This is a genomic window from Solimicrobium silvestre (assembly GCF_002976435.1).
Taxonomy (GTDB): Bacteria; Pseudomonadota; Gammaproteobacteria; order Burkholderiales; family Burkholderiaceae_D; genus Solimicrobium; species Solimicrobium silvestre.
This window is the reverse complement of the sequence record NZ_PUGF01000016.1, coordinates 1-57,671: the sequence shown is the minus strand read 5'-3', so window position 1 is coordinate 57,671 and position 57,671 is coordinate 1. Positions and strand designations below refer to the sequence as shown.

The 57,671-nt window shown below is 46.9% G+C and carries 51 protein-coding genes, 1 tRNA gene and 1 pseudogene (1 of these 53 running past the window's edge); 28 read left to right on the top strand and 25 right to left on the bottom strand.

The window, feature by feature from the left end:
- The 4 genes from S2091_RS16040 to S2091_RS16020 all read right to left on the bottom strand — a co-directional run.
- Nucleotides 1-334: the start of an ABC transporter permease subunit gene (locus tag S2091_RS16040; RefSeq protein WP_105532962.1), read on the bottom strand. Its footprint begins 878 nt before the window's first position; only the first 334 of its 1,212 coding nucleotides appear in the window; it begins with the start codon at nucleotides 332-334; its stop codon lies off the left edge, out of view.
- Between the two features lie 9 nt (nucleotides 335-343).
- On the bottom strand, nucleotides 344-1,273 hold the full coding sequence (locus tag S2091_RS16035) for a branched-chain amino acid ABC transporter permease (protein ID WP_105532961.1): 930 nt from the start codon (nucleotides 1,271-1,273) through the stop codon (nucleotides 344-346).
- Nucleotides 1,274-2,070: 797 nt separating this feature from the next.
- Nucleotides 2,071-2,994 (bottom strand): 4-hydroxy-3-methylbut-2-enyl diphosphate reductase, encoded by a 924-nt coding sequence (gene ispH / locus S2091_RS16025; protein ID WP_105532959.1) that lies wholly within the window; start codon nucleotides 2,992-2,994, stop codon nucleotides 2,071-2,073.
- Nucleotides 2,995-3,118: 124 nt separating this feature from the next.
- On the bottom strand, nucleotides 3,119-3,583 hold the full coding sequence (locus S2091_RS16020) for an FKBP-type peptidyl-prolyl cis-trans isomerase (RefSeq protein WP_423828246.1): 465 nt from the start codon (nucleotides 3,581-3,583) through the stop codon (nucleotides 3,119-3,121).
- Nucleotides 3,584-3,706: 123 nt separating this feature from the next.
- Here S2091_RS16020 and radC point away from each other — a divergent pair, with 123 nt between their 5' ends.
- From radC to rpmG, 3 genes are all read left to right on the top strand, one after another.
- On the top strand, nucleotides 3,707-4,381 hold the full coding sequence (radC, locus tag S2091_RS16015) for a RadC family protein (protein ID WP_105532958.1): 675 nt from the start codon (nucleotides 3,707-3,709) through the stop codon (nucleotides 4,379-4,381).
- A gap of 132 nt (nucleotides 4,382-4,513) precedes the next feature.
- Nucleotides 4,514-4,750 carry a 50S ribosomal protein L28 gene (rpmB, locus tag S2091_RS16010; protein WP_105532957.1) on the top strand — a complete coding sequence of 79 codons (237 nt, stop codon included), beginning with the start codon at nucleotides 4,514-4,516 and terminating at the stop codon, nucleotides 4,748-4,750.
- 26 nt (nucleotides 4,751-4,776) lie between these two features.
- Nucleotides 4,777-4,944 carry a 50S ribosomal protein L33 gene (gene rpmG / locus S2091_RS16005; RefSeq protein ID WP_105532956.1) on the top strand — a complete coding sequence of 56 codons (168 nt, stop codon included), beginning with the start codon at nucleotides 4,777-4,779 and terminating at the stop codon, nucleotides 4,942-4,944.
- 426 nt (nucleotides 4,945-5,370) lie between these two features.
- Here the strand turns inward: rpmG and S2091_RS16000 are convergent, their stop codons facing one another.
- The 8 genes from S2091_RS16000 to S2091_RS15965 all read right to left on the bottom strand — a co-directional run bounded on the left by S2091_RS16000 (nucleotide 5,371) and on the right by S2091_RS15965 (nucleotide 13,343).
- Nucleotides 5,371-6,561, bottom strand: a complete 1,191-nt coding sequence (locus S2091_RS16000) for a DesA family fatty acid desaturase (protein WP_105532955.1) — start codon at nucleotides 6,559-6,561, stop codon at nucleotides 5,371-5,373.
- A gap of 205 nt (nucleotides 6,562-6,766) precedes the next feature.
- Entirely contained in the window at nucleotides 6,767-8,080 is a 1,314-nt protein-coding gene (locus S2091_RS15995) for a mechanosensitive ion channel family protein (protein WP_105532954.1), read from the bottom strand.
- Between the two features lie 137 nt (nucleotides 8,081-8,217).
- A complete protein-coding gene (locus tag S2091_RS15990; RefSeq protein ID WP_105532953.1) occupies nucleotides 8,218-9,474 on the bottom strand; it encodes an RsmB/NOP family class I SAM-dependent RNA methyltransferase in 1,257 nt (418 codons plus the stop codon).
- A 92-nt stretch (nucleotides 9,475-9,566) separates the two neighbouring features.
- Nucleotides 9,567-10,151: a phosphoribosylglycinamide formyltransferase gene (gene purN / locus S2091_RS15985; protein ID WP_105533009.1), complete on the bottom strand. Its 585-nt coding sequence runs from the start codon at nucleotides 10,149-10,151 to the stop codon at nucleotides 9,567-9,569.
- A 274-nt stretch (nucleotides 10,152-10,425) separates the two neighbouring features.
- Nucleotides 10,426-10,824, bottom strand: a complete 399-nt coding sequence (locus S2091_RS15980; protein WP_105532952.1) for a barstar family protein — start codon at nucleotides 10,822-10,824, stop codon at nucleotides 10,426-10,428.
- Between the two features lie 26 nt (nucleotides 10,825-10,850).
- The gene (locus S2091_RS15975) at nucleotides 10,851-11,222 is read right to left on the bottom strand and encodes a guanyl-specific ribonuclease (protein ID WP_243405457.1); all 372 of its coding nucleotides are present in this window, start codon (nucleotides 11,220-11,222) and stop codon (nucleotides 10,851-10,853) included.
- A 22-nt stretch (nucleotides 11,223-11,244) separates the two neighbouring features.
- On the bottom strand, nucleotides 11,245-12,426 hold the full coding sequence (locus S2091_RS15970) for a patatin-like phospholipase family protein (RefSeq protein ID WP_105532951.1): 1,182 nt from the start codon (nucleotides 12,424-12,426) through the stop codon (nucleotides 11,245-11,247).
- A 158-nt stretch (nucleotides 12,427-12,584) separates the two neighbouring features.
- The gene (locus tag S2091_RS15965) at nucleotides 12,585-13,343 is read right to left on the bottom strand and encodes a 3-hydroxyacyl-CoA dehydrogenase (RefSeq protein WP_105532950.1); all 759 of its coding nucleotides are present in this window, start codon (nucleotides 13,341-13,343) and stop codon (nucleotides 12,585-12,587) included.
- A gap of 468 nt (nucleotides 13,344-13,811) precedes the next feature.
- On the opposite strand from S2091_RS15965, the gene S2091_RS15960 reads away from it, so the two are divergent.
- Nucleotides 13,812-14,339 (top strand): hypothetical protein, encoded by a 528-nt coding sequence (locus S2091_RS15960; RefSeq protein WP_133166927.1) that lies wholly within the window; start codon nucleotides 13,812-13,814, stop codon nucleotides 14,337-14,339.
- Here the strand turns inward: S2091_RS15960 and S2091_RS15955 are convergent.
- On the bottom strand, nucleotides 14,329-16,965 hold the full coding sequence (locus S2091_RS15955) for a DUF349 domain-containing protein (RefSeq protein WP_105532948.1): 2,637 nt from the start codon (nucleotides 16,963-16,965) through the stop codon (nucleotides 14,329-14,331). The two genes, S2091_RS15960 and S2091_RS15955, sit on opposite strands and share 11 nt — an antisense overlap.
- Nucleotides 16,966-17,130: 165 nt before the next feature.
- Here S2091_RS15955 and S2091_RS15950 point away from each other — a divergent pair.
- The 6 genes from S2091_RS15950 to S2091_RS15925 all read left to right on the top strand — a co-directional run bounded on the left by S2091_RS15950 (nucleotide 17,131) and on the right by S2091_RS15925 (nucleotide 23,680).
- Nucleotides 17,131-17,207, top strand: a tRNA-Arg gene (locus S2091_RS15950).
- Between the two features lie 522 nt (nucleotides 17,208-17,729).
- On the top strand, nucleotides 17,730-18,872 hold the full coding sequence (locus tag S2091_RS15945) for a hypothetical protein (protein WP_105532947.1): 1,143 nt from the start codon (nucleotides 17,730-17,732) through the stop codon (nucleotides 18,870-18,872).
- A gap of 15 nt (nucleotides 18,873-18,887) precedes the next feature.
- Nucleotides 18,888-20,861, top strand: coding sequence for a putative bifunctional diguanylate cyclase/phosphodiesterase (locus tag S2091_RS15940; RefSeq protein ID WP_105532946.1), 1,974 nt, complete (start codon nucleotides 18,888-18,890; stop codon nucleotides 20,859-20,861).
- Between the two features lie 198 nt (nucleotides 20,862-21,059).
- On the top strand, nucleotides 21,060-21,509 hold the full coding sequence (locus S2091_RS15935; RefSeq protein WP_105532945.1) for a DUF2844 domain-containing protein: 450 nt from the start codon (nucleotides 21,060-21,062) through the stop codon (nucleotides 21,507-21,509).
- Between the two features lie 10 nt (nucleotides 21,510-21,519).
- Complete coding sequence (locus S2091_RS15930) at nucleotides 21,520-22,812, top strand: DUF3443 family protein (protein ID WP_105532944.1); 1,293 nt, start codon at nucleotides 21,520-21,522, stop codon at nucleotides 22,810-22,812.
- Between the two features lie 349 nt (nucleotides 22,813-23,161).
- Nucleotides 23,162-23,680, top strand: a complete 519-nt coding sequence (locus S2091_RS15925; RefSeq protein ID WP_105532943.1) for a DUF2867 domain-containing protein — start codon at nucleotides 23,162-23,164, stop codon at nucleotides 23,678-23,680.
- A gap of 83 nt (nucleotides 23,681-23,763) precedes the next feature.
- Here the strand turns inward: S2091_RS15925 and S2091_RS15920 are convergent, their stop codons facing one another.
- From S2091_RS15920 to S2091_RS15910, 3 genes are all read right to left on the bottom strand, one after another.
- Nucleotides 23,764-24,963, bottom strand: a complete 1,200-nt coding sequence (locus S2091_RS15920) for an aminotransferase-like domain-containing protein (protein ID WP_105532942.1) — start codon at nucleotides 24,961-24,963, stop codon at nucleotides 23,764-23,766.
- Nucleotides 24,964-25,016: 53 nt separating this feature from the next.
- Nucleotides 25,017-25,475, bottom strand: coding sequence for a RidA family protein (locus S2091_RS15915; protein ID WP_105532941.1), 459 nt, complete (start codon nucleotides 25,473-25,475; stop codon nucleotides 25,017-25,019).
- 366 nt (nucleotides 25,476-25,841) lie between these two features.
- On the bottom strand, nucleotides 25,842-26,840 hold the full coding sequence (locus S2091_RS15910; RefSeq protein ID WP_105532940.1) for a threonine dehydratase: 999 nt from the start codon (nucleotides 26,838-26,840) through the stop codon (nucleotides 25,842-25,844).
- A gap of 137 nt (nucleotides 26,841-26,977) precedes the next feature.
- On the opposite strand from S2091_RS15910, the gene S2091_RS15905 reads away from it, so the two are divergent.
- A complete protein-coding gene (locus S2091_RS15905) occupies nucleotides 26,978-28,402 on the top strand; it encodes an aminotransferase-like domain-containing protein (protein ID WP_105532939.1) in 1,425 nt (474 codons plus the stop codon).
- 289 nt (nucleotides 28,403-28,691) lie between these two features.
- On the opposite strand, the gene S2091_RS15900 is transcribed toward S2091_RS15905, so the two are convergent.
- Both S2091_RS15900 and S2091_RS15895 read right to left on the bottom strand, forming a co-directional pair.
- Nucleotides 28,692-29,180 carry a hypothetical protein gene (locus tag S2091_RS15900; protein ID WP_243405456.1) on the bottom strand — a complete coding sequence of 163 codons (489 nt, stop codon included), beginning with the start codon at nucleotides 29,178-29,180 and terminating at the stop codon, nucleotides 28,692-28,694.
- A 43-nt stretch (nucleotides 29,181-29,223) separates the two neighbouring features.
- Complete coding sequence (locus tag S2091_RS15895; RefSeq protein WP_105532938.1) at nucleotides 29,224-31,341, bottom strand: S53 family peptidase; 2,118 nt, start codon at nucleotides 31,339-31,341, stop codon at nucleotides 29,224-29,226.
- A gap of 478 nt (nucleotides 31,342-31,819) precedes the next feature.
- Between S2091_RS15895 and S2091_RS24825 the strand changes: the two are divergent.
- Nucleotides 31,820-31,999, top strand: a pseudogene (locus S2091_RS24825) (PLP-dependent aminotransferase family protein); the annotation flags it as partial.
- Between the two features lie 213 nt (nucleotides 32,000-32,212).
- Here the strand turns inward: S2091_RS24825 and S2091_RS15890 are convergent.
- The gene (locus S2091_RS15890) at nucleotides 32,213-32,770 is read right to left on the bottom strand and encodes a retropepsin-like aspartic protease family protein (protein WP_105532937.1); all 558 of its coding nucleotides are present in this window, start codon (nucleotides 32,768-32,770) and stop codon (nucleotides 32,213-32,215) included.
- A gap of 180 nt (nucleotides 32,771-32,950) precedes the next feature.
- Nucleotides 32,951-33,322 carry a hypothetical protein gene (locus tag S2091_RS15885; RefSeq protein WP_105532936.1) on the bottom strand — a complete coding sequence of 124 codons (372 nt, stop codon included), beginning with the start codon at nucleotides 33,320-33,322 and terminating at the stop codon, nucleotides 32,951-32,953.
- A gap of 648 nt (nucleotides 33,323-33,970) precedes the next feature.
- On the opposite strand from S2091_RS15885, the gene S2091_RS15875 reads away from it, so the two are divergent.
- From S2091_RS15875 to S2091_RS15855, 5 genes are all read left to right on the top strand, one after another.
- Nucleotides 33,971-34,294 (top strand): ArsR/SmtB family transcription factor, encoded by a 324-nt coding sequence (locus tag S2091_RS15875; protein WP_105532934.1) that lies wholly within the window; start codon nucleotides 33,971-33,973, stop codon nucleotides 34,292-34,294.
- Complete coding sequence (locus S2091_RS15870; protein WP_105532933.1) at nucleotides 34,291-34,698, top strand: SRPBCC family protein; 408 nt, start codon at nucleotides 34,291-34,293, stop codon at nucleotides 34,696-34,698. Before S2091_RS15875 ends, S2091_RS15870 begins: the two co-directional genes overlap by 4 nt.
- Nucleotides 34,695-35,246, top strand: coding sequence for a cytochrome b (locus S2091_RS15865; RefSeq protein WP_105532932.1), 552 nt, complete (start codon nucleotides 34,695-34,697; stop codon nucleotides 35,244-35,246). Before S2091_RS15870 ends, S2091_RS15865 begins: the two co-directional genes overlap by 4 nt.
- A 159-nt stretch (nucleotides 35,247-35,405) precedes the next feature.
- Nucleotides 35,406-35,753, top strand: coding sequence for a hypothetical protein (locus S2091_RS15860; RefSeq protein ID WP_105532931.1), 348 nt, complete (start codon nucleotides 35,406-35,408; stop codon nucleotides 35,751-35,753).
- 12 nt (nucleotides 35,754-35,765) lie between these two features.
- Nucleotides 35,766-36,290 carry a hypothetical protein gene (locus S2091_RS15855; RefSeq protein ID WP_105532930.1) on the top strand — a complete coding sequence of 175 codons (525 nt, stop codon included), beginning with the start codon at nucleotides 35,766-35,768 and terminating at the stop codon, nucleotides 36,288-36,290.
- 29 nt (nucleotides 36,291-36,319) lie between these two features.
- On the opposite strand, the gene S2091_RS15850 is transcribed toward S2091_RS15855, so the two are convergent.
- Nucleotides 36,320-37,567 (bottom strand): site-2 protease family protein, encoded by a 1,248-nt coding sequence (locus S2091_RS15850; RefSeq protein WP_207769724.1) that lies wholly within the window; start codon nucleotides 37,565-37,567, stop codon nucleotides 36,320-36,322.
- A gap of 130 nt (nucleotides 37,568-37,697) precedes the next feature.
- On the opposite strand from S2091_RS15850, the gene S2091_RS15845 reads away from it, so the two are divergent.
- From S2091_RS15845 to S2091_RS15820, 6 genes are all read left to right on the top strand, one after another.
- Complete coding sequence (locus tag S2091_RS15845) at nucleotides 37,698-40,277, top strand: alpha/beta hydrolase family protein (RefSeq protein WP_243405455.1); 2,580 nt, start codon at nucleotides 37,698-37,700, stop codon at nucleotides 40,275-40,277.
- 168 nt (nucleotides 40,278-40,445) lie between these two features.
- Nucleotides 40,446-42,077 (top strand): S41 family peptidase, encoded by a 1,632-nt coding sequence (locus S2091_RS15840; RefSeq protein WP_165795004.1) that lies wholly within the window; start codon nucleotides 40,446-40,448, stop codon nucleotides 42,075-42,077.
- Nucleotides 42,078-42,502: 425 nt separating this feature from the next.
- The gene (locus tag S2091_RS15835; RefSeq protein WP_105533005.1) at nucleotides 42,503-44,320 is read left to right on the top strand and encodes a cytochrome c biogenesis protein DipZ; all 1,818 of its coding nucleotides are present in this window, start codon (nucleotides 42,503-42,505) and stop codon (nucleotides 44,318-44,320) included.
- 9 nt (nucleotides 44,321-44,329) lie between these two features.
- Nucleotides 44,330-44,941: a peptide-methionine (R)-S-oxide reductase MsrB gene (msrB, locus tag S2091_RS24720; protein WP_341477004.1), complete on the top strand. Its 612-nt coding sequence runs from the start codon at nucleotides 44,330-44,332 to the stop codon at nucleotides 44,939-44,941.
- A 33-nt stretch (nucleotides 44,942-44,974) separates the two neighbouring features.
- Nucleotides 44,975-45,682, top strand: a complete 708-nt coding sequence (msrA, locus tag S2091_RS15825) for a peptide-methionine (S)-S-oxide reductase MsrA (protein ID WP_105532927.1) — start codon at nucleotides 44,975-44,977, stop codon at nucleotides 45,680-45,682.
- 402 nt (nucleotides 45,683-46,084) lie between these two features.
- Complete coding sequence (locus tag S2091_RS15820; protein ID WP_105532926.1) at nucleotides 46,085-49,354, top strand: transglycosylase domain-containing protein; 3,270 nt, start codon at nucleotides 46,085-46,087, stop codon at nucleotides 49,352-49,354.
- Nucleotides 49,355-49,360: 6 nt separating this feature from the next.
- On the opposite strand, the gene S2091_RS15815 is transcribed toward S2091_RS15820, so the two are convergent.
- Together S2091_RS15815 and S2091_RS15810 are read right to left on the bottom strand one after the other, a co-directional pair.
- Nucleotides 49,361-50,038: a SanA/YdcF family protein gene (locus S2091_RS15815; protein ID WP_105532925.1), complete on the bottom strand. Its 678-nt coding sequence runs from the start codon at nucleotides 50,036-50,038 to the stop codon at nucleotides 49,361-49,363.
- Between the two features lie 80 nt (nucleotides 50,039-50,118).
- Complete coding sequence (locus S2091_RS15810; RefSeq protein ID WP_105532924.1) at nucleotides 50,119-50,463, bottom strand: zinc ribbon domain-containing protein YjdM; 345 nt, start codon at nucleotides 50,461-50,463, stop codon at nucleotides 50,119-50,121.
- Between the two features lie 224 nt (nucleotides 50,464-50,687).
- Here S2091_RS15810 and htpG point away from each other — a divergent pair, with 224 nt between their 5' ends.
- The gene (gene htpG / locus S2091_RS15805; RefSeq protein WP_105532923.1) at nucleotides 50,688-52,595 is read left to right on the top strand and encodes a molecular chaperone HtpG; all 1,908 of its coding nucleotides are present in this window, start codon (nucleotides 50,688-50,690) and stop codon (nucleotides 52,593-52,595) included.
- A 96-nt stretch (nucleotides 52,596-52,691) separates the two neighbouring features.
- Here htpG and S2091_RS15800 read toward each other — a convergent pair whose 3' ends face one another.
- Both S2091_RS15800 and S2091_RS15795 read right to left on the bottom strand, forming a co-directional pair.
- Complete coding sequence (locus tag S2091_RS15800; RefSeq protein WP_105532922.1) at nucleotides 52,692-53,150, bottom strand: outer membrane lipoprotein; 459 nt, start codon at nucleotides 53,148-53,150, stop codon at nucleotides 52,692-52,694.
- Between the two features lie 102 nt (nucleotides 53,151-53,252).
- The gene (locus S2091_RS15795; protein WP_105532921.1) at nucleotides 53,253-53,696 is read right to left on the bottom strand and encodes an Mpo1 family 2-hydroxy fatty acid dioxygenase; all 444 of its coding nucleotides are present in this window, start codon (nucleotides 53,694-53,696) and stop codon (nucleotides 53,253-53,255) included.
- A 116-nt stretch (nucleotides 53,697-53,812) separates the two neighbouring features.
- Here S2091_RS15795 and S2091_RS15790 point away from each other — a divergent pair, with 116 nt between their 5' ends.
- From S2091_RS15790 to S2091_RS15775, 4 genes are read left to right on the top strand one after another with little or no spacing between them, the layout of a single operon-like run.
- Nucleotides 53,813-54,616: a spermine/spermidine synthase domain-containing protein gene (locus S2091_RS15790; protein WP_105532920.1), complete on the top strand. Its 804-nt coding sequence runs from the start codon at nucleotides 53,813-53,815 to the stop codon at nucleotides 54,614-54,616.
- Between the two features lie 7 nt (nucleotides 54,617-54,623).
- On the top strand, nucleotides 54,624-56,393 hold the full coding sequence (tfpB, locus tag S2091_RS15785; RefSeq protein WP_105532919.1) for a type IV pilus assembly ATPase TfpB: 1,770 nt from the start codon (nucleotides 54,624-54,626) through the stop codon (nucleotides 56,391-56,393).
- 28 nt (nucleotides 56,394-56,421) lie between these two features.
- Nucleotides 56,422-56,859 carry a hypothetical protein gene (locus S2091_RS15780; RefSeq protein WP_105532918.1) on the top strand — a complete coding sequence of 146 codons (438 nt, stop codon included), beginning with the start codon at nucleotides 56,422-56,424 and terminating at the stop codon, nucleotides 56,857-56,859.
- Between the two features lie 26 nt (nucleotides 56,860-56,885).
- A complete protein-coding gene (locus S2091_RS15775) occupies nucleotides 56,886-57,302 on the top strand; it encodes a hypothetical protein (RefSeq protein ID WP_105532917.1) in 417 nt (138 codons plus the stop codon).
- The last annotated feature ends 369 nt before the right edge of the window (nucleotides 57,303-57,671 follow it).

The window sequence follows — 57,671 nt, the reverse complement described above, 5'->3', positions numbered from 1 at the left end:
CACAAATCCAAATCAAAAACTCACCCACTGGTGGGTAAGTATTCACAAACGATTCCAATACCGCGGCAAATTGCGGCGAAGCCAGCAAGCCCGTCATGTAAGCACCGATCGCATAAAAAGCGATGTAACCTAAATCCAACAAACCAGCAAAACCCACCACAATATTTAAACCCAGCGCCAGCATAATATAGAGCAGCGCCATATCAATAATCCGTACCCAGGAATTACCAAAATTAGCGGCAATAAAGGGAAATGCGATTAACACGACCGCCAGCATTGCAAAGCTGCTGTAAGCGCGTTTCGGATTTGCTTTAATATCAAAGACTGTTGACATCACATCCCCTTAAGCGCGGTCAGCAACACGTTCACCCATAATTCCAGATGGGCGCACGGTGAGAACCAAAATTAATACGATGAAAGCAAAAATATCCTGGTAGTTACTACCGAACATACCGCCGGTCAGATCGCCAATATAGCCAGCGCCAAAGCTTTCAATCAGGCCGAGGATAATTCCGCCCACCATCGCGCCATAAATATTACCGATACCGCCTAACACCGCAGCGCAGAAAGCTTTCAAACCTGGTACAAAACCCATCGCAAATTGCGCAGAGGAATAGTTTGCGCCCCACATCACACCGGCAATCGCGGCTAATGCAGCACCAATCGCAAACGTGGCGATAATCACTTTATTGGTATCCACTCCCATTAAACCAGCAACTCGTGGATTTTCTGCCGTGGCACGCATGGCGCGACCTAATTTGGTTTTTTCTACCAAAATAACCAAGCAACCCATCGCAATCGCCGCCATCACTAATAAGGTAGCTTGGGTCGGCGAAATAACGGCACCGCCGATTTCAATCGGATTTGAAGACAGCACTTGCGGGAATGAAATTGGGCTACGGCCCCAGATCAACATGGAAAAGGTTTGCAGCAAAATTGAAACACCGATTGCAGTAATTAACGGCGCAAGGCGCGGCGCATTTCGCAAACGACGGTAAGCCACCCGTTCAATGATGACGTTGACCAACATACAAATCGGAATCGCACCAGCGATGGCAATCAGCAATTGCACCATGCCCGGTAAACCCGGAGCAATAATGTCTAACAATCTGATGATGCTCAACCCAACCATGGCACCGATCATCAGCACGTCGCCGTGCGCAAAGTTAATCAAATTCAATACGCCGTATACCATGGTGTAGCCCAGAGCAATTAAGGCATACATGCTACCGAGCACTAATCCATTAATAATTTGTTGGATAAACGTATCCATTGTTTTCTCTCTCTTGATTGGTACTGCAAAACACACATTGTTTGCGCAATGACACTATTTGCTGCGCCCATATTCAAAACGGCACGCATATTTCTATGGAGTGCCGAATTAGTTTGCTTGGGAATGATTCAGTAGAGAAGAAAAGACACTGCTGAAGCAATGCACTTTCTATTGTTATGTTTCATCACCTTTTGAGATTCTTTTAGTAGCTGATCTGTTGTTCCACATCAACTCATTCGCGAGATTATACGGTTATTTTTCTCGACAACAAATTCATTAATGCAACAAATTTGATAACACAAGAGAATATCTTCCGAAAAACAACTTTTGCAAAAGAAACTCTATCAGAAGGGTTTAACGAACGGGATAGGTGGTTTCCACAATGGGACAATTCGTGGTGGAATGAAGAATGGATTAATAACCCTGATGAGTAGCATGTGCGATTTGCGCACTGGGGCTAGGGCGGGGACTAATGCTGGTGTTTCTATTGAATTTGCTGTTGAAGTTGAAGTTGAAGTTGATTTTGACCTACCTCCACTTCTAGTTCGGCCGGATTTTCTAAGGAAAAAAGGATCAGAAAGGTTCGTTGTTTGAGCGCAGCGAGTTTCGAACTTTTCCCTTTTTTTCTTAGAAAAATCGGGGTTTCCGAAATAGCGTGGTCGCCTTTTTTTGCTTACTCTTTTTTGGCGAGACAAAAAAAGTGAGTAGCTGTCGGGCTACCCCCGACCAACAGGCCGTAAATTCATCCTGCTGGCTAGTTACTTAGGCAAACTTAATACCATGTTTAATGCCGTAAATCACAACCCTTTAGGCAAAGGAAACGCCACACTCTCCTGCACCCCATCCAACACCCGCACACTCTTAGCACCAAGCGCCTTCAATGCATCAATCACTTCCTGCACCAACACTTCCGGAGCAGAAGCTCCAGCAGTAACGCCAATACGCGTGCAATTAATAAGCCAGTTCGGATCAATTTGCTTGGCGTTATCCACCATATATGCAGCAGCGCCCTTTTTCTCAGCCACTTCACGCAAGCGATTGGAATTGGAACTATTTGGACTACCAACCACAATCACCGCATCCACTTGCGGCGCCATAAACTTAACCGCTTCTTGCCGATTAGTTGTAGCGTAACAAATGTCAGTTTTTTTAGGCTCGGTAATGAGTGGGAATTTTTGCTTTAACGCAGCAATAATCTCGGCAGTATCGTCAACCGACAAGGTCGTTTGCGAAACATATGCCAGCATATCCGGCGACGTAACCGTCAATGCAGCTACATCCTGCAAAGTTTCAACCAAATACATACCTTCATCAGCCTGCCCCATCGTACCTTCTACTTCTGGATGCCCCTGATGCCCGATCATGATAATTTCACGACCTTCGCGGCGCATTTTGGTGACCTCTACGTGTACTTTGGTGACCAAAGGACAGGTTGCATCAAATATTTTCAGCCCACGCTGCTCAGCTTCTTTACGCACGTCCAAAGAAACGCCATGCGCAGAAAAAATCACAGTATTACCACTAGGAACATCAGACAATTCCTCGATAAACACCGCGCCTTTTTGACGCAAATCGTTCACCACATACGCGTTATGCACAATTTCATGGCGCACATAAATCGGTGCGCCAAATTGAGTTAATGCACGCTCAACAATTTCAATAGCACGATCAACACCGGCACAAAAGCCTCTTGGTTGCGCTAATAGGATTTCTTTGTCCATTTTTTACCTGTATTTTTGGGGCTTTCGCAAAATTGATCCAGTAAGGCGCACCGACGCAGACAGTACTTTAGTACGGCAAGGATAGTGCAACGCCGCTGGAGCAGTTTTGAGGAAGTCCTCCTAACTATAAAATTCCGATGATGCGCACTTCAAAAATCACATCTTGACCCGCGAGTGGATGATTAAAATCAAACAAGCCTGAATGCTCATCAATACTACGCAAAACACCGGCAAATTTACCGCCCGAAGGCGCGGCAAATTCAACCAGATCACCGACCACGTAGTCTTCATTCAAAGCAGAATTTTCTTGCAAGGTTGCGCGCGAAACATGCTGGATCAAATCAGGATTGCGCGGGCCGTAAGCTTGCTCAGGCGGCAATTCAAACGTGTGATGCATGCCTTCTGGCAAACCGATTAAACACTGCTCCAAAGCGGGCGCCAATTGCCCCATGCCCAATTGCAATGTGGCTGGATTTTCATTAAAGGTACTGATGATTTCAGTGCCGTTTTTGGCAGCAAGGCGGTAGTGCAAGGTTAAATAAGATGATGGCGTCACCGTTACGGGCGCAGGATTTAACATTGTTGACATAAAATTCACACAAGCAGATTTAAGTAAACTAGTATTGTACCTTGCACAGCGGATTTCGATTTCTCAAAAACACTACTCCGCATAAATTTACTTCCTTTTTTTAATGGAGCTTATTTTCTATTCATGTCTATTAGTAATTGGCCAGAAGATCAACGACCACGCGAAAGGTTGATCAAACATGGGCCTAGCGCCTTGTCCAACGCAGAATTACTGGCTGTTTTTTTGCGCGTCGGCGTTAAAGGCAAAAGCGCGGTGGAATTAGGCAACGATATGCTGGGGCACTTTGGTTCATTAGATAGCCTATTTTCAGCTTCTTTAGACAGTTTTTCACTAATTAAAGGCTTGGGTCCCGCTAAATTTGCTCAATTGCAAGCGGTTTTAGAATTGGCTAAACGGGCTCTGCTAGAAGATTTACAAGAAGGAGTCACCCTTAACTCTCCTCAAGCGGTTAAAAATTATTTGCAACTATTAATCGGCTCCAAGCCATTTGAATCTTTTGCAGTGCTATTTTTAGATGTTAAAAACCGGCTAATACATAGCGAGGAATTATTTCGCGGTAGTTTATCGCACGCCAGCGTCTACCCGCGCGAAGTGTTGAAACGAGCGCTACATCACAATGCCGCCGCCGTTATATTGGCGCACAATCACCCTTCCGGCCAGTGCGAGCCAAGTAAAGCCGATATCACCCTAACCGACGAATTAAAGAAAGCCCTGGCCTTGGTAGAGGTGAAAGTACTCGATCATTTTATTGTGGCAAGGAATAAAACCTATTCATTTGCTGAACATGGGATGATTTAACAATTAATCTCAAATTGTTAAATCATATAAAATTAAAAGACACAATTAATTTCAGCAAGTCGTTGATATTTCATCAGATTTTAGATATACTCACGTTTTTTCCAATCTCGGAAAACTTTTAAGGAGTGTGCCATGGCTCGTGTATGCCAAGTCACTGGGAAAAAGCCGATGGTCGGCAACAATGTTTCCCATGCAAATAACAAAACAAAACGTCGTTTTTTGCCTAACTTGCAAAATCGTCGTTTTTTCGTGGAATCTGAAAATCGTTGGGTTTCTTTACGTTTATCAAACGCTGGCTTACGTATCATCGACAAGATCGGTATCGACGCTGTATTGAGTGATTTACGTGCCCGTGGCGAAAAAGTCTAAGCGGTAACTATTTTTAGGAAAATATCATGGCTAAATCTGGGCGTGACAAAATTAAGTTAGAATCGACTGCAGGTACCGGTCATTTCTATACGACATCAAAAAACAAGCGTAGCATGCCTGAAAAAATGGAGATCATGAAGTTTGATCCCAAGGCACGTAAGCATGTAATCTACAAAGAAACTAAGATCAAGTAATTGATTTGCTTAGTTAGGCTTTTAAAAAACCGCATTTTTTAATGCGGTTTTTTTATGGTTGCGCCAACAATTCCTAACAACGTCATTTCCAGGCAGACAGGAATCTAGTGATGGAGCAGGGATTTTGAGTGGCATGCCGCCCACCTGTGTAACGGTCTGAGCATGTAAGCACAGATCTCGTCTCTAGAGATATAAGGCACAAAGTGCCTAATTCAACAACTACGAGCGTAGCACTCCATAAAAACATTGTTGATTCATGTGTTTCCACGTTAATTACTAAGCTCCCGCCTGTGCGGGAGTGTCGGGCTTAACCCGTAGAAGCTATACGAAAATTTGGATAGTGGAGAAAATGCTTATATCACGCTATTCAACCAAATAAAAAAAACACCCCGAAAGGTGCTTTTCCGTACGTAGCGACTACAGCAATTAAGCGTAACGACGCAATCTAAATGCGAATTCTTCTAAAGCCTGAATACCGGATGCTTCTGCACGTGCGCACCAGTCTTGTAACTTCTGGACTAATTGCTCGCGGGTATCATTAGAACGATCCCAAATCACGTTTAATTCAACGCGCATTTCATGCATGGTTTTTAACGCTTTGCTGTGAGCAAACAATTCTTTTAATTGCTGCATATCCACAGCCTGCAATTTAGCTGGCTCACATTGCAATAATTTTTTGCTTGAAGCAAGGAAAGCGTCTTCCAGTTTGGCTTTGTCACGCAGATGTTCCAACTCAACGCGCCACATTTTTTTCAGTGATTTAGTGTACTTCGCCATAACTTCATAGCGGTTTGCAATAACTGATTGCAACGTCATTTGATCTACCACGGTATTTTTCGCAAGCAATTTTGGTTCTGGAGCTACTTTTTTAACGGTAGCTAAACCACACATTTGCATGATGCGAATATAGAACCAGCCTATGTCGAACTCATACCATTTTGAGGAGAATTTAGCTGACGTACCAAAAGTATGGTGATTATTATGCAACTCTTCACCACCAATTAAAATACCGATTGGCAAAATATTGGTCGAGGCATCAGCGCAATCGTAATTGCGATAACCCCAATAGTGACCAATACCATTAATGATGCCGGCTGCATTCACAGGTATCCACAACATTTGTACTGCCCAAACCGTAATGCCGATAACGCCGAACAGCATAATGTTAATAACCAACATTAATGCCACACCCTGCCAGCTAAAGCGGGTGTACAAATTACGTTCGATCCAGTCATCAGGTGTGCCGTGACCGTATTTAGTCATGGTTTCTTTATTTTTGGATTCTGCGCGATACAATTCAGCGCCTTGCCAGAATACTTTTTTAATGCCGCGAGTTACCGGGCTATGTGGATCTTCTTCTGTTTCGCATTTAGCATGGTGCTTGCGATGAATAGAAGCCCATTCTTTGGTAACTTGACCAGTCGTCAACCAGAGCCAAAAACGGAAAAAATGACTTGGGAGAGCATGCAAATCCAAGGCGCGATGCGCTTGGCAACGATGCAAAAAAATAGTAACGCTAACAATAGTAATGTGCGTCACTATCATTGTAAAAATAAATACTTCCCAACCTGATGCCCGTGTAAATCCATTGGCTAAAAAATCGAGTGCTGCGGTCATAAAATTACTCAAAATATTCAACTCCTGTTTGAAAGATGTCTCTGTGGCTCTATGAGATGCTAAATAACTACTTTTTACGCCACTATTATTTTTTACTTGGACAGTATTGTACTCGAATTTACTTATGCTGAGCCAAAACGACCCAACTAGCATTTATCTACTTATTGCAGGCAGTATTACCTGCTCTTACTGTTCACCTATATTATCAGTTTAATTCCTCAGCGCAAGTATTTCCAGGGCTGCTTTGCCCCCGATCCAGCACTCTTATTTCAGTCTGAGGATAAGGAACTTCGACCTTCTGCTCCTGCAACAGCTTCCATATTGCACGATTAACCTGCGACGACACGCCCATTTTTCCATTTTCAGGATCGTTAATCCAAAACCCGATCCGTAATTCCAAGCCATTCAATCCAAAATTAATCAGGTTGGCGGATGGCGATGCCGTTTTTGATACGCGCTCTACACTGCTGGCTGCGGCAACCAACATCGGCAGCAATGCTTCAATATCGGTGTTGTAAGCTACGGTTAAGTCCGTGCTCATCCACACTGCCCGGTCGGTTAATGAAAAATTTTGCACGGGCGACGAAACCAGCATTTCATTTGGAATTACCGATTCAACCCCATCCAAACCTTTCAATACGGTATAGCGCGTGTTGATTTTGCTGACTTTGCCGGTATATTTATCAACGGTAATTAAGTCATCAATCGCCAAACTACGATCTAACAAAATAATGAACCCGGAAACATAATTGCTGGCAATTCTCTGCAAGCCCAATCCCAACCCTACACCTAGCGCACCACCAAATACCGACAACACAGTTAGATCAATGCCGACCAGGGACAGGCTAATCAATATCGCAAAAACAATCAGCAAGCTACGACCCAATCTACTCAGCACCAAACGCGATGAGGTGTGGATCGAATTTACTTTCATTAACTGTTTATCCAATGCCGCACTGGCCCACAGTGCCAGTAAAACAGTCACGACAACCGAAATCACCGCCTGCAAAATCTCCATGAAGGAAAGCTTGTTACGTCCTACGGAGATGGTGGTTGCGTCCATGAAATTCAAGACATCTTGCAACGATCCAGTGTAATAAAGGATGGCAACTATCCAAACGCCCCAGGAAAATATTTTTTCAATCAACAAGTGAACATTACCGATGTTAGTGCTACGCGCAAAAATTCGGCGCGACAGGTAATTACCGAAACGAATTAAAGCCAATGAACCGAAAATCGGGATCAGCAATGACAACAAATAAACGTGCTGCCATTTCAATAAAACGAGTTTCCCCAAATAAAGAAATCCCCACAAAATCGCCGGAAATAAAATACGGGAAAATGCTTGTGCGGCCAACGTTTCGGCCGGTGAATAACTCACATCGATAGGAAAGCGCTTACGTAACAAGCGTGAGATAAAATAGCTTGCCAATACGCATAATGTGACGACGGCGATTTGCCACCACACGCGGGTTTCATGTAGATCAGTCCAAAAATCGCTTAAAAGATTAATTAGCATTTAAAGTTTTGATGAGAGTGTTTTGATAGAAATTCCCTGGCCTGGCAGGAGAGGTTTGTTGGTAGTGCCCCTCAACTTCATCCTCGCGCAGGCGGAATGACGTTGAGGGCGATACAACATGTAGGGCTTAAACTAATTTATTTTTTACGCTGAAAAGCTGCTGCAAAAAAACCATCGGTTTGATGTTGCTCTGGAGATAATTTCAGGTAGCTATCCATTTCCAAGACAATTTTTTGCTCGACCAAAACATCGCGCATAGGTAACAATTCAAATTCAGCGTGCGTTGCTAAAAATTGCTCTGCAATCGCTTCATTTTCTTCCTTCAAAATACTGCAGGTCGCGTACACCAAGCGTCCACCTGGTTTAACCAAGCGTGCTGCACTATCTAAAATGGCAGCTTGTTTGACATTCAATTCAGCAATCGCTGTTGGCAACTGACGCCATTTAACGTCGGGATTACGGCGCAAGGTTCCCAATCCGCTACATGGAGCATCAACTAACACGCGGTCGATTTTGCCTGCTAAACGTTTAATTTTAGCGTCGCGTTCATGGGCAATTAAAACTGGATGCACATTAGACAAACCGCTACGCGCCAACCGCGGCTTGAGTTTGGCCAGGCGTTTTTCAGAAATATCAAACGCGTATAAACGGCCGGTGTTGCGCATCGCAGCACCCAACGCCAAGGTTTTACCACCAGCGCCGGCGCAGAAATCAACCACCATTTCGCCGCGTTTCGCGCCAACAATTTGCGCCAACAATTGACTACCTTCGTCTTGCACTTCAATCGCACCGCTTTTAAACAAGGGTAGATTTTGCAAGGAAGGTTTTTTAAGAACCCGCAAGCCATCCGGCGCAAATGGGGTTGGCTCGGCTTGAATTGGCGCTAACGCCAGTTCAGCGCGCACAGCATCACGTTCCGCCTTGATAGTGTTGACGCGCAAATCCAAAGGTGCCGGCTCATTGGTGGCCTTGGTAAAAGCCAACATGCCCTCTTCGCCTAATTGCTCGGTTAATTTCTGAAACAGCCATGTCGGTAAATTGACGCGCAATTCGAGCGGCAAATGGTTGCGGTCAATTTCCATGACGCGGGTCAACCATTCGGTTTCCAGCTCGGTAAGCCCACCTAAGGCATCAATGCCGACGCCGTCAGCTAAAGCCAGTAAGGCCATACGACGGATCAAGGCGCCGCTACCGGATTCGGAAAAGCTGGTGTAGACCGCTTTATTACGCAACAAACCGTAAATACTTTCGGCAATAACGCCACGTTCACGCGCGCCTAAACGGGTGTGATCACGAAAATAACGCGACAACGTGCTGTCGGCTGGAGCAGTAAAGCGTAACACTTCACGTAATACTTCTTCTGTATGGCCAATGAGGGCTGGAGGTAAGCGCATGGGATTCTTTCTTTTATTTAATGGGTAAGATAGGCTTAAATCGGCTTACTCGGTGATTGCAACGCTAGGGCGTCGATGGGGTGGTACTTAATTCACTTCTGCAAACGCAATTTGCCGTCTAAAATTTGGCGTATGACGCGCGGATACAAAATATGTTCTTGCGCTAAAACACGGCTAGCCAGGCTATCTTCGGTATCGTCTGGCAACACCGGAACGCGTGCCTGATCAAGAATCGGACCGTGGTCCAACTCTGCAGTTACCACATGCACCGTGGCACCATGTTCAAGTGCGCCAGCTTGCAACGCTTGACGGTGAGTATGCAGACCTGTGAAATTTGGCAACAAAGAAGGGTGAATATTGATCATTCGACCTGCGTAATGCTGCACAAACTCGCTAGTCAAGATGCGCAGAAAACCAGCCAGCACGACTAAATCAGGGGAAAATTGCTCTATTTGGGTTTGTAACGCCGTGTCAAACTCAGCACGCGACGGGTAATTTTTACTCACCACCACAGCCGTTGGAATGCCGTGTTGTGCTGCAAACTCCAAGCCTTCTGCGTCGGCACGATTACTAATAACTGCCGCAATCCGCGCCGGCCATTCTTGCGCTTGTGCTGCCGCCACAATGGCTTGCATATTGCTACCGCGCCCTGAAATCAAAATAACGATATTTTTCATCGCGGTATTGTACAGCATTCGGACTTACTCTAAACAAAGGATGATGCACTTTTCAGATCGTAGAGTGGGCACGGCTTCATCGTGCTCCCTGTTTCCCCTATACGGATGGAGTCTGTGCCTGCATGCACAGACCGTTTCGCAGGTGAGTGGCGTGCCACTCAAAATCCCTGCTACTCCACGCGTAACGGTAGAAAAACAATGGATTTTTATTAAGAATAGGTTTAATCGAAGGTAACGCGTGGGCACAAACCCGTGCCCACCCTACACTCATCCTCTATTTATAGTAGTAAAACAGCCTGAATGGCACTTTCTTTTTCTCCCAAAAATCGGACGCATCACGAAACACATCCAGCAAAGTTTCACGCGCTTCCTTATCAAATTCCGGGGTATTCGGTATTTGCTCAAGCACCACCACAAAACCCGGCTGGGCTCCGGCCTTATGTACCAAGCTGGTTAAACAGTCATACAGCGCGTCAAAATTTTCACCGAAATGTTCAGGGAAATAAAAGCCTTGCGCGATCTCCGCTAAGACTTGCTGCTTGGTCGTCGCTGGCGCACAATTGGCGATCAAAAAATGCTGCCCCAACTCTGCCGCCGCAGCCTGTAAATCAACCACGCGGAAAGCACGTATCGATTGCACACTATTAACTCTGACTGTGCTTAATAAATTCACATTTCCCCCTAAAAACTAATTTTACTTCACTCTTGAATACGCTTAAAGCTGGCGTAATGGTCATTAGTATAATAAAAATCAGGTGAATTTTGTAGAGTTCCACCCATCACTATACGCTGCGCACCTCGATTTTTAGCGCCCGCCGTTGGTACTGTGTACTCATGATAATAACCACGTTTTTGTTTAGGCAAAATACCTTCGTAATTACCAAAAACTACACCATCTTTATCAAAAGGGAAAGGGCCATTCTGTTTAATTAAGCCTAACGTTTTCTGCGCACTTACTGGCAACTGATCGAAACGCACCTGCGCCAAACCGGTGTCCGCCTCCGCAAAGCAGGGCAGGCAAAAAAGAGCTGAGCAGGCTATCGCAAGAAGCCAAGTTTTTAAATTGTTCATCATCAAGAGTATCGAAAGCTTTTCAATGGACGCGGCCATCACCAAAAAATGCCAGTACTTCGTCCTTCATACGTATCGTATCAGCATAGCCAAGCCCCATTAATTCAATGGTAAAGCTAGATTCAAACAATAAATACGAAGCTAAAGCAGAGCCACGTGCCTCGGTGGCGCCTATGCCACCCAACATAACGCGGATCGGTTTGGGCAGGCTGTGAATATGACGGGTGGCAATTTCATCCACCCGCTGGGAAGGCGAGATGACCAGGATTTTAATTGGGCGCAATTCAGTTTGTTGCTTATATTCATCCGGCAGCATGGAAAGCGTTCTATTGATACGGGTCACCCGCTCAATATCAACCGCTAGACTATCCAAGAAAATACTGGACATGGCATGACCGGCAATTTGGGCAATGCTGGGATAAGAAATTACTTCGGGCATATCGCGTCTGGTTTCAGACATACGCCCCGCCCCAATAATTAATATTTTTTCAGCGCCCAAATGTATCGCCGGTGAAATCGGAGCTAGCTGGCGCATGGAACCGTCGCCGCAATATTCCATGTCGCCGTTCCAATTTAATGGAATAGAAGGGAAAATAAACGGGATAGCGGAGGACGCCAGTAAATGTTGCACACTAATAAAATCACGTTGCGATAAGCGCTGCGAACGTACCCACGGCTCAATCTCTGCCAAGGTTTGATAAAAAGTGAGGTGCATCCCGGTGGTATACGACGACGCGGTAATGGCCAGCGCCTGCAGCGAGCCCGATGCAAGGCTTGCATCCAAGCCAGTAAAATCCAGCATTTTAGTCAGCAATTCCGCGAGCGGGTCATTATTAAGTAATGAGCTCGGTGGCGTCTTCATCCAGCGCCGCAGCATCCAACCTAAGGACAAAATAGATATCCATCTTGCGCCCGAGCGCATCATCGCTAACGAGTCGGCGCGGTAAATTTGATGTGCTTCCATACCGGCCCATACACGCTCCAACCTGCGCAGGCCCAAGCCGAAATTTTCAGCACTGCAAGCTAATGCCGTGGCATTAATAGCTCCCGCTGAAGTACCGCAAATAATGGGAAAAGGGTTTTGATGCGCTGGCCAACCAGCCTCTTTTAGCAGACTGGCAATCGCCCTCAACACACCAACCTGGTAAGCGGCACGCGCTCCACCACCGGATAAGATTAGTCCTGTTTTTGCATTAGCCGTCATAGCTTCGGATGGTTGGGTTAGTCGATTAAATTAGCCGTGCCCACAAAAAAACGCAGACTATCAAAGATAGCCTGCGTTAGTTTATTACCCTTACAGAAAATTGTCATGGGTAATATATTTTCTGATTCCCAACTGTTGCTATGTGTTTATTACAACAACTATTTAGGTTGCATCCGAATCGAACCATCCAAACGGATAGACTCACCATTCAACATCATGTTTTCAATAATCGACTTAGCCAACTGCGCGTATTCGTCAGGCTTACCTAAACGTGAAGGGAACGGTACGCTGCGGCCTAAAGCGTCTTGCACTTCTTGCGGCATGCCTAACAACATCGGTGTTTCGAAAATACCTGGCGCAATCGTCATCACACGAATTGCATTGCGAGCTAAGTCGCGCGCCATCGGCAAAGTCAAACCAACTACCGCCGCTTTAGAAGAAGCGTAAGCTGCTTGCCCCATTTGTCCATCAAATGCAGCAACAGAAGCCGTATTAATCAACACGCCGCGCTCACCTTGGCTAGTTAATTCGGTCTTTGAGATGGCCTCGGCAGCTAAGCGGCACATATTAAATGTACCCACCAAGTTAATATTCACGGTGCGTTGAAATGCTTCCAGCGGATGCGCGCCATCTTTACCGACTGTTTTTATGGCCGGTGCTACGCCAGCGCAATTAATCAAACCACGTAATGTGCCGAATGCTGTCGCGGCGGCTATCACAGCCAAGCCATCTGCTTCGGAAGTGACGTCGCATTGCACAAAGCGGCCATTCAATTCAGCTGCTAATTTTTCGCCCAAGGCGGCTTGCACGTCAGCTATTACTACTTTTCCGCCGTTAGCGGTAATCATGCGCGCTGTGGCTGCGCCTAAACCGGACGCACCGCCGGTGACGATAAATACATTATCTTGAATTTGCATTTCATTTCCTTTTAAATAAATCCATGCTGGAATTGACGTTTACGTTAACGTAAGACCAATATAATAACTCAGCACGGCGCCAATACGCTGGATTTTTAGTTGTTTTTTGGTTGAATATTCAACTGATTTTGTAACCGTGAAGCCTGATAAAAGTACGCATTGCATATGCTATTTCAATGCCTGTTTATCGCTTATGCGCGTCCAGCCTTAGTGAAACAACGACAAGCAAATAATAACTGCGGAATTAGACAGGATTATGCAACTTTACTGCGCTAATTTAGTAAGTACTAACCCCTATATAAAAATTTTTGTTTCGTATATTATTAAAAGACAAGGGAATATATTCAAATAAGAATCACCTATTACACGGACAACTTAATTGTGCATATAGCATCTAAAATAAACTCCCCGACAACACTTTTTAAAGCCGATTACTCTGCACCACTTTTAAATTCAACAATGACGCTAATGTTAACTAAAACACTAAAGCATCATTTATCAGCACAGTTAGATGATGAATTTATAAATTTTTTGGATGATGAGGAAGATGAAATAGATTTGCGGGATATCAAACCGTGGCAAATTTTAGTCACGGATGATGATCAAACCGTCCATGATTCTACCGTTCTTGCTTTAAACGGCGTCATGATCCAAGGTCGTCCTCTCGAATTTTTGCACGCTTTTTCTGCGCGCGAAGGGCGTGACGTACTGCTAGCCAACCCTGAAACTGCGGTGATTTTATTGGACGTGGTGATGGAAACCATCGACGCAGGATTATGTTTAGTAGACACGATACGCGGTGAGTTACAGCGCCAGGATTTACGTATTGTGATCCGCTCAGGCCAGCCGGGAGGGGTTCATACATCGCATGAATCGTACCGTTCCAGCGTTGATGCCTTCACGATTAAATCCAAAATCACGCGTTCTGGACTGATCGATGTACTGGAAGAGGTACTCATCATTCCTCCTCCAGCAAGCCATCAAATCAGCGACTGATTCCCGAATAGTCAGTTAACACTAACTGGAAGCGTTGCTCATGCGGCGCTTTCAGGCTAACTGGCAACGCACACAGTACATACAAATTACTCAGATAAGCATCCGTAGCATCGCGGTTTTTCATCGCAGATTGCAAATCGCGCACTTGCAATTGCAAACGTTGCTGAGTTAATTCTGCCGGGCTTGGCAGTCCTCTTAATATTTCCACCCGTAATAAGCGCTCTTCAAATTGCGCCAAGTTAGCCGCAACCTGCGCTGCATCAGCCACTTGCTGATTCTTAATTACGGCTAATGCAGTGTTAAAACGCTGTGTCAGCAATTTATTTAATTCCGCAGGCGCTTTGCTGGTCGTTAATAATTTCCACTCAGCTTGCCATGCTGCAGATTGTTCCGTTATTTCTGGCTCAACCAACTTGGTTGCGGCATTATTTGCCGCTTCAACTTGCTGACAAAGTTTAATTTTGGCGTACAAATGAACCAGCTCGGCTTGTTTATCCTTCAATAGCAACTCAGAATGACGTGTTTCCAACGCATTCAATGCAGTTTCAAAACGTGCATCCAAACCCGCTTGCCGATGTTGTACAGATAAATCACGCCATTCTTGTTTAGCTTTGCGTAACACCGCCATGATTTCTGCGCTACTTAAGCTAGCTTCCAGGGACTGCTCCACAGCTTCACAACAAGCCTGCTTAGCTACCACACCCAAATTTCGACGCTGCTTTTGCTCATCTGCATTGGCTTTACGCTGCGCAAAAACCGCATCGCAAGCCGCTCGAAACTGACGCCATAAATCCTGCTCATCTTTGCGCTCTAAAGGCAAATTCAGCGCTTCTTGCTGCCAACGCTGCTGTGCAAGCTGCACCTTATCAGCTGCTTCGCGATCAGTCGCTGCAATGTCTATCACGGACTGAATCAGTTGCTGGCGCACACCGATAGCAGCCTCACGCGCGACCATCAACGGCTGACTTAACGTCTGTATTTTTTGTTCAAACTCAGACTCTAAACGCGCTTTCAATTTACGGTCTATAGAACCAGTTTTGCGCCATTCCAGCTTTACCTTCTGTATATAAGCTAGCTGCGTTTTCCAGTCCGGCAACTGGTTTTGCAAGTCGGCAATAACCACATCGATAGCGGCCAACTGTGCTTGCGCCAGAGTCAAATTATCGAGTCGCAATTGCGCTTGCTGTTTAAAGTGTGCGTCGGCTATTTGATAAGCACGACCACACGCTTCGTCAAACCGCTCCCACACCGATTTGGCTGCAGTACCGCTGGTTCTGTCCAATTCTTTCCAACGTGCTCTTAATCCACCCACTTGTTTTGCGATCTCTGGCGCAGTCAATGCCACGTCTTCCGCCACCAAGCCATCTGCCACCTTAATTAATTCTTCGCGGGAGACATTGCCGCCCCACTTAGCCCAATCTAACAAACGGTTTAATTCGGCCCGCAACACCTGCAAACGCTGAGCCAATTCGCCACGGGCTGGCAGCACTTCCTGACGAAGCGTTTTATCTAAATCAAGTGCTTGCTGCAAGCTACCTTCTTCCAGTGCCTGCTCTAACGCGACCAAAACCGATTTAATATCGATTGCTGGCACGGCCTGATTTTCACCGGCTTCTATTGCAATTTTTTTTGTATGTGTTTTATGTACAGATGCTGATGCAGTTGGCGCGATACGAGCGAATATCAGCTTTAACTGCTGCTCTTGTTGATGAACCACTTCTTGTTGCTCATCACTCAAAGCCGCACCAGTCAGCGCTAATTTCTTCCACTCTTTCTGAACGTTTTCCAGCGCTAGTTGCTCGGCAGTTTGCCAAACCTGTAACGCTTCATGACGTGCAGCAATAAGTTGGGTAAGTTGTGTGAGTTGCTGCACATGCGATTGCGCCAACGCTACATCGTCATTTAATTGGTTGAATTGATTTTTAGGCAAACTTGCTAGCAATGGACTGACTTCTATTGCTTGCCATTGCTGCAGGCATTCGGCCAACTGCGCTTGCAACTGCTCTAACGGCAACGCGGTTTCAACTAAAGCGCGCAAACTGCTTGAGGTTTGCAATGTTTGTCTTTGTAATTCAAGTTGCGCCTGTAGGCGCTCGTCCAAGGTTACTTTAATTGGCAATAACGATAAACCATGCTCCCCCAAGGCAAGCCGCTCTTTATCCCAGAGTGCCACCTGATTCACCATTAACTGGGTATTTTCCAGCAATTGCTGACCTTGCGCTAAGCAAGCTTGCACGGCCGAAGTCATCTTCTGCTGATTTTGCAGCGCGGCTAATTTCTCTTGCGCCAACTTACTAACCCGACGATCTGTGTTGCGCATCGCCTGACTTACCTGCATTAACGCTTCAGCGCTATGCAAGTGCATGGCGGCCTGATAGCGCGCGTCTGCATAACCTGATTGCAAAATAAAAGCCAAGGCCGCACTTTCTTGCCCTGCAAAACTAGCGGCGGCAGCTAATTCCGATTGCTTGACAGATTGCTTATCAGCAAATTTAGCTGCCACGGCATCAGCTTGTTCTTGTTGTTGTGTCAGCAGCTGGGTTGTTTCGGATGACTTTGCAGTAGAACGTTTTTTAAAGAAGAAATCAAACATGGCATCAAAGTTAAAAACAATAAGAGCCAGCATAATAACAAGCCTTTACGCTTGTGTTGATTTATTTAACAAATCAATACAGCCGACGCTATTTAAACCTTATTAAACGACAACATCCGATCTTTTTTATAGTAGAAGACATTAATTTCACTAAAACACTAGACATAGGATGCCAACCCACATACAATGCTGTCTTTCGCGGCTGTAGCTCAGCTGGATAGAGTACTTGGCTACGAACCAAGGGGTCGTGGGTTCGATTCCTGCCAGCCGCACCAGAAATACCTAGGGGTTACAAGTTTAGGCTTGTAACCCTTTTTGGTTTTTAGCGTTCCACACCCGAAATTTCTACTTATCAGCGTTCCGCCTATACACTGATTGTCATACAGCAATGCAATTTCCACGACTATATTCGTCGAATCGCTTCAATGACACTGATTTAAAAACCACCCGCAGCCTTGCTTTCGCTAAAACATTCCATCGCTACCAACATACACACTTCTTTTCTGCCAAATATTATCGACTCAACACATAAAAATCTTGAGTCAATAGCAGTGATCACCTAAAGTTAGTTGGGGGAATCGGCAAATTTTGCAGTGCCTATTCTTATTTTCAGCCGGACTGTTTCACCCTTCATGAAAAAATAGCCGCCGAGATTGATAATCTTCTGAGTAAAAACAAACTATCCATCCAGCAACAATGTTGCGCGGCACATAAAATGGCGTAGCTATTTGTTGGCAACGACTACTCGCTGCAACACAAAGAAACATCGAATCTCAACCATGAGGGAAATTTAAAAAATGAAATTTTTTTGGATCTCACTACTTGCTTTACTCCGCCCCATTTACTTTTTTTACTCGTTTTGCTGCCTGTTCCTTCCGATATTTATCTTGTATGGCGCAGGCAGTATTTTTTACCCTTCTTATCTGCCATTGCCAGTGAGCGTGATCAAACTGGGCATTCAAGTCATGTTGGGCGGGTTCGTCGTAGTGATGCTAGTCATACCCATTTTGGTGCAACTCAGAAAATCAAAGGACGATTCAGATCCATTTCAAAGTGCTTTTATGTCGTGGTTTGCCACATTGCGCTGGTACTGGAATACGACTCCCGGACCGATGGCGAAGGTTGGTTTGCCCTCAGGTTATTTAGTCGAAAACCCCATGAGTTACCGCCTGACCGCGCAAGATATGCGTGAAATTTTGAGTCGCATACAACCGGGGGATATTTTATTGCGCGCTTACGATGGCTATATGGATGGCGACTTCATCCGGCTTTCTTCCCTTTGCTCCAAAAACGGTTATCACCCCGGCTGGTTTACCCACGTAGCCATGTATGCCGGACCACTGAATGAGAATGATCGCGCCAACGTGCCAGCGCATTTTCGAAATAATAAAAAATATTTTCAAGAAGGGCCGCAAATGATAATTCATTCGATGGCGATGGGCGTGCATACCGAAGATATATTGACTTGGTTCCGTTGCGATTATTTGGTGGTGCTACGTCTTAAACCCGACCTGACTATGACGCACAAAGTAGAGTTACCACAACCGCGGCATCGCAAACATTCTGCATCTGAGTTGACCAGCCAAAAAATAAAAGACGAACTACGCAAAGGCGCGCCAATTAACCATGATGAAGTCATTCAGAATGCTAAATTATCCGCATTAGAAAAGATTGGCGAGCCTTACGATTTTGAATGCGTAGAAACGAATAAATTTGATCGTTTCAGTTGCGCGGAGCTCATCTATTACTGCTTTCGCAGCGCACACGATGCCTTGGGCCTATTTCCTCAATTACACGCCCTTTACCCACTAGGAAAACTCAACCGTCACTGGAGCATTATGGGGCGCAGCACTGTGACCCCGGATGATTTTTACGGACTAGCAAAAGCACAGCATCTGGATGTTATCTGGATAGACGAAATCAGCAAAAAAAACGCGTGAACCGGAAAGGGCAGCATGAGCATTGCCAGCCAAGCACGTCATATCTTTCATATCTTAGTCGATGTTTTTGCATTTAAGATTGAAGATAAGATTGCTATTGAAAAACGGATTCGAAATGTCACGGCTGTGGCTACTATCGGTCTTTTTTTCGGCTTTGTGTTTGCACTGTTTAACCTGTTCACACCGAACATGGCGTTACTTGGTTTGATTGAATTAGGTTCGGTTATTTTTCTGATGGGGCCAGCTACCATATTAGGCCGCAACCCAGATTTTGTTGGCTTTGCCGAGGCCTTAGTTTTGCTTGCCATGCTGTGCATTGTCATGGGGCTCATCGCCTTTGGCGGGGTAGAAGGCACGGGACTTTTTTGGGTATACACCGCGCCATTTCTAGCCTTTTTTTTGAAAGGCCAACATCTTGGCTGGCGCTATAGCCTGGTTTTACTTGGGATTGTGACGGCTTATTTTATTGGAACCAGCCAGTTACAACATGTGTTCTATCGTCACTCCCCCGTAGTTAGCGCCCAGTTTATTATTTCGCTGGTGTTCTATATCTTAATTGCGGCAGCGTTTAATCAGCTTCGCAGCAGGTTCGAAGAGCAGCTACAAAAACAAGTCGTCATTAAAACCGCCGACGCCCAAAAATTACTCGACCAATTACAATTATTAGCCAGCCGTGACAGCCTCACCAAATTACCGAACAAGGTAACGTTGGTGGACATACTCAAACAACAGATCGACGAAACGAGCAACCCTGACAGCGTGTTGGTGGTGTGCATTTTACGATTAGAACGCATGCTTGAAATGAGTAATATTTTAGGTATTGCCAAAGCAGATCAACTGATACTCAAAGTCGTTGAATACCTGGCCCGTTTTACTGAAGCAAAAGGTACGCTCGCACACACGCACCGCGACGAATTTGTAGTGACCTACCCAACTGACCGGGCTTCCTTTAACGATGAAGGTTTAGAACGTTTTATTGCGGAGCGTCAGATTTCAGTCGAGATTCAGGGCTATGTTATTTATTGCGAATTTACGCTAGGTCTGGCGATTTACCCTGATCATGCCAAAGACCCGCAATTGCTGCTAGATAAAGCGCAACAAGCCATGTTGCAAGCACATAAAAACGGTAATCAATGGTCGATATACGACTCTAAACAAGAACAGGCTTTTGTACGCCATCACCTCTTATTCGGCAAACTTCGTGCAGCCTTAATGCAGCAACATTTGCGAGTACATTATCAGCCGCAAATTGATTTGGTAACGGGCTTAATCGTGGGGGCTGAAGCACTATTGCGCTGGCAAGATCCGGTGGAAGGTTATATATCTCCGCTTGAATTCATTCCTGTGGCAGAAGAATCCGGGCTGATACGACCGCTCACAACCTGGTTAGTGGATGTGTGCGTACGCGAATGTTCGGAATGGCGCAAACAAGGCTTTGAATTACATGTGTCTATCAATTTATCGGCCTTGAATTTATTAGACCCTGAGCTGATTAACGTGTTAATGACTGCGTTAAAAAAATACAACTTAGCGGCATTTAATATCACCCTTGAAATCACCGAAAGTTGTTTCATGAGTTCCCCCGAACGCGCTTTGGAAGTGATTCAACGTCTGCATGAAACCGGATTCAGACTGGCGATTGATGACTTCGGAACAGGCTATTCTTCCTTGTCTTATCTTAAAAACTTACCTATTCATGAATTAAAAATTGATCAAAGTTTTGTGCGCAAATTATTACAGAATAAAGGCGATCAGGCGATAGTTTCATCCACGGTTGATCTTGCCCACAACTTCGGTTTAGTGGTTGTTGCAGAAGGTATAGAAGATGAGCCAACCAGTCATTGGCTGCACACACGCGGCTGTGACATTGGGCAAGGATATTTCTTTGCCAAACCAATGCCTTCCGATGCATTTCTAAAATTATTATTCACCAATTTACTTGATCATAAGCCCGAAAAAGAAATAAATGAAGATTACCCAACTCAGTGATTTTTCTCAGTGAAAAATATCTGATTTTAATTTCACAGCACCCTGACATACATTTAAAAAAACAGTGGAGTATATAAATGCACCTGTTTTGTCGCTCAACTATATTACTTTACATAAAGTTACCGCACTTCGTTTTAGGCAGAGTAGAATCCAATTTAGTCAGCTACGGCTCAACTCAACCCAACATACCTATCCATCATGCGAAACTTTTTATTTAGAATGCCCTTAGCGCTTCTTTTTATGGTGTGCGCTGCACCCTCGTTTGCCGAATTAGGTGGCACAGTCGCCAAGGAAGCGGTTCAAATTAAGGAACAAAGCTCGATAGTTGCCACGGATCAGACCTTGAATGTGTATCAGGTAAAAATGCCTTCCGGCACACAGATTAAAGAATATGCCAACGCCGATGGCGTGGTGGTAGCGGTTACTTGGCAAGGGCCTACTTTGCCGAATTTAAAAGTGCTGCTGGGCGACCATTTTGATGAGTTTGCCAATCGTAAGCCCTCCTCGCTCGCTATTAATCGCCGCAGCGCAGCAATACACACTGATGATTTAGTCGTGCAGTCGCACGGGCAAATGCGCTCATTTGCGGGCTTCGCCTATCTACCGAAATTATTACCTCCCGGCTTTAACTTAGATCAAATCAAATAACAGGCTAGCCATGAATCGTTCTATTTCAATCAAATCAAATCGACTCATTTCTATCGCATTGCCACTATTGCTAGCTTTATTGATGAGCGCTTGCGGTGGAGGAGGATCTAGCAGTAGCTCTAGTTCCAGCAGCTCTAGTTCTGGGAGCACAACACCGACCCCGGCTCAAAATACTGTAGCGGTTAGTGTCGATAGCAACGTTTTTGGCGCACTGAATGAGCCCTTTGTCAGTGTCACGTTATGCTCACCAACTGCCCCAACTACCTGCATGACAATCGACCATATTTTGGTTGATACCGGCTCAACCGGTTTGCGTGTTTTTGCCCAGCCAGCAAACGCAGCCGCGCTATCTACACTCAACCTTACCCAGCAAACAGTAGCTGGGAACCCAGTTGTGGAGTGCCTGACATTTGTGCAGGGATATACATGGGGGCCGATTAAATCTGCGAATATTCAAATTGGTGGTGAAACTGCCAAGAACGTCGCCATTCAAGTTATGGCAGACCCTGGGTTTACGGATACCTCTGCTTGTAGTGGCAGTAACAGCAGCTCTACCAATATAAATACGCCCGCTCTTTTCGCAGCGAATGGCGTGTTGGGAGTCGGCTTGGCGCTACAAGATTGCGGCCCTGCTTGTATATCAGCCAGCAATGTCGAAAATGTCTATTTTAGCTGTTCCACGACGGGAACCAATTGCGTCAATATCGGCCTGCCTGTCGCTAATCAGGTTCAAAATCCAACCTCTTTATTTGCTACTGACAATAACGGCGTCATCCTTACATTGAACACGGTTCCCGCAGCTGGCGCGGTAAGTGCGACCGGAACGCTTACTTTTGGCATTGATACTCAAGCCGATAATGTCAGTGCCAATAGCAACCTTCTGTTGTTGAACAATATCGGCAATTTCACGACGGTCTTTGAGGGGCAAACTTACCTTAATAGTTACATTGATTCTGGCTCCAACGGCTTGTTCTTCAATGCGCCGGCCAGCAATCCAATTACAGAATGTACCGGCAATACGCAATATTTCTATTGCCCTGCCAGTACCCTGTCATTAACTGCCTCGTTGTCTGGAGTTGCTGGCAGCACGGCTGCCGCTACGGTCAATTTCGCCGTCGCGAACACCAATACGTTGGTCAACAATAACGATGCGGCTTACATTAATTTGGGCGGCACAGCAGCAGATACGCCGCAGGGACTCACCTTTGATTGGGGTCTGCCGTTTTTCTACGGAAAAAGCGTTTATGTCGTGATAGAAGGTAGTACGACCAAGAAAGGAACCGGCCCTTATTTTGGTTGGTGAGTTAGTTTTTTGTTTCAACGACAATTTAATTGTTGTAGAGGGCATCCTTGTGGATGCCCTTTTTGTTTATTTGGCGAGATAAATAACTATAAGTAATATTTAGACCTTCATGCAAATAAAACACTATTCAAATAGTGATAATCAATATGCATAAAAAACGTGCAGCACGCCAAAATCTATGCTTAAATCTGTTTCCTTACGTAACTATTTAAGTGCTTTTGGCGTGAACCAACCGTTTTAGTTGTTCGGCATACCTAATGCCGGCTTTCTTAGTTGGGCAGCTTACCCTGCTGCATCTCACCCAAATGGTTAATAACGCCAACAAGTGATCCACCGAGGAACAAGCAACATGGTTAAAATGGTCGCCGTACCCGTAAATAGTCAAATCAGTCAGCACCTTGAAAATGCCCATTTTTATGATGCGTTTCAATTAAATTTAGCGCCCTGCAAGCGTACCGCTCTGGAAATATATTTAGAAGTCATCGCCAAAACACCAAGTTGGATCAGCTTTTTGATGGCGTTACGAAACCGCGCAGCCCCCATGTTTGGTCTCAAAGACCTAGGCCCTCTAGGCAACGTTCAATCCTGCAAACCGTCAACAAGTTATCGCGTTGGTGACCGGGTTGGGATTTTTACTATCCATTCCATGACTGACGATGAAGTCATCTTGACGGATTCGGATAAGCATTTAGAAGCTAAAATTTCGGTTTGCAAATCACTGCATGGAACAGCGAATGCCGTCACGGTTTCCACCGTAGTGCATGTGCATAATCTGCTAGGTCACGTGTATCTGTTTTTTGTCGTGCCATTCCATAAGCGTATTGTGCCGTCGATGTTGTTGCAATCCGAATCACGTACACTGCATTGAATTAAATAAAAAAACGGCCCGTTTCAATCACTGAAACGGGCCGCTTTTTTGGGTAAGAGTAAATTACAGCTGACTTATTCAGCTTATTTACTCAACTTACTTGCAATCAATTTACCCAACTTCTCAATACCCTCATAAATACGCTCAGGCGACACCGTCACAAAGCTCAGACGCAATGTATTTGTTTCTGGCACACCCGCATAAAACGGTACGCCCGGAACAAACGCCACGTTTTGCGCGATAGCTTCTGTTGACAACGCCATGCTGTCGATATGCTGTGGCAATTTCACCCAGATAAACATACCGCCGTCTGGCTTGGTCCAAGTTACGCCAGCAGGGAAATGCTTGCTTAACGCATCCAGCATGATGTCGCATTGACCGGAGTAGAAAGTGCGAATGGTTGGAATATGCTCATCCAGAAAGCCATCTTTAATCACTTCATACACCACCATTTGCGTTAATTGCGCTGTATGTAAATCAGCCGCTTGTTTGGCTTGTTCCAACTTGCGAATTAACTTATGTGGGGCCACTACATAACCCAAACGGATTCCCGGTGTGAGCACTTTAGAGAACGAGCCCATATAAATAACGCCGTCCGGATTCATGTTCAGCATTTTTGGCAATGGTTCGCCGCGGTAGCACAACGCGCCATACGGATCATCTTCCAACAATGGAATACGCATACGAGCACAAGTTTCTACCAGCTCAATACGGCGCTCAGTGGATAAAGTCAGGCCGGTCGGGTTCTGGAAGTTAGGCAGGGAGTACAACAAACGCGCGCCCTCGCCTTTAGCTGCAACAGCGGAAGGCAGCAAACCGTGCTCATCCATCTCTACGGAAACAAACTCAGGACGGTACACGGAGAACGCTTGCAACGCACCTAAATAACTCGGTGTTTCTACCAACGCTTTGCTGCCTTCATCCAACAATACTTTGCCTAATAAATCTAAGCCTTGCTGCGAACCGGACACCATTAATACCTGGTCTGGCGAAATTTTTGCACCGTTGGTCGACAAGGAGTTAGCGATGAATTCGCGCAATGGCGCGTAGCCGTCGGTTGGGCCATATTGCAAAGCAGATTTACCCGATGTTGACAACACTTTGTCAAACGCCGCACGCATGCGCTCTACCGGAAAAGTTTCCGGTGACGGCAAGCCACCGGCAAATGAAATGACTTCAGGGCGTTGGGTAATTTTTAAAATTTCACGAATCATCGAGCTTTGTAATTGCTCAGCACGTTCAGAAAATTTCCATTCAATAGGAGTGAGGTTGTCAAGTTTCATACTGTGTCGCCTTAATTATTTTGTTTGTGTTGGTTCGATGTACTGTGCGCTACTTAGGCAAGTTCAACGATCAATTCAATTTCAACACAGGAACCCATCGGGATTTGTGCTACGCCAAATGCGGAACGGGCATGCTTGCCTTGCTCACCGAATACTTCAGCAATCAATTCTGAGGCGCCGTTAGTGACCAAATGTTGTTCGGTAAAGTCAGGTGTGGAATTAACTAAACTCATTAATTTAACGATGCGTTTAACGCGATTCAAATCGCCACCGCAAGCTGCTTGCAAGGTTGCCATCAAATCAATTGCCACTGAACGCGCTGCCAATTTACCTTCTTCGGTCGTAATGTTTTTACCTAATTGACCAACCCATGGCTTGCCGTCTTTTTTGGCGATATGACCGGACAAAAACACGGTATTACCAGTTTGCGCATACATTACATACGCAGCAACGGGAGCGGCAACTGTCGGTAATTCAATATTTAATTCGGCGAGTTTTTCGTAAAATGACATGATGAGTTCCAATAGGTGACGATTAGAGTAAATTCAGGGAGACGCTAAAATGTATTGCGCGCAGACCGTGTATTGTACGGCGCGAGCTGCCCGATTCATACCCCCAAATTCTGTATTGCAACCTGAGAAAAGTGGGATTTTTTCAGTAATATGCTTAATTCACCGTAGAATATTTAGCGATTCCAAACTATTGATACAAAACAGGCGGGAAACGCTGAAAATAGTGCTAATTTATGAGGAAATCATATGCCCCCTTCCTTAGCACTAAAATTTAACCATTCCAATGAGCTTCCCGTCAACAAAAAGTAGTTTTTTCGACAGTATATTGAATTAGCAATAAGTTAATTGATGAATCCAGCGAAAAATCTAACTACATACCTCGGTATCTTTTTCAGCATAATTCCAGGCACCAATAATAATGGAAAACTGCTTTGCATCCACATTTCCACCACATAACGGCACGCCGACTTTTAAACCTGCCAACCCAGCTTTAAACTGTAACGCCGCAGCCAAGGCCGCAGCACCCGCGCCTTCCGCCACATTATGGGTGGCAACAAACAACAACTTCATTGCAGCAGCTACTTCGGTGTCAGTCACTGCCACGATGCGATCAACCGTGTTCATGATGATTTCCAGCGACACATCATCCGGTATCCTGCAAGCCAGACCGTCGGCTAATTTAGTCGAGACTGGCGCTTCAATTTTACAACCGGCCTCAAAGGAACTTTTGTAAGCCAGAGCATGCGCCGAAACCACGCCTACGATTTTTGTTTTCAAACCCAGCGCTTGCTTAGCCGCCGCTGCGGCGCAAATGCCCGAACCTTGCCCGATCGGCACAAAAATAATATCCAGATCAGGTTGAGCAGTAAACAATTCCATCCAATAACTCGCCACGCCAGACAATAAATCTGGGTGCATAGAAGGAATCATATGCCAGTCATTTTTCTTGGCTAATTGCGCTGCATGTTCACGGCAATCTTGAAAGTCATCGCCAAACTCAATCAAATCAACACCTAAGGCACGCATAGCAGCATTTTTTTCCGTACTATTCCCACGCGGAACCACAATGTGCGCGGTCATTCCGTGACGTTGTGCAGCAAACCCAACCGATAAACCGTGGTTGCCGCGAGTGGCAGAAACAAGGTGCTTCACGGTCGGAGCGCGTTGCGCCAATTCATGTACATATACCAAACCGCCGCGCATTTTAAACGCGCCCGTTGGCGTGTGGTTTTCATGTTTAATCCAGACCTCACAGCCCAGCGCTTCATTAATTAACGGCCAGGAATATTGCGGCGTAGCAGGCATGGCGGCATAGACAATTTGCGCCGCTGCGTCGAGTTGTTGTTTGCTTGGGAGTAGTGACATGGAGGAATCAATCCAAAATGAATGGTGGAATTAAGCCGCCATCCTAATTGACAACACCAATACAGTACCGATACAGTTATTCAATTAATTCTTACGCTGTTACGGTAAAATGAGCAATACAGTTTCGGGGAACCAACATGAACAGCCCAACACAAGCATTAGTACGCGACTCCACCGACACCTTAGTCGATCAGATTGTACGAATTATCGAAAACAAAATTGACGATAAATTATTACGCACCGGCGCACGTATGCCGTCTATCCGGCGTTATGCCGAGACTTGCGAAGTTTCCCGATTTACGGTGGTGGAAGCTTATGACCGATTAGTGGCGCGCGGCTATTTAGAATCGCGGCGCGGTTCGGGTTTCTTTGTACGCGAAAGAGCACCGCTCACCGCTACTCCGCAAGCGCCAACTAATCCCCAACAACTGGATGTGGTGTGGCTGGTGCGCAATATGTTCCGACAAATGCCTCCCCATAAAATGCCCGGTTCCGGCGTTTTGCCACACGATTGGCTGGACGGTGAGTTGGTCGCGAATGGCTTACGCGCCGTCAGCCGTTTAAATCAAAATTTATTGCTGCATTACGGCACGCCACAAGGGTTTTATCCGCTGCGCCAACAATTGCAACTGCGTTTGGCCGAACTTGAAATTGCCGCCACGCCCGAGCAAATCGTCACCACTTCCGGCGTGACGCAAGCCCTGGATTTAGTCGCGCGTGAATTTGCTCACCCAGGCGACACAATTTTAGTCGACGACCCGGCGTGGTTTTTAATGTTTGGTTCGTTCGCGGTGTTGGGCGTAAAAGTGATCGGCATCCCGCGCCAACAAGACGGCCCGGATATTGCCGCGCTTTGTGAAATGGCAGCGCTGCACAAACCCAAGCTGTATATCACCAATTCGGTTCTGCACAATCCTACCTCCACATCGATGTCGGCAGCCAAGGCCTTTCAGGTTTTAAAAGCGGCTGAACTGCATGATTTTATTATTGTGGAAGACGATATTTACAGCGATTTACATCCCGGTAATAGCATTCAGGCAGCGACCCGGGTTGCTAGCTTGGATCAATTAAACCGAGTGATTTATTTGGGCGGATTTTCCAAATTATTAGCTGCCAATTTGCGGGTCGGCTTCATCGCAACGTCGCACGAATTAGCCAGTCGCTTATCCGATCGCAAAATGTTATCGACCTTAACCACCACCGAAATCGGCGAGCGCGTGGTGTATAAAATTTTATCCGAAGGTCACTATCGTAAATACATAGAACGGGTGCGCAGCAAACTAGATCCAGTCAGGCTTTCCACTGCCAAACAGCTAGAAAACATCGGCGTCAAAGTCGACATTTTCACCCCGGCTGGTATGTTTTTGTGGGTAGACGCCGGTTGCGATACCAACGCACTGGCCGAGGCCGCATTAGAGCAAGGAATTTTACTGTCCCCCGGCAGCATGTTTTCACCGAATCAGCAGCCATCAACGCGGATGCGGATTAATGTCGCAGCGATGACTGATCCACTGGTTTGGCGGTTTTTGAAGGAGGAGATTAAGGTGCGGAGTTCGCATTAAAACGAAATAAATACCCCGATAAATCGAACCAGATTACCCGACGATTATTTTCATTTTTTTCAGTGGGAAGTAATCGGACTACGCCCTGAAGCGACAAACGGGGTTCCTGGAAACAGCAATTCAAACTTGCATTTGTTTTTATAGATACTGGGTTGAAAACCCAGTCGAGCTTTATAGTATGTCGACTTTGTGCATTCAGTTTTTTACGCCCCTAATCGTTTTTCCTCTGTTATTACACCACACCGATAGCCTCAGACGATCGGTGTGTCGGGCCTAACTCATTTCAGATTTATTCGCCCCACAAATAGCAATAGGTCATGCTACGTTCGAGGTTGGCATACACAGGCCCCCGCGTCGGTGCCTTCTTGATAAAGCCGTTGGGTGCAGCCGCGGTCCCTGGAACGTTGCAATTATTGTGCACCCAATGGGTGCCAAGGCCGCCGCTGGTATATAAGGCTCCGCACGTCGAGAGACGGTCATTCACGTGAATTGCAGCGAGCGACTTTGGAATGGTGGTGGCATTCAAAACATAGTCCACCGCGTAGACGTTGTCGATCGCGACGTCATAAGTCTGGCCGTCTTGGTCAGACAAGAGCTGCACATGGGTGTGGCTCAACTGTACACCTTGCAAGGTCGACGATGCGGCCTGAAAGACTGGGCCACTGACCACGATTCCGGATATATATGCACCCGCTCCGGCAGCGCAGTCGCTTTGATCGCTAGCCAACGCGTAAAAGGACTGCAACATCAAAAACAAAGCTATCAAAATTTTATTCATTTAGGTTCTCCATAGAATATCTACGATTATGTGGGATGTGTGATTACTGGGCTGTCACGCTGACGTTATCGATCACGAAGGAAGTCGGATACTCGTGGTCATTGGTCGAATTAAAATAAATTTCGATTGCCTGACCCTTGTAGGCGCTCAGATCGTAACTGTGCAATTGATATCCTGACGCTGCATTCGCATTACTAAAGGTAGCCAGGGTCTGTAACAAAGTACCGCTCGTATTTCTCACCTGAACATAGAGCATGTCATACGCCTTGGCACCACTTTCCTGCGTGTCGATATGCAGGTAGAAAGCCAGGTTCGCTGATTTAGCCGCGGCCGGAATCGTGATCTTCTGGTACAGATTTTCGTTGGAATTGATAATACCGCCCATCCACGCGTCGTAAGAACCTGCAAAGGCGGGTTCATTGCTCCATATTCCGATATCGCCGGTTGCGTCATTCCAACCCGTGCTACCGGATTCAAAACCGCCGTTGACGATGATACTAGTCGGTGGTGGTGGTGGTGGTGGTGGCGCGGTACTAATTAATGCATTCACTTTAGCAACGTCCATACTGCCCCAACCCGATGCGTAGTCCCAGCCGGCCTTGGCGGTGGCGGCGCCATTGCTGCCACTTGTTACGTCATGGTAAACCGCGAGAACAGCCGCGTTGTTGCTGTAAAACAGCGAGGCAGGGAAAGCTACTGCGTTACCATGCGCCGATTGAATTCGGGCCCAGAAGCCAGCAAATAAGGGGGCCGATAAGCTGGTGCCACCGATCAGCGTCGGCACACCGCTGCTCATGACCATGAAGCCGCTGTTCGGATCGGCGTCAAAGGAAATGTCAGGCACACCGCGATTGGAACCGGTCAGCACACCAGCATTCACTTGCCACGACTGAGCTGGCTCGATGATGCTCGCTCCACCGCCGGACCCGCTCCATACGGTCTCGGAGGCGTACACGGTACCGGTCGAATTCAGGGTCGTGCCACCAACGGCGATCACATAGGGAGAGGTCGCCGGATAACTTTGACCGGTCGACGGCGCAGGACATTCTTGCGATCCGACATCACCTGCGCCGACTGAAAATACCTGCCCCTGGACCATCGCTTGTTGGAAGATCTGATCTTCGGTTGCCATACTGCCGTTGGCTTGCGCTATCGATTCGCATTCGCCGAGCGCAACGATAATCGTTTTGGCAAGGTTATCGGTTACGGCGCGGTTAAATGCGATGGCGAGGTCGGAATCAGCCAAGGTGGGGGCTACGTAGAAAATCATCTTCTTAACGCTGCCGCCGGCTGCGGCGAGAGCAGATTGACTATCGAGATCCCACTCATCGGTGCCAGTGGTATCGCTGGTTTTGGTGCCGGTGTCGACTTCCTGTGTGCTGACTACAGGGTAGCCGCTCTGCGACGCGAACGCATTCAAGTCGATCAGCGATTGTGAAATATCGCCCTGTGCAATGATCGCAATCGAGATATTGGTTGCAGCCGGCAAGCTGTCGGCGTCATACATGGTTGAAAAATCCGTGCCATTATGACCGGCTACCACGGCTTGCATCTGCAGCTTACTTGATACACGCTGGGTCAAGGGCAGCAAAAGATCGGCAGTCTGTAAACCATGAACTGCCAGCACAACATCGGCCAGAACTTGCGGCACCATCGCGTCGCCAGCGTTCACATAAACTTGCCTGCCGTTCTTGGCATAACTGATCAACGTGGTATTAAACGCGGTCTTCACCGTCGCTGCATTACCGTCGGCGGTCACCAGCATGCGATTCGGTGCGACCGTCACATTTCGAAAACCGGCCGCTTGCAAATAAGAAACGACCACATTGGCCTGCGCTTGCGTCGGTCCAAACTGTGCCGCAAATTGCGTTGGGGTCAAATATTGCTTGCCACCGGCCCCTATGCTGGCGCTCAGTGCGTTGAGCACCCCCTTGTTGCGTAGTTTCAGGCTCACCGCAATTTGAACAGGTGCACCGGCAGACAATTCCATCACCTGCTGAGCCATTGCACTTGCCCGAGCCGGGTGGGTGTTCAAATATGACTTGGTGGCCGTCGGCACCCAAGTAGACGTCGTGCCCGCTTGTGCACTGACGGCAAACGTTGCCGCAATAACAAACGCCAAGGGGCGCATTTTGATTAAAACTCCCTGATTTCGTGACATTTTTTCTCCGTGAATTTAACTAAGTGGTAGTAAATTTCTTAGACGAACGTCGACCTGTAACAACTACTCAAACGACTTTCGTTAAGGCGTTAAGCATCCTCCACATCATCACGAGCGGCTCAAGGCGCTGCCACGCGTTAGATCCAAAAGGATGCTTTCTTCGGTAATACATTTGAGGTTGTGCTAAGGGGAAATCAGGGAAATCCTGTCCCAACGAGATACGGCATCAGCTAGCCATTGCGATAAGAGCGCCCAATCCTTTAGCAAGGCAGACACTACTATCACGGATAATTAATAGTCAATTATTTTGTCAGTTTATTAAAAAATCTAGAATTTGCACCACAATTGTCATGGCTTAGTCATATCCGTTTGATAGTTTATTAAGATAATCGTCAAAATTATCTTCTCCAAAATACAAGTATTTGAGCTAATTTATCGAAAAATTCGTCAACTAAATTACCTATTTATCGTCGCCAGCTGCGACACCAACGCGCTGGCCGAGGCGGCATTAGAACAAGGAATTTTACTGTCACCGGGAAGCATGTTTTCACCGAACCAGCAACCATCTACGCGGATGCGAATTAATGTTGCCGCAATGACTGATCCGCTGGTGTGGCGTTTTTTGAAGGAGGAAATTAAGGTGCGGGGTTCGCATTAGAACGAATTTAATGGCCTGATGAATCTAGGTTGTTGATATGACGATTATTCTCAATTTTTACGGATTGTCGTTTTTTAGTGAGTAGAGTGAATAAAATTTTCGTGCCGCCTCCAGTCGCTCAAAAATTAAATGGCTGCGCACATTAGTTTTTAAAAAAATTTACTTCTGTGAGATGTAACTCAACATATTTACGTTAAAAATATAGTTGCCAATTTAACGCTTACTTAAGGTCATATTGCCATTTTCATTGGAAAATTTAAGCTGACTCAGCGCACTCATGCCGATCAGGGTCGGCGCATTGGCAACGATAGAAATTTCAACGTTATACAGTTCAAATTTTCCAACCTTAATCACCGGAATCGTCTTATTCGCCGATCTGATTACGCCATTTGCAGTTTGCATATATTGCGCTCTAAAACCTTCGCCCGCCAAATGCATCTTGATCGCAGTTTCCAGTGATACAACCACAAAGGTTGCGCCGGTATCAATGAAACCCGGCACCGTAACACCATTAATAGTTAACGTGGTGCTGTATTGATGGCCGCTGTTGGCGTACAGTGTCAGACTGTCCGATTGGTCTGAATTTACAGCAAAGGTGCTGCTATTGGTGCCGGGCGGACAAACATCTTGTTGGTAAAATATGGAGCCGTCGGATCTTTTGCATTTCTGAATAGTTGAATCACCAAAGGCTTGCAGCGAACTGGTCAATAGGGAAAGAAAAACGCCGATTATTAGCCAGGAATTGAGCGTTACTTTTGTTTGGATAGTCATACTGTTTCCCTGACAGGTCCGATTTTGTTAATTGGGTGTTTTTATAATCTAAATAAATTGTATATGCTATCTGACCGTCAAGTTCGTACGGCGAATGTGGTCTTTCACCTCTAAAAAGGATTCAACGAACCTAGCTGAATACTATTTAGGAGGCGATTATTCTATAACCTAATACGTCATTTACTCTTGCTTACCTGTAACAAGATTGTAGGTAATGTTAGGGTTTAGACCAGTTGGCACCGCAAGAATTCCAAAAATGGGCGGTAGGAAAATTGCCTTCACCCGCAAAACTGGACGCAGACGCCCCTCTTGCGTTGTTTTACCATCTTCTTCCAAACGATATTGAATGCCTTTGTTCGGTGGTACGCCCATGGATTCCCATCCAAATGCATAAGTATCTACTGTCCCATCAGGTTCAACTTTAACTGGTTCAGGGCGTCCTCCCAGGTAGAGTTTACTTCCCTCTGGAATTACGAAAGTTCCCTGAGTTGAGCAGGCGGACAACATGAGAATGCCGCAAATTGCAACTGCGTTAGTAATTTTGGAGATCATATAATTTTTCTGAGTTGGTTATGATTAATGCAGCGATATTTGCATGAATCTGGAGTAATAGATGTTGCAAAGCGTGGAAGACTATCGCCCATTTGAGTGCTCCATCAATTTTGAATGAGCGACCGTTACTGAGAAGACGCTCGCATGTCCGCACTGTGCCAATTTTGTCATTCACAATGCACTGAGCTAGTAAATCGCTCACCTACTGCGCTATTTCCATTCTATCAATTATGTTAATAAAATGAAATATATTTCAACTGGCAACTCTCTCTTTATGTGTAAAAATCAAAATGAGAATCATCATGAAAACCACAATCAATTTCAAGATTTCGTTGTTCGTAAATTACTCAAGCTTGTAAGATCATCGCTGCCGAGCTAGGTATTTAGCATTAAAACTTTACGCGAATTGGAATGAGCAGTTGACGCAACAATTAGAGCTCCACAGGTCTAAATGCATCGCGGCGAAATCGTAAAAAGGCGTTAAATTCTTCCTTGTCGCACCAACAAAAAAGTAACGAAAATCGATTAAATTGAGTTCAAAACGTGCGGAAAATATTCCTTGATTATTCATAACCAGTTGGCTATGCTTCATTACAACCAGCAGTTTCATGAAAATCGAAACAAAGTTTACCTAGATGAGGATTAGCAATGCACGCCGAACCAACAGCCGTTCTGAAAATTTTGTCTGATCCAACCCGGCGTGCCATTTTTGAGCGCTTGAGCAGAGACGGCGAAATGACTGTTCATGCCTTAACGGATCCATCTGGAGTATCACAACCTGCGATTTCGAAACACCTTGCCGCGCTCAATCAAGCTGGTTTGGTTCGCGGCAGACGTGCAGGTCGTGAGACCTATTACAGCGCCGAGCCGAAGGCACTGGCGCCACTGATTAACTGGATCAATTTTTACTCGACCTTCTGGGATAACCAATTTGACCGTTTGGAAGACTTATTAAAAAGGATGGATCAATGATGCAAACCGATGAAACCAAAACGTTGATTGTTGAGAGGGAAATGCCGCATCCTCTCGAAAAAATCTGGCGTGCTCTCACACAAGGCCCGCTCATTGAAGAATGGCTGATGAAGAACGACTTCCAGCCGATCGTGGGCCACCGTTTCGATCTTCGCGCAGACTGGGGTGTCGTACACTGCCACGTTCTCGCGGTCGAACCAAACAAAGCGCTGTCCTACGCATGGGAAGCCCTTGGTCTCAAGAGTGTTGTCACTTGGACTCTCACTCCTACTAGTACGGGGACCCATCTGCGCATGGAACAGTCGGGTTTCAGGCCAGACCAGCAACAGGCCTACGAGGGTGCAAAATACGGGTGGCAAAAATTCTTCGCCGCGCTCGATCGCGTGGTTGGGGGACTGTCATGAGCCGCGCCATCGCTTCGCGATACCAGCCGGTACTCGTCGCGCTGCATTGGCTGATTGCGCTGATGATCATTGGCCTTATGTGCGTTGGCTTCTTCGTGCTTGAAGAAATGCCGAACATCGATCCGAAGAAACTCGACATCCTGAAGTTGCACATGGCGGGCGGCATGTTCGTGTTCGTATTGATGATCCTGCGCGTCATTATCCGCACTACAAGTGCCCGTCCGGCCCCGGCGGAAAGTGGTTCGCCTCGGCTCAATCGGCTTGCATCGATTACGCACTTAAGTTTATATGTGATCGTGTTCCTGATGATCGCCACCGGGTTTTCCACCGGCTACGTGATTCGCGGCGCATTTCAGCCCAATGGCGCTCTGCCTGACACTTTCTCAGTACTCCCAACGTTCCAGGCCCATGCGATTCTTGCAACGTTATTGGCCCTTCTTATTACCGGGCATGTTGTGGCAGCGCTCTATCACCATTTCGTGTTGAAAAATGGTCTTTTCCAGCGTATGTGGATAGGAAAACGTACGATCGTTCCTGACGAAAAATAGAATGATATTGCCACTAAATATTCAAACCTCTACTATCGCCAGGCCAGTTCTTTAAACGTGAAAAGAGGCTCAATCAAATTTAACCAAGGAAGAGCCTTATTGCACCACATAATCATGTGCTACACTTATTTATGTGTAAAAATCAAAAGGAGACTCATCATGGCAACCACAGTCAATTTCACCGGTTCCGTTGATCGTGATTTACTCAAACGTGTAAAGATCATCGCTGCCAAGACGGATACCTCAATTAATGCTTTGTTTAATGCCGAATTGCGTTATCTGGTCGAAACGTTTGAGGCGGCAGAAGCTGGTAATAATCAAAATTTCAGAACCTTGTTGGATTTTTCTCTTGGTCGTATTGATGATGTCGCGGTGATGACACAGTTGGGAATTACTGGCGCAGAAGACTTATTTTTGCTGATGGCGCAAAGTCATTTGCCAATGCCGAGGTTGCCGGAAGAGGTAACGCAAAGCATGGCCAATGATTTGCATACACTACTTCCTTAAGCTGATCCGGCCATGACTGCTTCAACCAATATTATTTTATTACCCGACGCCGGCCCCTTAATTACGTTGGCGTACGCTGATGCGCTGGATGTATTGTTGCTACCGGGTTGGTCAGTACAGTTGGTGGATATGGTGTTGCATGAAGTGACCCGCAATGTTACGCCGACTAGTGAAAAGCTGGCGCAATGGGTTGTTGACAAGCAATTATCCGTCTTGCCAACTAAGACTTTTGCGCATTATCAGAAAGAGAAAATTAACTCTTTAGTGAAAACGGCTAATTTGGGCGAATTGGCAATTCAGGAAGTAATGAACGGCTTTGCTTTAGCGAAGCCGCTAAAAAACGGTGTATTTTTGTTTGAAGATCATAAAATTGCCCGTGCCAGTTTTTTGCTACCGGATAATTGTCGTAAGGTGAGTACCCGCGCCTTTTTACTGTTTCTTGAGCAAAAAGACTGGATAACATCAAGTGCCGAAATAGAACGCCGAGCGATACAGGCTGGTCGTGCTTTTTCTCAATTACACTTTCCACCTGAATAATTCTTTCGATTAAGCTGACCTGTCCTGAATTAGCTTTTCAAAATATGCATAGGCATAGTCAGCATCTCATCACCATGACCGGCGAAATAAACAATTATCCCAATTAAGCTGGCCACCAAAGCGCAATACCACACTGCTGAAAATATCTGTCCGTAACGATCTAACGGCAGCAAATGGCTGTTGTGGCGGGTACGCCATTCCATAAAAATATCAAGGCAACCTATCAATAGAAAGAAGCCAAGCAAAGTCAGGTGAAAGGTGTAACACAGCACCACACCGATGAGCGCGCCGAGAATGCACAGCACAATACCAAAAGTGTTATTCATGGAAAAGCTGATGCTCTTTAATATATGCCCACCGTCCAGCGGCAGCACCGGCAGCAAGTTGAACAAATTAAACATGGCATTAAATACCGCCAAACCGGCAAAGAACATATTGTCGCTAAACCAAAAAGCCACCATGCAGGCCAGCGACATTAGCAGCCCAAAACACGGCCCCATCATAGAAATCGCTACGTTTTGCCAACGCGTATTGATTTTATCTTCAGTGACTGCTGCTCCACCCAAAAACGGGATTAGATAAATGCCTTTGGTCTTCATTCCAAAATAGCGCATGGCACGAATATGGCCGTACTCATGAAACACTAGGCAAGTGATTAATGCCACCGCAAACTGAAACGAAAACAACCACGAATAAGCCGCCAGACTAACGCCAGCCAAGATCACCTTAACGACCTTGGCGCTTTTTAATAACTTCATCAATAACGCACCGAGACCAATAAAACTAAATGGCTTGCTGGCTTGGGCAGTCTGGGTTGGCACTTGTTGCTCAATATCTTTGGTGTTGCGCTGGCCTTGAGCGACTAATTCATCGTTGATGAAAAACTGGTAATCCAGATTAAATGGTTGCCAGATCAACGAGCTTTCCAAGCGGCAACGCAATCTGCTTAAATCCGGCTGTTCCGGGTTGGTGTTCAGCTTCAATTCGGTCTGTAATTCAAATTCATGAACGCGGCGGTTTTCGGTGTCCGCCGTAGCAGCCAGTTGCGAAACCAGGGTACTGCCCAAAAATAATTGCTGCCAACCCGCCATTGAGCCAGTCAATATTAGCGGTTGCCCCAGGCAATCGAGTTTTAATAATTCCACGTTACTTTTCCTTTGAGATGCATCCAAACAAGAGCCGAAGTATCCCTCTGCTGGTGCTGGTTTGTCAAAATCTTCATAAGTGGCGACAGATGTAACAGCCGCTAGCCACCTAAAACGGACTATCAAACCCATGTCGAATTCGAGATAGCATTGCCAGTTAGTTTATGGCAGGATACACAATTCAAGCTTGCTCACAAGCAAAGAATATCGTGAGCAGATTAATGTGTGTGGGAGTAATGTACTAAATTAAAAAGGAGGTTTTATGCAATCAGTCTGGTCAGTTAAACGACTACCCAAAAGCCGTGCAGTACTAATGAGCTTATCCATGCTCTTGCTTGCCCCAGCGAGTTCAATCGCTACGTCAATGGATGCTCAACCAAATGCAGCAACAGCGTCAGCAGCACTATCTGGCTACAATCAGCCGCCAAAAAATATTTTAGATGTGATGCACGCGCCCTCACCACCGACAGCCAGTGTCAGCCCGACGCAAGACATGATGTTGCTGGTTTCTATGCAGGATTACCCATCCATTTCACGCGTGGCAACTCCTTTCTTACGCCTTGCCGGTGTGCGTGTCGAATCAAAAAATCACAGCAAACACGACACTCCCGGCGGTTATGGAATTACTCCTTGTGCCAGTAGCTTCGAACTGGTGCGCATTGCAGACGGCAAGCAAACGCCTGTAGCACTTCCTGAAGGCGCATGCCCTGGTGTGCCGATTTGGGCGGCGGATGGGAAGCACTTCGCCTTTATCAATATTGCAGCCGAGGCGGTCGAGCTCTGGGTTGGTGATGGAATGACTGGTGCAGTACATCGCGTTCCGGGCGTACGCCTCAACCCCATGCTCAACGACGAACTGCAATGGATGGCTGATCAAAAAACACTCTTGGTCAAACTCGTCCCAGATGGTATGCCGCCGCCACCTCCTGAACCACTCATTCCTAGCGGTCCGAGCATTCAGGAAACTGACGGTTCAAAAGGACAAAGCAGCACGTACGAAAACCGCGATACGCTTGGCAACAAGCATGATGAAGACCTATTCGATTACTACGCCACTTCACAACTTGCCTTGGTTGATGTCAGCAGTTCAGTCATTACACCAATCGGTAAACCGGGTAATTATGAAACAGTCGATTTGGCACCGGATGGACAGCACTTGTTGGTTTCCACGATCAGAAAGCCTTATTCTTACGTAACAACTTATGAGCGCTTTCCAAAAACAATTGAAGTCTGGTCAGCACTTACTAGCGAGCAAATAAGCAAGCAACATATCGCATCAAATCCACTCGCCGATCGCGTGCCGATTCACGGCGTGCCAGTTGGTCCACGCGCATTTTCCTGGCGTGCTACCGATCCTGCCTCACTGATTTGGGCTGAAGCATTAGACGGCGGTGACTGGAACGTCAAGGTTCCGGCACGCGATAAAGTGCTGATGCTGAAAGCGCCGTTTACATCACCGGCAGTTGAAATCACGCGCACCGAACAGCGTTATGTCGGATTCATCTGGAGCGAACAGCCTAGCCTGGCAATTTTGACGGAGTACGATAACAACCGTCACTGGAGACGCAGTTTTACAATCAACGTGGATGAAAAACCGGCCAAGCCGCGCCTGTTCTGGGATATGTCTACCGATGAAAAATATGAAAACCCTGGCATGCCGGTAACTCGCCAACTGGCAAACGGTGCGTGGGTAATGCGTCAAGATGGTGATGCAATCTACTTATCCGGCGCTGGTGCTTCGCCAGACGGAGATCGCCCATTCCTGGATCGATTCAATTTTAAAACGCATAAAGTAGAACGCCTGTTCCGCAGCGACAAAACTTCTTATGAACGGTTTTTGTCCTTTAATGGATCAGACACGCAGACTTTTTTAACCTGGAGTCAATCGATAACGGATACGCCGAACGCGTTTGCCCGAACTCTGGGAAAAGCAATCACTGCGCCAAAAGGTGAAGCTGCGTATGCATCTACCAGCGTTGCGATTACTCACATTCCAGACCCAACACCTGAAGTGAGAGAGATTAAAAAACGCCTGGTTAAATACAAACGCGCCGATGGACTTGATCTGTCTTTTACCTTGTACACACCACCTGGTTACAAAGACGGAACGCGCGTTCCTACCATTTTGTACGCCTATCCACTTGACTATGCCGATGCATCCAAGGCTGGGCAAGTAACCGGCTCGCAAGCAACTTTCACGCGCTTACGTCAATACAAACTGTTGCTGTTGGCGGGTTACGCGATCATCGACAACGCGGCATTTCCTATCGTCGGCGATCCTAAAAAGGCCTATGACACATATATGGAGCAACTCGTTGCGGATGCCAAAGCGGCAGTCAATGAAGCGGTGCGCTTAGGTGTTGCCGACCCGGACAGAATCGGCGTTACCGGACACAGTCATGGCGCGTTAATGACTGCCAACCTGGTGACACATTCGGATTTGTTCCGAGCCGGTGTTGCTACCAGCGGTTCTTACAACAAGACGCTCACGCCGTTCGGTTTCCAGAGTGAACAAAGATCGGTTTGGGAAGCCAGCGATGTTTATCGTAAAGTGTCGCCGTTTTTCTATGCCGATAAACTCAAAACACCGCTGCTGATTGTGCACGGTGCGGACGATGCCAATCCGGGCACAACACCTTTGCAAGCGAGCAAACTCTACGAAGCGATTCGCGGTAACGGCGGTACAACTCGCTTAGTGATGTTGCCGCATGAACCGCATTGGTATACAGCGATGGAATCGAATGAGCAGCTTATTTACGAGATGATTCGTTGGTTCGATAAATATGTGAAAAACGCCGATGTTAAAAACGCCGCATCAAAACCAGTAGCGGTAACGCCTTAAAAAAAACCTTACGCAATCAACCGCGGTAGGGAGTTCACAAACCGAGTATTCTTGGCGACTTTACGATGCACAAGAAGTGCCCGATTTGTGAACGCTCGGCCAATCTGATGTTTGGCTTAATTTCTGACTTAACAAAAAGCCGCTACTCGAAACATGATAGGAAAAAAATTGAAAAAAATAATTATTCCAATGCTGCTGGCTGCGACTTTGTCCGCCTGCGGTGGCGGCGGTGGTGGCAGCTCCAGCAATACGAGTTCAGGGACTTCGGGCAGTACAGGCTTCCCCCCATCGACAAGTCTTGCCGAACAATGTGCAGTACCGCGTCCGGCTGGCACCATCAATCCCGTCACCGGTCAGCCATATAATGATGTTCAGGGATCATTAACCACGGAAATGGCCTGGATTGCGTCGTACGTCAATGAAACCTACCTCTGGTATAACGAAGTGCCAGTAGTGAGCTCAAGCCCTTATGTGCTCAATGCAACCGTGCCTTACGTCAACCCGACCACCAACGGCCAATCAACTGAAACCCTGGCCAGTAACTACGATGTAGTTGACGCTTATTTCAACAGCCAGCGCACGCCGCTATTCACGGCTTCCGGCAAACCCAAGGATCAATTTCACTTTACTTACACGACAGCTGCTTGGCAGGCTTTATCCGCTGCAGGTAATCAGGCAGGGTTCGGTTTTGAAGTTGCGCTTCTTTCTGCTAGTCCGCCAAGACAGGCTTTGGTGGCATACACATCACCAGGAACTACGGCGACCCAAAACAACGTGCAACGGGGCGCGCAAATCTTGACGGTCAACGGGGTGGATGTCGCCAACGGCACTGATCTTGCGACGCTGAACGAAGGTCTGTTTTCTCCGGTAGCGGGTACTTCCTATACCTTCCAGATTCTAGATCAGGGCAGCAGCACGCCGCGCACCATTACCATGACGGCGGCCAATATCACTTTGACGCCAGTACAGAACGTCGGCACCTTGCCAGCCCCAAATACTTCAGTTGGCTACATTCTTTACAACGATCAAATTGCCACTGCCGAGAGCGAACTGATTGCAGCGGTTAATCAGCTCAAGGCAGCAAACAACGGCGCAGGCATTAGCGATCTGGTACTGGATATTCGCTACAACGGCGGCGGCTTTCTGGACCTCGCCAGCGAAATGGCCTTTATGATTGCCAGCCCGGCCGCCACATCAGGAACCGTCTTTGAGCAAGATACCTACAACAACAAAAATCCATTCAACTTCACTACAGCACAAACAACTGTCCCGTTTTTCAGTGTGTCGCAAGGTTTCTCGACCTCGATCCCTGCAGGACAAGCATTGCCGCAATTGGGGTTATCCACCGTGTATGTAATAACTGGAGCCGGTACCTGCTCGGCGAGCGAGGCGATCATGAATGGATTGCTTGGCGTCGGCGTAAAAGTTATCCAAATCGGCGCGACCACCTGCGGCAAACCTTACGGCTTTTTCCCGCAAGACAATTGCAGCACCACCTATTTCGCGATCCAGTTTGAAGGCGTGAATAACCTCGGATTCGGTGCCTATGCAGACGGCTTCATTCCCGGCGGCACCGGCAGCACCGCCAACAACTTACCCGGTTGCCCGATCGGCGACGACTTCAGCAAACAGTTGGGTGACCCGACCGAAGCAAGACTTGCTGCCGCATTGCAGTATCGAAACACCGGCACCTGCCCCGCTCCATCAGCCACAATACTGAAACAACTGAAGCAAAATGAGCCGATCTTAAAACGCTCACCGGCTCGGGAAAATCGGATACTGCGCAAGCAGCTCGATTAACGAAGGGATGCATTAGCTGGATGATGTTAGTTGATGAAGCGGCCATTAAAGTCGGGCGCGACATTTAAATAACATCATCCACGTTTTAGAATTGGTCCAGATTGACTTCCTAGAGAGCCATTTACGGCTCTCTTCCACTACATTGCCCTCAGCGGCAAAGCTTTAGCCAGCGTCCTAATGGCGTTATCTGTTACACAATCCAGCATTTCATCAATGATGGCGCCCATCTCTTTTTCCTGCGCCCCTCCAGCCTGCACTGCATTAACAAAAACAAAACACTTTATTCCAAACACCGTAAGCCCATTTCACGTGTGAAGTTTTAAATACTTCTACAGCCTTGTAAGGTTTTGATCGCTAATCCGACCTATGGTTAAGAAATGCTTCCCAAGTGTGAATCTACAATTTTTCCAATTTTAGGTGCCGATATGATTTTAGTGCTGCTGGTGTTTTTAGGTGGTGTATTAACCATCCTTAGCCCGTGTATTTTGCCGGTGTTACCGTTTGTTTTCTCTCGTGCTGAACAGCCATTCTTAAAAAGTGGGCTGCCGATGCTAGTCGGAATGGCAATCAGCTTCACTGCCATTGCTACGTTAGCGGCAGTCGGTGGCGCATGGGCTGTGCATATTAATCAATATGGCCGCATTTTCTCCCTGATATTACTTACGCTATTTGCGCTGACCTTGTTATCCAAACGATTGGCAGATTGGGTATCACAGCCGTTTGTCGCCGCCGGTAACCGTTTGCTACAACCATCGACACCATCCGCCTCATCAGGCGGGCTAGTACGCTCGCTGGTGCTGGGCGTTGCAACGGGTCTGTTGTGGGCGCCTTGTGCCGGACCAATTTTAGGACTGGTGTTGACTGGTGCCGCTATCTCAGGCCCCAACACACAGACCACTTTATTACTTTTCGCCTACGCTGCAGGTGCAGCCACTTCGCTGGCGTTGGCAATTCTTGTTGGCGGACGCGTGTTTTTTGCACTCAAAAAAAGCCTGGGCGCCGGTGAATGGATACGTCGCGGTTTGGGGATTGCCGTATTAGGTGCCGTGACCGCCATCCTGTTCGGCTGGGATAACAGCATACTCACCAGCTTATCCACTGCCAGCACCAACAGTCTGGAGCAATCACTAGTCAATAGCATTCATCAAAATACGCCAGCGCCGGAAGCGGACACCAGCATGGCCATGGGCGGAGCGATGACGGGGGCAATGGCTGCCAACAATTCAATGATGATGTCGAATCAGGCAAAATCACCAAAACTACCGATCGAAGGCAACTTACCTCAACTGAATGGCGCGACCTCCTGGTTGAATTCGGCGCCACTTACGCCAGAAGCGTTACACGGCAAAGTGGTATTGGTGGATTTCTGGACTTATTCCTGCATCAATTGCTTGCGCTCGTTACCTTATGTGAAATCCTGGTACGACAAATATAAGGATCATGGCTTGGTGGTAATCGGCGTACACGCTCCCGAATTTGCCTTTGAAAAAGATGCAGATAATGTGCAGCACGCGGTAAGGGATCTGGGCGTTCAGTACCCGGTTGCGCTCGACAACAACTACGCCATCTGGCAGGGATTTGATAATCAATATTGGCCAGCCCACTATTTCGTTGATGCGCAAGGACAAATTCGCGGCCATCATTTTGGCGAAGGGAATTACACCGAATCGGAACAGACCATACGTCAGTTACTGACCGAGGCTGGCTATACCGATTTACCACCGCTGACGGCGTCAACTCCGGCAACTGACAGTCAGGCCACTGGTGTTCAGGCTGCCTCTGACGAACAACATATTCAATCGCCAGAAACTTATATCGGTTATTCACGCGCAAAAAACTTTATCTCTCCCGACGGCATCAAACAGGATAGCCCTCAATCGTACACATTGCCATCTGAGCTAAAGCTGAATCAATGGGGTTTGTCAGGAAACTGGACCGTAGGACAAGAACAAGCAGTACTCAATCAGGCGTCGGGGAAAATAGCATTTCGATTTTTAGCGCGCGATTTGCATCTGGTGGTAGGCCCCGGCAAGAATGGCAAGCAAGTACGTTTCCGTGTGCTACTGGACAGAGCTGCGCCTGCGATGAATCATGGCACCGATATTGATGCGGACGGTAACGGTACGATCCACGAACAGCGCCTGTATCAGTTAATACGTCAGTCAAAACTGGTTGGCGAACACACTTTTTCTATCGAGTTTCTAGACAAGGATGCTCAGGCATTCTCATTCACGTTCGGTTAGGAGGGCAAGATGATCTCAATTCATAAACCTCAACAGCAGGCTGATAAACCGGCTAACCAGATTGCACCCACGCGTCGTGCCGTTATGTTGGTTGGCATAGGTGCTTTGCTAGCAAATGCGCCACTCGCAAGAGCGATAGCAGCGGCACTCTCGGCGCCGCCCCAAACTTCTCTGGTCGCGATTGAAAATTTTTCTGCAGCAGGAAAAAGTACCGGCGTAGTGCGCTTACCCAAGCTGGTCAAAAGTGACGCGGAATGGGCCAAGCTTTTGCCGGTTGCTGCCTACCAAGTAACACGTCATGAGGGAACCGAGCGCCCATACAGCGGCAAGTATTGGAACAATCATGCAGACGGCATTTATCACTGCATTTGTTGCGACACAGCGTTATTTGATTCAAAAACAAAATTTGAATCAGGAACCGGTTGGCCCAGTTTTTGGCAGACGATTTCTGCCGTCAATGTGATCAAAAATACCGACACCACTTTAGGCATGCAGCGTGATGCCATTTCATGCCGGTTATGCGATGCGCATCTCGGCCATGTATTCGACGATGGTCCGGAACCAACCGGCTTGCGGTATTGCATGAACTCAGTAGCGCTGGTTTTTGCGGCCAGAGCCTAAAGTTATTTAACTTATCTAATTCAGGAGTCCGACATGAAATTTCCAAACTCGCTACTAACTTCCCGCAGCGTCATCGCGCTGCTTTTTTGCCTGACAGCGGTAGCCTGCAACGCAGCGGAAGCCCCGACTGTCATCGCCGCTCCCGAGTTTGACAGCCCGAAGACGAAGGGACCACTGCAAACGGCGGTATTTGCTGGTGGCTGTTTCTGGGGCGTACAAGGAGTGTTTGAACATGTGCGCGGTGTGCGCAAAGCAGTGTCCGGTTATGCCGGTGGCAGCAAGGCCACTGCACAATACGATACAGTCAGCTCGGGGCGCACTGGGCATGCCGAATCAGTACAAATCACCTTCGATCCGGCAGAAATTTCTTACGGTGAATTGCTGCATATTTTCTTTTCGGTAGCACACGACCCGACACAGCTAAACCGTCAAGGCCCGGACAGCGGAACACAATATCGTTCTGCTATTTTCTATACCGATGAAGCGCAGAAAAAAGTGGCGCAGACTTACATCACGCAATTAATTAAATCGCATGCCTATCAACATGACATCGTCACGGCTGTCAGCGCATCTGAAGGTTTTTATCCGGCCGAAGATTACCATCAAGATTTTCTGATTCATAACCCCACATATCCTTATATTGTCTACAACGATTTACCGAAAATAAATAACCTGAAACATATTTTCCCGGATTATTACCGCGGACAACCGGTGCTGGTGAACAACAGTGCGAGTACATAGGAACGTTGATAGGAGGATTAACACGAATAGGGTATGACAGGCGCAGGAGTGTCCATTGGTTACTCCTGCGCATGCCAGCTGCCCTTTACAACGCGTGTGTTTCTCAGTGAAAAACAAGCCAATTCATATACCCCTCTATTTTTTGAAAAAATTTAACGTAACTAATGACTCTTAGCTCGATAAAAATTACTTTTTTTGACAGTATATAAAGTCATCAATGTAATTATTTACCTATAGATCAATTTAATTACTTATACGCTCTGGTATATAAAACTGGCATTCCTCATTAAATAATTTCGCTGGCAGCATGAATTTATTTCAGTCTGCATAGATATTCGCCCTTCCCTTGTCTATCCTGAATACATGCTCATTCCCATTGGTTCAGATTGACTTGGTGCCACCATGCTCAGAGAACGTTTACGGTCCGTCCTGTCTGCTAAATTCATCAAACCGGTTGCAATCTTGCTATTGGTGATCATCAGTATTGTTGCGTACGAACTACACACGTCGCGGCTACAGGCTTGGTATCTGGCACGTTTGGGGCATCAACTGAGTTTTCATGTTGAACCCGGTTCCAGCCCGTCGATCCGCTATCCAGGAATTGGTCCTTATGATCAGCGACTGGGCTATACAGAATTGCCATCCTATCTAGATCGCTTGAAGCTGCGTGATTACACCGTGGTTGAACAGGCACGTTTATCGCCACGCATGAGCCAGATGGCCGACCGAGGTTTATACGCGCCGTATGCGGAAAAAGATCAGGCCGGTCTTAGCGTGTTGGATTTCAATGGCGCGCCAATTTATACCACGAGCTATCCTGAGCGCATCTACTCCAATTTCAACGTACTGCCGCCTTTGGTAACTAATTCGCTGCTGTACATTGAGAACCACACCCTGCTTGACCCAAGCCAGCCGCTACGTAACCCGGCAGTGGAATGGGGGCGGTTTGCGCATGCTGCGTGGGATCGTACCGTGTACTTTCTTAAACCCGGTTACGAATCACCCGGCGGTAGTACCTTGGCAACCCAGATCGAAAAATACCGACATTCACCGGAAGGCCGCACCGCCTCGCCTATGGAAAAAATGCGACAGATGTACTCCGCTTCGGTGCGTGCCTACCTGAACGGGGAAGACACCACGCAGGTACGGCGGCAACTGGTCGTTGATTATGTCAACACCGTGCCACTCAGCGCACGAGCAGGCTTTGGCGAAATCAACGGCATTGGCGACGGCTTGTGGGCTTGGTATGGGCGCGACTTTAAAGAAATTAATCTTCTGCTCGCAAGCAATTCATCCGCACCGCTAGCGGCGCGCGCGCTGGCTTATAAAGAAGTGTTAAGCCTGTTCATTTCACAACGCAGCCCATCCTATTATTTGGCTAGAATTGACGAGCTGGAAGCACTCACCGATTCTTATTTACGTCTAATGGCCAGCGCCGAGGTGATCACACCAGCTTTGCGTGACGCAGCACTGGCACAGTCGCTCAAACAGCAAAAAGAGCACGTCCGGCCGCCGCCTGCACCACCCGAACGTAAGGGGGTGAATGCCGTACGACTGAATCTGGCAACGCTGTTAGGTGTGCCGCGTTTGTACGACCTGGATCGATTGGATATAACTGTCGATAGCGCACTGGACGCGCAATTGCAGCAACAAGTGACGACCGAGTTGCGCAAACTACGTGATCCGGCCTATGCAAAAAAAGCAGGCTTAATCGACTTCCAGTTACTACAGCATGGCGATCCACATGGCGTAACCTATAGTTTTACGCTATTTGAACGCACCCCGGGCGGTAACCGGGTACGGGTGCAAACCGATAACTTTGATCAGCCCTTTGACATCAATAAAGGCGTCAAACTCGACCTCGGTTCTACCGCCAAACTACGTACCTTAATTACCTATCTGGAGATCGTCGCCGATCTGCATCGCTTATACGTTGATCTTCAGCCCAAGGCACTGAAAAAGGTCAACGTAGCGCCGCATGATCCGATCAAACACTGGGCGCTGCAATATCTGGTAGACGCCACTGACCGTAGCCTGCCAACGATGCTGGAAGCAGCGCTCGACCGCGAATATTCAGGTAATCCTGGCGAACAGTTTTTCACCGGCGGCGGGGTGCAAAGCTTTGAAAATTTCGAAAAATACGAGAACGATCGCACCTATACCGTTCGCGAAGGATTACGCTATTCCGTCAACTTAGTCTATGTGCGTCTGATGCGCGATATTGTGCATTTTTACATGTACCAAGTACCCGGCTCCAGCGCACATTTGCTTGGCGACGATGACGACAACGACGCCCAACGCGGTGAATACCTGAAACGCTTTGCCGATCGCGAGGGGCGCGTTTTTATTGCCCAGTTCTATCGTAAATATCATGGCATGAGCGACCCGGATGAAGAGGAAACGCTGGCTCAGGGAATACACCCGACACCTAAACGGCTGGCAGTGATTTTTCGCAGTATCGCCCCCGACGCCAGTCCAGCTCAATTTGCTAAATTTGTGAATACCTATTCACATTCGGCTGATCTGGATGCCGATGAACTGACCAAACTTTATGACAAATATTCGCCGCAACGTTTCGGCCTGGCCGACCGTGGCTACCTGGCAGGAGTGCATCCGCTGGAATTATGGGTAGCAGGTTATTTGCGCCAACACCCTAAAGCTACCTTCAGCCAAACCGTCGAAGCAAGCAGCACTGAGCGGCAAGAAGTCTATAAATGGTTGTTTAAAACCCGACACAAAAACGCGCAGGACAAACGCATTAAGCAGTTACTTGAAGTGGAAGGTTTTCAAGGAATTCACAGGGCCTGGAAACGGCTAGGCTACCCGTTTGATTCGCTGGTACCCTCTTACGGCACCGCCATCGGTGCCTCGGCCGACCGCCCGGATGCGCTGGCTGAATTAATGGGAATTATCATGAACGACGGTGTGCGTTTGCCGACTGTGCGTATCGACAATGTGCATTTTGCCGTCAACACGCCTTTTGAAACTGTGCTGACCCGTACTCCGGCCGCCGGTGAACCGGTGCTACTGCCCGAGATCACGTCACTAATCAAACCGATATTGGCTGAAGTCGTGCAATTAGGCACAGCCAAGCGGTTGGCCGGTGTCTTCGCACTACCGGATGGCACGCAAATTCCAGTGGGTGGAAAAACCGGCACTGGCGATAACCGTTTTAAGATTTTTGCCAAAGGTGGCGGTCTGGTGTCAGAACGCGTAGTCAGTCGTTCTGGTGCTTTTGTGTTCTATATTGGCGATCGCTATTTCGGCACGGTGGTCGCTTATGTGGCCGGGCCCAAGGCAGCGGAATACAAATTCACCAGCGCTCTGACGGTACAAATACTTAAAGTACTCGCCCCCACTCTGATGCATCGCTTCAATGAAATTGCGGCTGGCCCATCTCCGAATGAACTACGTTATCTCAATACGGCACTACAACAGGGGAAACAAAAAGCCGAACTTGCAACTACACCTACGTCAGTTAACTTCAAATCGATACTTGCAACAGAGCTGGCCTGCCCAGCATCCGTCACGCAAATCGGTGCGAACTGGCCTAATCACAAATCGGCAGATAATCCAGACGTACAGTGGGAGATTCTAGCTGGCTTACATATTGATTTATGTTTGCCGACGTTAATGCAGCTCGCGCAGTTCTCTCCGCGAATTTCGCCGTAAAAATCGTCAGATTGATGTTGCCAGCTTCGGTGCCAGCGGCACAACTATAGGCAAACCAAGATGTTTGGGCGGCAGTTCTACGGCGATATCCAACATCGCCTTAACCCGCGCTAAGGCTTCACGTACTTGCTGACGCACTTGCCACCAGTTTGGCGCATCGGCAGCAGCTAAACCGGTAGCATCCAGGTGCATGGCTGAGGCTAAATACAAAGCACGTTCCAAATGCTCACGTTGCGAAACGATAACAACGCGCTTAAGGCCAAAGATTTTTCCAGCGCGAGCGATGGAGTCATAGGTACGCAAACCAGCATAGTCACAAGTGATGAATTCTGGCGGAATTCCGGCAGCAACCAAATCACGCTTCATCCGGTCTGGCTCATTGTAGTGCGGGGTGGAGTTGTCGCCACTTACCAGCACCGCTCGCACTTTTCCAAGTTGCCAGAGCTGAACAACGGCGCGTATCCGTTCAACGTAAAAATAATTTGGCTTCGACCCAATCTGCGGGGAGGTGCCGAGTACTAGCACCACGTCTTGATCAACTACCTGTTCCGCCTGCGCTACGATTTTATTCTTAGCCACATCGCTAATCCGCCAATCGGCCAGCACAATGATCAACATCGCACAGCTGATTAATAAGCCAATTGAGCCAACCACGCACCAGCAGATAAAGCGTTTTGTCATCATGGGGACCAGATAGGATAGGATTAGACGGGGGTAGTAATACTGAATTTGGACTCAAGTGTTCAAACTCAATTTTGCCAACATCACACTTTCTTAACAAACTCCGTTTTCAGGCTCATCGCGCCAAAACCGTCGATTTTGCAATCGATGTCATGGTCGCTATCAACCAGACGAATATTTTTAACCTTGGTGCCCATTTTGACAACACCACCGGAGCCTTTTAATTTCAAATCTTTAATCACCGATACGGTATCGCCGTCTTGCAATTCGTTACCGGCGGAATCACGATAAACTCTCTTCCCTTCGTCAGCCGTAGCAGCAGCCGCTTGAGCGCTCCATTCATGGGCACATTCTGGGCAAACATACTGACCGCCATCTTCGTAGGTAAATTCAGAATTACATTGGGGGCATGGAGGTAAAGTGCTCATATTAGTGTCCTGATCATTGCAAAAAAAGAAGTAAGTATACTGTATGCCTAGTCTAAACCCTGTATTTAGCTAGTAAGCAATAAACCGCATGCTGCGTGTTTTAAGCCTTGTCCCCTTGAAATAGTTTTTTTCAGCCTCATTTCATGCACACTGAACTTGCGCCGCGATTCATTTACGATCGCATCACTTAGCGCAAGCCCCTCCAACTTTATAAAAGGACAACCATGGCTGGTCACGAAAAGCAAACCCTCGGGTTTCAGGCAGAAGTAACCCAACTTTTGCAATTAATGATTCATTCGTTATATTCAAACAAAGAAATTTTCCTCCGTGAATTGATTTCTAACGCATCCGATGCTGCCGATAAGCTGCGTTTTGAAGCAATGAATAACGCCAGCCTGTTTGAAAACGATTCTGATTTACGCATCAAAGTCACCTTCAACAAAGAAGCCCGCACCATTACCATTTCCGACAATGGTATCGGCATGAGTCGCGACGACGCAATTACGCATCTGGGTACGATTGCTAAGTCCGGTACCAAAGAATTTTTCGGCAAGTTATCTGGCGATCAACAAAAAGACGCAGCCATGATTGGTCAGTTCGGCGTCGGCTTTTATTCCGGCTTTATCGTCGCCGATAAGATTACCGTTGAAACCCGTCGCGCCGGAAGCACTGAAGCCGTACGCTGGGAATCTGCTGGCGCTGGTGACTTCAGCATTGAAGATATTGAAAAAACCAGCCGTGGTACTGACATCACCTTGCATTTGCGTGAAGGCGAAGAAGAATTTTTGTCATCATGGAAATTAAAATCGGTTATCCGTACTTATTCCGACCATATCTCTCTGCCGATTTTGATGCAGAAAGAAGAATGGGATGAAGAGAAAAAAGAACAGGTAATCAAAGATGAATTTGAAACCGTCAACCAGGCCAGCGCATTGTGGGCACGGAGCAAATCCGAGATCACGCAGGAACAGTATGACGAATTCTACAAACACGTTTCACATGACTTCCAGGCTCCGCTGACATATACCCATAACCGCGTTGAAGGTCGCAGCGAATATACGCAGTTGCTCTACATTCCAGCACGCGCACCGTTTGATTTATGGGATCGCAACAAACGCGGCGGCATTAAGCTGTACGTAAAACGCGTATTCATCATGGACGACGCTGAACAATTAATGCCGGTGTACCTGCGTTTTGTAAAAGGTGTGATTGATTCAGCTGATTTGCCGTTGAATGTGTCACGTGAAATTCTGCAAGAATCGCGTGACATCAAGTTCATCCGCGAAGGTTCTACCAAACGTGTTTTAGGCATGCTGGAAGAATTGGCTAACGCCGACGAGCAAGAGAAAAAAGACCAATACCAGACTTTCTGGAATGAGTTTGGTCAGGTATTAAAAGAAGGCACTGGCGAAGATGCCGGTAACAAAGATCGCGTTGCCAAATTACTGCGCTTCTCTTCAACTCATAATGACAGCGAAGCGCAAACCGTATCATTCGCTGACTATTTAGCCCGTGCCAAAGAAGGCCAGGACAAGATTTATTACGTGACGGCAGAAAGTTTTGCAGCGGCTAAGAATAGTCCGCATCTGGAAATTTTCCGCAAAAAGGGCGTAGAAGTATTGCTGTTGACTGACCGCGTGGATGAATGGATGTTGTCCTTCCTGGCTGATTTTGAAGGCAAGGAATTAACATCAGTGGCTAAAGGTAGCCTGGATTTAGGTTCACTGGAAGACGAAGCCGAGAAAAAACAGCACGAACAAACTCAAACTGACTATGTTGACTTAGTCGGCAAGATGAAAACAGCGTTAGAAGGCAAAGCCAAAGACGTGCGCGTAACGTTCCGTTTAACCGATTCACCAGCTTGTTTGGTCGCTGATGAAAATGAATTATCCGGTAATCTGGCGCGTATGTTAAAAGCAGCCGGACAAGCTGCACCAGACTCAAAACCGATTTTGGAAATCAACCCGGATCATCCCTTAGTACAGCGTTTGAAATATGAAACCGCCAAGTTTGACGATTGGGCGCATATTTTGTTTGATCAGGCGATGTTGGCAGAAGGCGGTAATTTGAATGACCCAAGCGCTTATGTAAAACGCTTGAATGAAATGTTGTTGGGCATGGCTGGTAAATAATTCAGTCATTAAAACAAAAAAGCGCGCATCGTTAAAATGCGCGCTTTTTTGTTTCTGAATTACTGCTGGGTTACTACTTATTCTTTACGTTAAAACTCAATGCGTTACACGTGTAGTACGTCCGCCTGATAATAAACGTACCCGATCACCCACATTAAATTGCTCGTCAGCATCTTGCACGATGGCGGTTAAATTACCATTGTCCAATTTAACGGTGATTTCCAAACCAGGTTTAGTATTCATGTTTTGCTCTACATGTTGACCAACCAAACCACCAACAATCGCGCCGGCAATGCCTGCCGCCACTGCTCCGTTACCTTGACCGATGCTGCTACCTGCAGCAATACCACCGAGCGCCGCGCCACCTAAGGTACCAACACCAGACTGACCGTGGTCAATCATCACATTACGAATCGACTCAACTACGCCCATACGCACACTTTGTTCACCCATAGTCTGGCGAGATTGATATACATTGGCAGAATTTGGTGTAACCGCACAACCGGTTAAAGCAGCGATACTCAACACACTTATTAATAATAAAACTTTCTTCATTTGTTTCTCCATAAGAATCTTACACATACCAACTATTGTGTAGCCACTGACTCAAGCAAACAAGAGTCAGGATGTTTCACTAGCATCCATAATTGTAACAATTTACAACGCGAAATGGCATTTTCGATATAAAAATCCCAACACAAATAAGGGGCCAATCAACAAAAATCGCACATCCTCAAAGAACGACGGCTTTTTACCTTCTAGATAATGCCCAATAAATTGACCTATCCAAGCCAGCACAAACACGATAATTGATAAGGGCAAGACCCAACTTCCAGGCAATGCATACAGCAAACCAAGCATCAAAAGGCTCATGATTAACATTCCAAAACACAGCCGCGGTGAAAGCGTGAAGTAATAAACTAGAGCAAGCACAGTGACTGCTACCGCCAACAGGGGATGCAATGACCAAAACAGACCCAAAAAAGTCCACATAATGGCTGGCACGCAAATAAAATGAATTAACTCATTGATAGGGTTCTGGTGGCTCTCTGAATATTGCTCAATTAAAATCTCTACTGGCTTTTTACTGACTTCCTCCATATCATCCTCCTAAAATTTGTTAACTATTTTTAATGCCAGTAAGTTTGCACTTAATTATAAATAGTCGCAACTGGCTACACTACTATTTACGAAACTGATAACACCTTACAATCATTATGCTGATAAAACGAAAATCCATCGAAGCGCAAGCCAACACAAAATCAGGTGTTAATAACTCACCAAAACGCAAAGTAAAGTACGCCCCTGTAACGCTGTCAGAAATGGATGGCTGTCGTTACCTGCATTTTGGAACGGAATGGGTACAAGGTGCGATGCGCTTAAGAAAACCAGATTGGCTGGAACTGGAATATGCACAACAAATGATGGCCTGGATGTTGTTTATCGAAAAACCGCAACAGATAGCACAACTGGGTTTAGGCACCGCCTCACTCACCAAATTTTGCTACCGTCAGTTTCCACATGCACAGGTCACCGCAATTGAACTAAACCCATCGGTTATTTCTATTTGCCAAACCATGTTCAAATTACCGGACAACGACGCCCGCTTGCAGGTACTGGAAATGGACGGTGAAGAATTTGTCAATGAAACTAGCCGTTACGGCACGCTCGATGTTTTACAAGTTGATGTATATGACGCGACCGCGCGCGGACCAGTTTTAGACAGCGCCGAGTTTTACCAAGCCTGTTCCGATTGTTTAAAACCGGATGGCATCATGACGGTTAATTTATTTGGCGACCATCCGAGTTACCTTAAAAATATTAAGGCCATGAAATTCGTATTCGACCAAGTGATTTGCCTGCCGGAAGTGCATGATGGTAATGTGATTGCGATTGCGTTCAATACTAAAGTAAAGTTCGACTTTGCAGCACTCCATGAACGCGCTGCACAAATTAAACTCAGCACCAAGCTACCCGCAAAATCATGGGTAAATGGCATTCAACTTGCGATGCAGAATTAAGACCGACATGACTAAACATCTCGACTTACAACACATTTTAAATTGGCTGATCCATGATGGCATTCTCACCAAAGAAACGGCGAGAGCGCAATATCCCTTAGCGCAGGCAATCTTAAAAAATGCGCCGATGAGCATGCACCCGCTCACCGCTTTAGCGCAATGCAAACTCACTGCTATCACCTCGCCGGGCACCCATTTAAATCTTGACTGGCTGACTGAATGGCTAGCCAAACGGGTCAAGCTGCCGTTTTACCGGATTGATCCGCTGAAGGTTGATTTCACCAAAGTCGCCGATGTGATGTCCGCTGTTTATGCAGCGCGTTTTAATATTTTACCGGTTGAAATCACCGCAACCAGCGTCACCATTGCCACTTGCGAGCCGGGCAATACCGAATGGCATGATGAAATTGCCAAAGTTACGCGCCGTGAATTAAAACTTGTGCTGGCGAATCCGCTCGAAATTTCACAATACATCGCACAATTTTTTGCGCTGGCGAAGTCGATTAAAAACGCCAGCAAAACCAAAGGGCAAGACGTTGCATTACGCAATAATTTTGAACAATTGGTTGAACTCGGTAACTCGAATAAACAGCTTGATTCCAATGATCAGCACATCGTCAATATTGTCGACTGGCTGTGGCAATATGCGTTCGAGCAGCGCGCATCGGATATCCATTTAGAGCCAAAACGTAGCATGGCAGCGATCAGGTTCCGGATCGACGGTGTTTTGCATCAGGTATATCAAGTGCCCGTTACCGTAATGATCGCCATGACAGCGCGAATTAAATTGCTAGGCCGCATGGACGTGATTGAAAAACGACGTCCGCAAGATGGCCGGATTAAAACCCGTACCAATGCTGGGCAAGAAATCGAATTACGGCTTTCCACCTTACCAACTGCGTTTGGTGAAAAAATGGTGATGCGGATATTTGATCCTGAAGTCGTCGTTAAAACCTTGCCGGAACTCGGCTTCCCTACTGAAGATGCGCTGCGCTGGAAACAGCTTACAGAAAAACCGCACGGTATTATTTTAGTCACCGGCCCGACCGGTTCAGGAAAAACCACGACGTTATACACGACCTTAAAAGCCCTGGCGACTTCTGAAGTTAACGTCTGCTCAGTAGAAGATCCGATTGAAATGGTCGAGCCGTCATTTAATCAAATGCAGGTACAACACGGAATTGATCTTTCATTTGCGGACGGTGTACGTGCCTTAATGCGGCAAGATCCAGACATTATTATGGTCGGTGAAATTCGCGATTTAGCCACCGCTGAAATGGCGATTCAAGCAGCCTTAACCGGTCACTTGGTATTTTCCACCTTGCATACCAACGACGCACCTTCGGCTGTGATGCGCTTGCTCGAATTAGGTGTTCCGTATTATTTGCTGGAAGCCACGCTAGTCGGCATTTTGGCACAACGCCTGGTGCGGACGTTATGCCCAGTCTGCAAAACACAAGATGCAGATCTACCAGAACCAATCTGGATGACTTTGTCAGAGCATTGGAATATACCGAAGCCAGATAAAATATACCGGCCAGTAGGTTGCCCGGAATGCCGCCAAACCGGTTACCGGGGCCGCACCGGTTTATATGAACTAATCACCGTCAGCCAAGCCTTTACCAAATTAATTCGCCCTGAAACCGACTTAAATGCCCTGCGTGTACAAAGCATTAAAGATGGCATGAAACCGTTACGCATAGCCGGGGCTTATAAAATTATTGAAGGATTGACTAGTTGTGATGAAGTATTGAAAGTAACCTCTACGCTGACTTAATTTAACTTACTGATGGCTGTAACGAAGAATGAAAAAAATTAGCATTAATCCTATAGCGTTATTTCCTTTAACCGCGCTGCTATTTTTCGTGCTGCCGAGTCAGCAAGCTTATGCGCAAACAAAGACGGCTCAAGATTTGGCACCGCTGAATCTTGATACCGCCCAAATCGCTAAAGAGATAAGTCATGATGAGCATGATGAGCACGTAGAGAAACACACTGAAACTCTCTCAGCTGCCCCAAATAAATTTACTGAAAGTTTTTCCAAAGCTGCGGTGGTACGCAGAGGTCCGCCAACTGTGGAAGAAATTCATGAGCAGGGTACGACTGATCGAGTGGACAAAGTCATTCCCGTTTGGGGTGACGAATATTGCGTGTATTCACCGTCCCAGGGAAGAACAGATGGAATAGATCCAATTCAAACCGGTATGCCGACTCAGTTCCGTAGTTGCCCACATTACTTTTAACATTAGTTTTTAATCGGTTTCAAAAAATGAACCCAAGCTCCATCTCTAATTTTAAATTATTCTTTCTGGCAGCGTCGCTGCTGAGCCCTTTTGCAAGCGCTCAAGTCGCAGAGTCAACGATGCCAACACAGCAAACTGCACCGCTTAATCTCGACACAGACAAAGTAAGCAAGGAAATAAGCCAGGAACAGCCGGTGTACCTGATAAAAAAGGATACGTTATCAGCCGGTGAGAACGCCTTCACGAATACGTTTACGCAAGCAGAAAAGAAGGTGAAGGTGTCAGGCGAAGTAGAAATTGGAGTAGGCACCTCACAACGCGTAACCAAAGTAACGAATCCCAATGGTAGTTATTGCGTGTATTCACCGACAGTAGCCAGAACCGATGGCGTTGATGAAATTCAAAATGGCTTACAAACCCAAGTGCGTTCTTGCCCGCAATAGTATGATTTATTGACTGAGTAATGCACCGAGCTAGCTGAAACTTGTATGTTTGGTTGTTGCCGTTGCAGTTGCTTTTGACCTACCCCCACTTCTAGTTCGGCCGGTTTTTCTAAGGAAAAAAGGATCAGAAAGGTTCGCTGTCTGAGCGCAGCGAGTTTCGAACTTTTCCCTTTTTTTCTTAGAAAAACCGGGGTTTCCGAAATAGCGTGGTCGCCTTTTTTGGCCTACCTTTTTTGGCGACGTGTTTAGACGTGGGACATAGGTAACGGGTGTATCCAGACATGGGTAACACATTTAAGCCGAATTAGTTGCAGCGCGCAAGTCGATTTTAAGAATCTTCTGGCGACAGTAAAATACATTAAATACACC

Bases quoted from the DNA above. Each gene is read 5' to 3' on its own strand.
- S2091_RS15895 (WP_105532938.1), bottom strand. From the start codon at position 31,341: ATGTCACGAAATCAGGGAGTTTTAATCAAAATGCGCCCCTTGGCGTTT.
- htpG (WP_105532923.1), top strand. From the start codon at position 50,688: ATGGCTGGTCACGAAAAGCAAACCCTCGGGTTTCAGGCAGAAGTAACC.
- purN (WP_105533009.1), bottom strand. From the start codon at position 10,151: ATGAAAAATATCGTTATTTTGATTTCAGGGCGCGGTAGCAATATGCAA.
- msrB (WP_341477004.1), top strand. From the start codon at position 44,330: ATGATCTCAATTCATAAACCTCAACAGCAGGCTGATAAACCGGCTAAC.
- S2091_RS15920 (WP_105532942.1), bottom strand. From the start codon at position 24,963: ATGAAACTTGACAACCTCACTCCTATTGAATGGAAATTTTCTGAACGT.
- S2091_RS15995 (WP_105532954.1), bottom strand. From the start codon at position 8,080: ATGCTAATTAATCTTTTAAGCGATTTTTGGACTGATCTACATGAAACC.
- msrA (WP_105532927.1), top strand. From the start codon at position 44,975: ATGAAATTTCCAAACTCGCTACTAACTTCCCGCAGCGTCATCGCGCTG.
- S2091_RS15845 (WP_243405455.1), top strand. From the start codon at position 37,698: ATGCAATCAGTCTGGTCAGTTAAACGACTACCCAAAAGCCGTGCAGTA.
- rpmB (WP_105532957.1), top strand. From the start codon at position 4,514: ATGGCTCGTGTATGCCAAGTCACTGGGAAAAAGCCGATGGTCGGCAAC.
- rpmG (WP_105532956.1), top strand. From the start codon at position 4,777: ATGGCTAAATCTGGGCGTGACAAAATTAAGTTAGAATCGACTGCAGGT.
- S2091_RS15855 (WP_105532930.1), top strand. From the start codon at position 35,766: ATGACTGCTTCAACCAATATTATTTTATTACCCGACGCCGGCCCCTTA.
- S2091_RS15975 (WP_243405457.1), bottom strand. From the start codon at position 11,222: ATGAACAATTTAAAAACTTGGCTTCTTGCGATAGCCTGCTCAGCTCTT.
- S2091_RS15860 (WP_105532931.1), top strand. From the start codon at position 35,406: ATGGCAACCACAGTCAATTTCACCGGTTCCGTTGATCGTGATTTACTC.
- S2091_RS15870 (WP_105532933.1), top strand. From the start codon at position 34,291: ATGATGCAAACCGATGAAACCAAAACGTTGATTGTTGAGAGGGAAATG.
- S2091_RS16035 (WP_105532961.1), bottom strand. From the start codon at position 1,273: ATGGATACGTTTATCCAACAAATTATTAATGGATTAGTGCTCGGTAGC.
- S2091_RS16020 (WP_423828246.1), bottom strand. From the start codon at position 3,583: ATGTCAACAATGTTAAATCCTGCGCCCGTAACGGTGACGCCATCATCT.
- S2091_RS15780 (WP_105532918.1), top strand. From the start codon at position 56,422: ATGAAAAAAATTAGCATTAATCCTATAGCGTTATTTCCTTTAACCGCG.
- S2091_RS15815 (WP_105532925.1), bottom strand. From the start codon at position 50,038: ATGATGACAAAACGCTTTATCTGCTGGTGCGTGGTTGGCTCAATTGGC.
- S2091_RS15930 (WP_105532944.1), top strand. From the start codon at position 21,520: ATGAATCGTTCTATTTCAATCAAATCAAATCGACTCATTTCTATCGCA.
- S2091_RS15865 (WP_105532932.1), top strand. From the start codon at position 34,695: ATGAGCCGCGCCATCGCTTCGCGATACCAGCCGGTACTCGTCGCGCTG.
- S2091_RS15890 (WP_105532937.1), bottom strand. From the start codon at position 32,770: ATGACTATCCAAACAAAAGTAACGCTCAATTCCTGGCTAATAATCGGC.
- S2091_RS15960 (WP_133166927.1), top strand. From the start codon at position 13,812: ATGTTAACTAAAACACTAAAGCATCATTTATCAGCACAGTTAGATGAT.
- radC (WP_105532958.1), top strand. From the start codon at position 3,707: ATGTCTATTAGTAATTGGCCAGAAGATCAACGACCACGCGAAAGGTTG.
- S2091_RS15990 (WP_105532953.1), bottom strand. From the start codon at position 9,474: ATGCGCTTACCTCCAGCCCTCATTGGCCATACAGAAGAAGTATTACGT.
- S2091_RS16000 (WP_105532955.1), bottom strand. From the start codon at position 6,561: ATGACCGCAGCACTCGATTTTTTAGCCAATGGATTTACACGGGCATCA.
- tfpB (WP_105532919.1), top strand. From the start codon at position 54,624: ATGACTAAACATCTCGACTTACAACACATTTTAAATTGGCTGATCCAT.
- S2091_RS15940 (WP_105532946.1), top strand. From the start codon at position 18,888: ATGAGCATTGCCAGCCAAGCACGTCATATCTTTCATATCTTAGTCGAT.
- S2091_RS15800 (WP_105532922.1), bottom strand. From the start codon at position 53,150: ATGAAGAAAGTTTTATTATTAATAAGTGTGTTGAGTATCGCTGCTTTA.
- S2091_RS15835 (WP_105533005.1), top strand. From the start codon at position 42,503: ATGATTTTAGTGCTGCTGGTGTTTTTAGGTGGTGTATTAACCATCCTT.
- S2091_RS15965 (WP_105532950.1), bottom strand. From the start codon at position 13,343: ATGCAAATTCAAGATAATGTATTTATCGTCACCGGCGGTGCGTCCGGT.
- S2091_RS15885 (WP_105532936.1), bottom strand. From the start codon at position 33,322: ATGATCTCCAAAATTACTAACGCAGTTGCAATTTGCGGCATTCTCATG.
- S2091_RS15875 (WP_105532934.1), top strand. From the start codon at position 33,971: ATGCACGCCGAACCAACAGCCGTTCTGAAAATTTTGTCTGATCCAACC.
- S2091_RS15900 (WP_243405456.1), bottom strand. From the start codon at position 29,180: ATGAATAAAATTTTGATAGCTTTGTTTTTGATGTTGCAGTCCTTTTAC.
- S2091_RS15945 (WP_105532947.1), top strand. From the start codon at position 17,730: ATGAAATTTTTTTGGATCTCACTACTTGCTTTACTCCGCCCCATTTAC.
- S2091_RS15910 (WP_105532940.1), bottom strand. From the start codon at position 26,840: ATGTCACTACTCCCAAGCAAACAACAACTCGACGCAGCGGCGCAAATT.
- S2091_RS15955 (WP_105532948.1), bottom strand. From the start codon at position 16,965: ATGCTGGCTCTTATTGTTTTTAACTTTGATGCCATGTTTGATTTCTTC.
- S2091_RS15970 (WP_105532951.1), bottom strand. From the start codon at position 12,426: ATGACGGCTAATGCAAAAACAGGACTAATCTTATCCGGTGGTGGAGCG.
- ispH (WP_105532959.1), bottom strand. From the start codon at position 2,994: ATGGACAAAGAAATCCTATTAGCGCAACCAAGAGGCTTTTGTGCCGGT.
- S2091_RS15915 (WP_105532941.1), bottom strand. From the start codon at position 25,475: ATGTCATTTTACGAAAAACTCGCCGAATTAAATATTGAATTACCGACA.
- S2091_RS15925 (WP_105532943.1), top strand. From the start codon at position 23,162: ATGGTTAAAATGGTCGCCGTACCCGTAAATAGTCAAATCAGTCAGCAC.
- S2091_RS15850 (WP_207769724.1), bottom strand. From the start codon at position 37,567: ATGGGTTTGATAGTCCGTTTTAGGTGGCTAGCGGCTGTTACATCTGTC.
- S2091_RS15935 (WP_105532945.1), top strand. From the start codon at position 21,060: ATGCGAAACTTTTTATTTAGAATGCCCTTAGCGCTTCTTTTTATGGTG.
- S2091_RS15790 (WP_105532920.1), top strand. From the start codon at position 53,813: ATGCTGATAAAACGAAAATCCATCGAAGCGCAAGCCAACACAAAATCA.
- S2091_RS15810 (WP_105532924.1), bottom strand. From the start codon at position 50,463: ATGAGCACTTTACCTCCATGCCCCCAATGTAATTCTGAATTTACCTAC.
- S2091_RS15795 (WP_105532921.1), bottom strand. From the start codon at position 53,696: ATGGAGGAAGTCAGTAAAAAGCCAGTAGAGATTTTAATTGAGCAATAT.
- S2091_RS15905 (WP_105532939.1), top strand. From the start codon at position 26,978: ATGAACAGCCCAACACAAGCATTAGTACGCGACTCCACCGACACCTTA.
- S2091_RS15775 (WP_105532917.1), top strand. From the start codon at position 56,886: ATGAACCCAAGCTCCATCTCTAATTTTAAATTATTCTTTCTGGCAGCG.
- S2091_RS15820 (WP_105532926.1), top strand. From the start codon at position 46,085: ATGCTCAGAGAACGTTTACGGTCCGTCCTGTCTGCTAAATTCATCAAA.